The 56,011-nt window shown below is 59.1% G+C and carries 55 protein-coding genes, 1 pseudogene and 1 other annotated feature (2 of these 57 running past the window's edge); of the genes and pseudogenes, 30 read left to right on the forward strand and 26 right to left on the reverse strand.

Annotated features, from left to right (window positions below; translation table 11 throughout):
* The 3 genes in view from J9788_RS10025 to J9788_RS10035 are tightly spaced (at most 4 nt apart) and all read right to left on the reverse strand, a layout consistent with a single transcriptional unit that may run on beyond the window.
* Positions 1-1,149, reverse strand: partial view of a sugar ABC transporter ATP-binding protein gene (locus tag J9788_RS10025; protein WP_370576329.1) — the 5' portion only. 360 nt of this gene lie to the left of the window's left edge; only the first 1,149 of its 1,509 coding nucleotides appear in the window; its start codon is at positions 1,147-1,149; the stop codon falls past the left edge of the window.
* Entirely contained in the window at positions 1,143-2,660 is a 1,518-nt protein-coding gene (xylB, locus tag J9788_RS10030) for a xylulokinase (protein WP_182264336.1), read from the reverse strand. Before xylB ends, J9788_RS10025 begins: the two co-directional genes overlap by 7 nt.
* Positions 2,661-2,664: 4 nt before the next feature.
* Positions 2,665-3,699, reverse strand: a complete 1,035-nt coding sequence (locus J9788_RS10035) for an NAD(P)-dependent alcohol dehydrogenase (protein WP_182264337.1) — start codon at positions 3,697-3,699, stop codon at positions 2,665-2,667.
* A gap of 227 nt (positions 3,700-3,926) precedes the next feature.
* Here J9788_RS10035 and J9788_RS10040 point away from each other — a divergent pair, with 227 nt between their 5' ends.
* Both J9788_RS10040 and J9788_RS10045 read left to right on the forward strand, forming a co-directional pair.
* A complete protein-coding gene (locus J9788_RS10040; RefSeq protein ID WP_046898926.1) occupies positions 3,927-4,481 on the forward strand; it encodes a D-lyxose/D-mannose family sugar isomerase in 555 nt (184 codons plus the stop codon).
* Between the two features lie 71 nt (positions 4,482-4,552).
* Positions 4,553-5,554 carry a LacI family DNA-binding transcriptional regulator gene (locus J9788_RS10045; protein WP_182264338.1) on the forward strand — a complete coding sequence of 334 codons (1,002 nt, stop codon included), beginning with the start codon at positions 4,553-4,555 and terminating at the stop codon, positions 5,552-5,554.
* Positions 5,555-5,591: 37 nt separating this feature from the next.
* Here J9788_RS10045 and J9788_RS10050 read toward each other — a convergent pair whose 3' ends face one another.
* Positions 5,592-6,551, reverse strand: coding sequence for a DMT family transporter (locus J9788_RS10050; RefSeq protein ID WP_182264339.1), 960 nt, complete (start codon positions 6,549-6,551; stop codon positions 5,592-5,594).
* A gap of 91 nt (positions 6,552-6,642) precedes the next feature.
* On the opposite strand from J9788_RS10050, the gene J9788_RS10055 reads away from it, so the two are divergent.
* Entirely contained in the window at positions 6,643-7,497 is an 855-nt protein-coding gene (locus J9788_RS10055) for a LysR family transcriptional regulator (protein ID WP_182264340.1), read from the forward strand.
* 110 nt (positions 7,498-7,607) lie between these two features.
* Here the strand turns inward: J9788_RS10055 and J9788_RS10060 are convergent, their stop codons facing one another.
* Entirely contained in the window at positions 7,608-7,904 is a 297-nt protein-coding gene (locus J9788_RS10060) for a YciI family protein (RefSeq protein ID WP_046898930.1), read from the reverse strand.
* A gap of 176 nt (positions 7,905-8,080) precedes the next feature.
* On the opposite strand from J9788_RS10060, the gene J9788_RS10065 reads away from it, so the two are divergent.
* Together J9788_RS10065 and tonB are read left to right on the forward strand one after the other, a co-directional pair.
* Positions 8,081-8,734, forward strand: a complete 654-nt coding sequence (locus tag J9788_RS10065; RefSeq protein ID WP_033643282.1) for an epoxyqueuosine reductase QueH — start codon at positions 8,081-8,083, stop codon at positions 8,732-8,734.
* 235 nt (positions 8,735-8,969) lie between these two features.
* Complete coding sequence (gene tonB / locus J9788_RS10070) at positions 8,970-9,713, forward strand: TonB system transport protein TonB (RefSeq protein ID WP_094142695.1); 744 nt, start codon at positions 8,970-8,972, stop codon at positions 9,711-9,713.
* Between the two features lie 70 nt (positions 9,714-9,783).
* Here tonB and yciA read toward each other — a convergent pair whose 3' ends face one another.
* Together yciA and J9788_RS10080 are read right to left on the reverse strand one after the other, a co-directional pair.
* Complete coding sequence (gene yciA, locus J9788_RS10075) at positions 9,784-10,212, reverse strand: acyl-CoA thioester hydrolase YciA (protein ID WP_004932085.1); 429 nt, start codon at positions 10,210-10,212, stop codon at positions 9,784-9,786.
* 76 nt (positions 10,213-10,288) lie between these two features.
* Positions 10,289-10,828: a septation protein A gene (locus tag J9788_RS10080; RefSeq protein WP_046898932.1), complete on the reverse strand. Its 540-nt coding sequence runs from the start codon at positions 10,826-10,828 to the stop codon at positions 10,289-10,291.
* Between the two features lie 221 nt (positions 10,829-11,049).
* On the opposite strand from J9788_RS10080, the gene J9788_RS10085 reads away from it, so the two are divergent.
* A complete protein-coding gene (locus J9788_RS10085; protein ID WP_182264341.1) occupies positions 11,050-12,753 on the forward strand; it encodes a SulP family inorganic anion transporter in 1,704 nt (567 codons plus the stop codon).
* Positions 12,754-12,803: 50 nt separating this feature from the next.
* Here the strand turns inward: J9788_RS10085 and J9788_RS10090 are convergent, their stop codons facing one another.
* Both J9788_RS10090 and J9788_RS10095 read right to left on the reverse strand, forming a co-directional pair.
* Positions 12,804-13,556 (reverse strand): YciC family protein, encoded by a 753-nt coding sequence (locus J9788_RS10090; protein ID WP_033643278.1) that lies wholly within the window; start codon positions 13,554-13,556, stop codon positions 12,804-12,806.
* A 34-nt stretch (positions 13,557-13,590) separates the two neighbouring features.
* A complete protein-coding gene (locus J9788_RS10095) occupies positions 13,591-14,031 on the reverse strand; it encodes a YkgJ family cysteine cluster protein (RefSeq protein ID WP_033643277.1) in 441 nt (146 codons plus the stop codon).
* A 287-nt stretch (positions 14,032-14,318) separates the two neighbouring features.
* Here J9788_RS10095 and ompW point away from each other — a divergent pair, with 287 nt between their 5' ends.
* Positions 14,319-14,951 (forward strand): outer membrane protein OmpW, encoded by a 633-nt coding sequence (gene ompW, locus J9788_RS10100; RefSeq protein WP_019452715.1) that lies wholly within the window; start codon positions 14,319-14,321, stop codon positions 14,949-14,951.
* Between the two features lie 44 nt (positions 14,952-14,995).
* Here ompW and J9788_RS10105 read toward each other — a convergent pair whose 3' ends face one another.
* The 7 genes and pseudogenes from J9788_RS10105 to trpL all read right to left on the reverse strand — a co-directional run bounded on the left by J9788_RS10105 (position 14,996) and on the right by trpL (position 22,266).
* On the reverse strand, positions 14,996-15,310 hold the full coding sequence (locus J9788_RS10105) for a BON domain-containing protein (protein ID WP_046898934.1): 315 nt from the start codon (positions 15,308-15,310) through the stop codon (positions 14,996-14,998).
* A gap of 218 nt (positions 15,311-15,528) precedes the next feature.
* Complete coding sequence (trpA, locus tag J9788_RS10110) at positions 15,529-16,335, reverse strand: tryptophan synthase subunit alpha (protein WP_046898935.1); 807 nt, start codon at positions 16,333-16,335, stop codon at positions 15,529-15,531.
* Positions 16,335-17,540, reverse strand: coding sequence for a tryptophan synthase subunit beta (gene trpB, locus J9788_RS10115; protein WP_170852993.1), 1,206 nt, complete (start codon positions 17,538-17,540; stop codon positions 16,335-16,337). Before trpB ends, trpA begins: the two co-directional genes overlap by 1 nt.
* A gap of 26 nt (positions 17,541-17,566) precedes the next feature.
* Entirely contained in the window at positions 17,567-18,928 is a 1,362-nt protein-coding gene (trpCF, locus tag J9788_RS10120; RefSeq protein WP_080350236.1) for a bifunctional indole-3-glycerol-phosphate synthase TrpC/phosphoribosylanthranilate isomerase TrpF, read from the reverse strand.
* Between the two features lie 3 nt (positions 18,929-18,931).
* Positions 18,932-20,528 (reverse strand): annotated as a pseudogene (gene trpD / locus J9788_RS25085) (bifunctional anthranilate synthase glutamate amidotransferase component TrpG/anthranilate phosphoribosyltransferase TrpD).
* Entirely contained in the window at positions 20,528-22,090 is a 1,563-nt protein-coding gene (locus J9788_RS10135; protein ID WP_182264342.1) for an anthranilate synthase component 1, read from the reverse strand. The pseudogene trpD and the gene J9788_RS10135 overlap by 1 nt, the downstream one beginning before the upstream one ends.
* A gap of 24 nt (positions 22,091-22,114) precedes the next feature.
* Positions 22,115-22,218 (reverse strand) — a sequence feature (Trp leader region).
* Entirely contained in the window at positions 22,180-22,266 is an 87-nt protein-coding gene (trpL, locus tag J9788_RS25250; protein WP_182265092.1) for a trp operon leader peptide, read from the reverse strand. It overlaps the preceding feature by 39 nt.
* A 204-nt stretch (positions 22,267-22,470) precedes the next feature.
* On the opposite strand from trpL, the gene J9788_RS10145 reads away from it, so the two are divergent.
* The 5 genes from J9788_RS10145 (at position 22,471) to rluB (ending at position 26,506) form a co-directional block, all read left to right on the forward strand.
* Positions 22,471-23,352, forward strand: coding sequence for a PHP domain-containing protein (locus J9788_RS10145; RefSeq protein WP_042784676.1), 882 nt, complete (start codon positions 22,471-22,473; stop codon positions 23,350-23,352).
* Positions 23,353-23,399: 47 nt separating this feature from the next.
* On the forward strand, positions 23,400-24,020 hold the full coding sequence (locus J9788_RS10150) for an L-threonylcarbamoyladenylate synthase (protein WP_033643268.1): 621 nt from the start codon (positions 23,400-23,402) through the stop codon (positions 24,018-24,020).
* A gap of 115 nt (positions 24,021-24,135) precedes the next feature.
* Complete coding sequence (locus J9788_RS10155; protein ID WP_016927523.1) at positions 24,136-24,495, forward strand: Rap1a/Tai family immunity protein; 360 nt, start codon at positions 24,136-24,138, stop codon at positions 24,493-24,495.
* A 148-nt stretch (positions 24,496-24,643) separates the two neighbouring features.
* On the forward strand, positions 24,644-25,441 hold the full coding sequence (locus tag J9788_RS10160) for an alpha/beta fold hydrolase (protein WP_182264343.1): 798 nt from the start codon (positions 24,644-24,646) through the stop codon (positions 25,439-25,441).
* Between the two features lie 159 nt (positions 25,442-25,600).
* Positions 25,601-26,506: a 23S rRNA pseudouridine(2605) synthase RluB gene (gene rluB / locus J9788_RS10165; RefSeq protein ID WP_046898941.1), complete on the forward strand. Its 906-nt coding sequence runs from the start codon at positions 25,601-25,603 to the stop codon at positions 26,504-26,506.
* Positions 26,507-26,545: 39 nt separating this feature from the next.
* On the opposite strand, the gene cobO is transcribed toward rluB, so the two are convergent.
* Together cobO and J9788_RS10175 are read right to left on the reverse strand one after the other, a co-directional pair.
* A complete protein-coding gene (cobO, locus tag J9788_RS10170; RefSeq protein WP_182264344.1) occupies positions 26,546-27,136 on the reverse strand; it encodes a cob(I)yrinic acid a,c-diamide adenosyltransferase in 591 nt (196 codons plus the stop codon).
* A 13-nt stretch (positions 27,137-27,149) separates the two neighbouring features.
* The gene (locus tag J9788_RS10175) at positions 27,150-27,911 is read right to left on the reverse strand and encodes a YciK family oxidoreductase (protein WP_033643264.1); all 762 of its coding nucleotides are present in this window, start codon (positions 27,909-27,911) and stop codon (positions 27,150-27,152) included.
* 359 nt (positions 27,912-28,270) lie between these two features.
* On the opposite strand from J9788_RS10175, the gene sohB reads away from it, so the two are divergent.
* Positions 28,271-29,317, forward strand: coding sequence for a protease SohB (gene sohB / locus J9788_RS10180; RefSeq protein ID WP_182264345.1), 1,047 nt, complete (start codon positions 28,271-28,273; stop codon positions 29,315-29,317).
* Positions 29,318-29,367: 50 nt separating this feature from the next.
* On the opposite strand, the gene J9788_RS10185 is transcribed toward sohB, so the two are convergent.
* Positions 29,368-29,619, reverse strand: coding sequence for a YciN family protein (locus tag J9788_RS10185; protein WP_033650243.1), 252 nt, complete (start codon positions 29,617-29,619; stop codon positions 29,368-29,370).
* Between the two features lie 427 nt (positions 29,620-30,046).
* Here J9788_RS10185 and topA point away from each other — a divergent pair, with 427 nt between their 5' ends.
* The 3 genes from topA to acnA all read left to right on the forward strand — a co-directional run bounded on the left by topA (position 30,047) and on the right by acnA (position 37,153).
* Positions 30,047-32,644 (forward strand): type I DNA topoisomerase, encoded by a 2,598-nt coding sequence (gene topA / locus J9788_RS10190; protein ID WP_015378045.1) that lies wholly within the window; start codon positions 30,047-30,049, stop codon positions 32,642-32,644.
* 363 nt (positions 32,645-33,007) lie between these two features.
* Entirely contained in the window at positions 33,008-33,982 is a 975-nt protein-coding gene (cysB, locus tag J9788_RS10195; protein WP_004930690.1) for an HTH-type transcriptional regulator CysB, read from the forward strand.
* 498 nt (positions 33,983-34,480) lie between these two features.
* The gene (gene acnA, locus J9788_RS10200) at positions 34,481-37,153 is read left to right on the forward strand and encodes an aconitate hydratase AcnA (protein ID WP_182264346.1); all 2,673 of its coding nucleotides are present in this window, start codon (positions 34,481-34,483) and stop codon (positions 37,151-37,153) included.
* Between the two features lie 57 nt (positions 37,154-37,210).
* Here acnA and ribA read toward each other — a convergent pair whose 3' ends face one another.
* Positions 37,211-37,804: a GTP cyclohydrolase II gene (gene ribA, locus J9788_RS10205; RefSeq protein ID WP_019452695.1), complete on the reverse strand. Its 594-nt coding sequence runs from the start codon at positions 37,802-37,804 to the stop codon at positions 37,211-37,213.
* A 278-nt stretch (positions 37,805-38,082) separates the two neighbouring features.
* On the opposite strand from ribA, the gene pgpB reads away from it, so the two are divergent.
* Positions 38,083-38,844 carry a phosphatidylglycerophosphatase B gene (pgpB, locus tag J9788_RS10210; protein WP_046898946.1) on the forward strand — a complete coding sequence of 254 codons (762 nt, stop codon included), beginning with the start codon at positions 38,083-38,085 and terminating at the stop codon, positions 38,842-38,844.
* Positions 38,845-38,866: 22 nt separating this feature from the next.
* Here pgpB and J9788_RS10215 read toward each other — a convergent pair whose 3' ends face one another.
* The gene (locus J9788_RS10215; protein WP_033650247.1) at positions 38,867-39,661 is read right to left on the reverse strand and encodes a DeoR/GlpR family DNA-binding transcription regulator; all 795 of its coding nucleotides are present in this window, start codon (positions 39,659-39,661) and stop codon (positions 38,867-38,869) included.
* A gap of 388 nt (positions 39,662-40,049) precedes the next feature.
* Here J9788_RS10215 and J9788_RS10220 point away from each other — a divergent pair, with 388 nt between their 5' ends.
* The 11 genes from J9788_RS10220 to lapB all read left to right on the forward strand — a co-directional run bounded on the left by J9788_RS10220 (position 40,050) and on the right by lapB (position 50,917).
* Complete coding sequence (locus tag J9788_RS10220; RefSeq protein ID WP_046898947.1) at positions 40,050-40,853, forward strand: transketolase; 804 nt, start codon at positions 40,050-40,052, stop codon at positions 40,851-40,853.
* A gap of 2 nt (positions 40,854-40,855) precedes the next feature.
* On the forward strand, positions 40,856-41,761 hold the full coding sequence (locus J9788_RS10225; RefSeq protein WP_182264347.1) for a transketolase family protein: 906 nt from the start codon (positions 40,856-40,858) through the stop codon (positions 41,759-41,761).
* A gap of 9 nt (positions 41,762-41,770) precedes the next feature.
* Positions 41,771-42,571 (forward strand): GolD/DthD family dehydrogenase, encoded by an 801-nt coding sequence (locus J9788_RS10230; protein WP_046898949.1) that lies wholly within the window; start codon positions 41,771-41,773, stop codon positions 42,569-42,571.
* Between the two features lie 63 nt (positions 42,572-42,634).
* Positions 42,635-43,567, forward strand: coding sequence for a D-ribose ABC transporter substrate-binding protein (locus J9788_RS10235; protein WP_075684660.1), 933 nt, complete (start codon positions 42,635-42,637; stop codon positions 43,565-43,567).
* Between the two features lie 64 nt (positions 43,568-43,631).
* Positions 43,632-44,249, forward strand: coding sequence for a DUF2291 family protein (locus J9788_RS10240; RefSeq protein WP_182264348.1), 618 nt, complete (start codon positions 43,632-43,634; stop codon positions 44,247-44,249).
* Positions 44,250-44,258: 9 nt separating this feature from the next.
* Positions 44,259-45,758: a sugar ABC transporter ATP-binding protein gene (locus tag J9788_RS10245; RefSeq protein WP_046898951.1), complete on the forward strand. Its 1,500-nt coding sequence runs from the start codon at positions 44,259-44,261 to the stop codon at positions 45,756-45,758.
* A gap of 10 nt (positions 45,759-45,768) precedes the next feature.
* The gene (locus tag J9788_RS10250; protein WP_046898952.1) at positions 45,769-46,833 is read left to right on the forward strand and encodes an ABC transporter permease; all 1,065 of its coding nucleotides are present in this window, start codon (positions 45,769-45,771) and stop codon (positions 46,831-46,833) included.
* The gene (locus tag J9788_RS10255) at positions 46,826-48,349 is read left to right on the forward strand and encodes an FGGY family carbohydrate kinase (RefSeq protein ID WP_182264349.1); all 1,524 of its coding nucleotides are present in this window, start codon (positions 46,826-46,828) and stop codon (positions 48,347-48,349) included. The genes J9788_RS10250 and J9788_RS10255 overlap by 8 nt, the downstream gene beginning before the upstream one ends.
* Positions 48,346-49,143: an SDR family oxidoreductase gene (locus tag J9788_RS10260; protein WP_046898954.1), complete on the forward strand. Its 798-nt coding sequence runs from the start codon at positions 48,346-48,348 to the stop codon at positions 49,141-49,143. Before J9788_RS10255 ends, J9788_RS10260 begins: the two co-directional genes overlap by 4 nt.
* A 292-nt stretch (positions 49,144-49,435) precedes the next feature.
* Complete coding sequence (locus J9788_RS10265; protein WP_033643257.1) at positions 49,436-49,738, forward strand: LapA family protein; 303 nt, start codon at positions 49,436-49,438, stop codon at positions 49,736-49,738.
* A 6-nt stretch (positions 49,739-49,744) separates the two neighbouring features.
* Complete coding sequence (lapB, locus tag J9788_RS10270; RefSeq protein WP_015378034.1) at positions 49,745-50,917, forward strand: lipopolysaccharide assembly protein LapB; 1,173 nt, start codon at positions 49,745-49,747, stop codon at positions 50,915-50,917.
* 46 nt (positions 50,918-50,963) lie between these two features.
* On the opposite strand, the gene J9788_RS10275 is transcribed toward lapB, so the two are convergent.
* Positions 50,964-51,263, reverse strand: a complete 300-nt coding sequence (locus J9788_RS10275; RefSeq protein ID WP_182264350.1) for an Arc family DNA-binding protein — start codon at positions 51,261-51,263, stop codon at positions 50,964-50,966.
* Positions 51,264-51,435: 172 nt separating this feature from the next.
* Positions 51,436-51,696, reverse strand: a complete 261-nt coding sequence (locus tag J9788_RS10280) for a YdgH/BhsA/McbA-like domain containing protein (protein WP_046898956.1) — start codon at positions 51,694-51,696, stop codon at positions 51,436-51,438.
* 329 nt (positions 51,697-52,025) lie between these two features.
* Here J9788_RS10280 and pyrF point away from each other — a divergent pair, with 329 nt between their 5' ends.
* A complete protein-coding gene (pyrF, locus tag J9788_RS10285) occupies positions 52,026-52,754 on the forward strand; it encodes an orotidine-5'-phosphate decarboxylase (RefSeq protein ID WP_046898957.1) in 729 nt (242 codons plus the stop codon).
* 10 nt (positions 52,755-52,764) lie between these two features.
* On the forward strand, positions 52,765-53,091 hold the full coding sequence (yciH, locus tag J9788_RS10290) for a stress response translation initiation inhibitor YciH (RefSeq protein ID WP_004930637.1): 327 nt from the start codon (positions 52,765-52,767) through the stop codon (positions 53,089-53,091).
* A gap of 188 nt (positions 53,092-53,279) precedes the next feature.
* Here yciH and osmB read toward each other — a convergent pair whose 3' ends face one another.
* From osmB to J9788_RS10305, 3 genes are all read right to left on the reverse strand, one after another.
* Positions 53,280-53,498, reverse strand: a complete 219-nt coding sequence (gene osmB, locus J9788_RS10295; protein WP_004930634.1) for an osmotically-inducible lipoprotein OsmB — start codon at positions 53,496-53,498, stop codon at positions 53,280-53,282.
* A 257-nt stretch (positions 53,499-53,755) separates the two neighbouring features.
* Complete coding sequence (locus J9788_RS10300; protein ID WP_004930631.1) at positions 53,756-54,502, reverse strand: DNA-binding transcriptional regulator YciT; 747 nt, start codon at positions 54,500-54,502, stop codon at positions 53,756-53,758.
* Between the two features lie 50 nt (positions 54,503-54,552).
* A protein-coding gene (locus J9788_RS10305; RefSeq protein WP_182264351.1) for a formate C-acetyltransferase/glycerol dehydratase family glycyl radical enzyme crosses the window boundary here: on the reverse strand, positions 54,553-56,011 show its 3' portion. 974 nt of this gene lie beyond the right edge of the window; 1,459 of the gene's 2,433 nt are visible here — the last part of the coding sequence; its start codon lies beyond the right edge, outside the window — the gene reads right to left on this strand; it ends in the stop codon at positions 54,553-54,555.

A 56,011-nucleotide genomic window follows, 5' to 3' on the forward strand; every position in this document is an offset into this window, starting at 1 on the left:
CGCCTGCTCCCGTTTCTCGCTGACGAACCCCATGCGGCTGATGCCGGCAAAAGAGGCGATATTGATGTTTTCACTGACGGAACGGCACAGTACCAGGCCGGTTTCCTTGCGATCTTCCGTCACGTAGGCAATGCCACTATCGATGGCCTCTCGCGGAGAATGGCGGTTCAGCGTCTTGCCGCCCAAGCGAATCGTGCCGGCGTCGGCATGCTGAATGCCGAAGATAAGATCGAGAAACTCGCTGCGGCCCGATCCCACCAGGCCGTAGATGCCCAGGATCTCGCCGTGCTTAAGCTGCAGGCTGATATCCTTTATCTTGCTGCGCCAACACAGGCCGTTGACCTCCAGCAAGACCTCTTCGCCGGGTTGATTGAACTTGGCGAACTCGCTGTCGTACTCGCCGCCGATAATGTGTTCGATCAACTGCTCACGGGTAATGTCGGCGATATAGCCTTCATGGATATAGGCGCCGTCGCGGAAAATGGTGTAGCTGTCCGCGATTTGGAATATCTCGGACAAGCGGTGGGAGACGTAGATAATGCCTTTGCCTTTCGCCGCCAGTTGCTGAAGCGTCTGAAAGATTTTCTGCGCATCTTCTTCGCCAATCGCCGAGGTGGGTTCATCCATGATGATGATGTCGGCATTGGCGTGCGACAGCGCCTTGGCGATCTCGACCAGCTGCTGCTCGGCGACGCTCAGGTTGCGCATTTTTTCTCGGGTGTCGATCTTGAAATCAAGTTCCTCGAGCAGACGGGTGGTGCGTTGGTTGAGCGTCGCAAAGTCGACGAAACCCAGGCGTCTCGGCTCGCGGCCCAGCCAAATGTTTTCGGCTACCGTCAGGTCCGGGATCGCGCTCAGCTCCTGCTGCACGATGGCGATGCCGGCATTGAGGGCTTCCCGGGGATGATGAAATTCACAGCGTTGGCCATTGATAAAAATGTCGCCGCCATCGGGTTGAATAAAGCCCATCAGAATGCTGAGAAAGGTGGATTTCCCCGCGCCGTTGCCGCCGCACAGGGCATGGATGGATCCGCGCCGCAGGCAAAACTCGGCGTTCTTGAGCGCCACGACCGGGCCAAAGGCTTTCCTGACGCCGCTGACTTCCAGCAGGTAGGCAGGGGCTTGCGTATGGGGATCTCGCGTCACGATTGAACCTCCGGGTATGTCCGCTGCAAACGCTGCAGGTACCGTTGATAAAGCGTCTCGTATTGCGTTTGCCTGTCGGCGTTTGGCGTCGTGCGCGTGGCTTCATCCAGTGAAACGAAGCGTTGGCACAGTTCAGCCAAGAGCCCGGCGGCGTTCTGGCGCGGGCGATCGGCCAACGACGTCGCCCACATCGCTTGAATGGCGCCGCCCAGCGCGGCGGTCTCTTTGACGTTCAGGCAGACCACCGGGCACCCCATCACGTCCGCGACGATTTGTCGCCAGGCGGCGCTGCGGGCGCCGCCGCCGGTGAGGCGGATTTCGCGCGTTTCGATGCCCTGGCGGCGAAAGAGCTCAATGCCATAGCGCAGGCCGTAGGTGGCGCTTTCAACCACCGCCAGGCAGAGATTGGCGCGAGTAAAATTGTCGCTATCGAGGTTATGCAGACTGGCGCGCGCGTGGGGCAGCGGGGGAACGCGTTCGCCGTTGAAGAACGGCAGCATCTCGACGCCGCCGGCACCCGGCGCCGCCTGCGCCAATAAGCGGTTAAAGCCGTCAAGATCTTCGTCCAGCAGCGTCTGCATGGCCGTGGTGGCCGAGGTGACATTCATGGTGCATATCAAGGGCAGCCACCCGTTGGTGCTGGAGCAGAAACCGGCAATCATGTCGGATTCCGCCACGACGGGCGCGGCGGACCAGGCGAATAGCGTGCCGGAGGTGCCCAGGCTTAGGGTAACGGTGCCGGCCTCGATGTTGCCGGAACCGATGGCCGCCATCATGTTGTCGCCGCCGCCGGTCGAGACCCGAACTGCCGGGCCGAGGCCGAGCTTTTCCGCCGCGAAGGGGCGCACCGTGCCGATGCAGCATTCCGCGCTTTTGAGCGGCGGCAGGGCATGCCATAAACGGCCGCTGTCATCGATAAGATTGACGGCGGCTTGGCTCCAGCGGCGGGCGCGCACATCGAACAGCCCGGTGCCGGAAGCGTCGCCATATTCCGCTACACGCTCCCCGGTCAGCCAGAAGTTCAAATAATCATGCGGTAGCAGCACGGTGTGCAGTTTTGCCCAGAGCGCCGGATGGTGCGTCTTGAACCAAAGGATTTTTGACGCGGTATAACCGGTGGCGATCCGCAGGCCGAGCTTGTCCAGCGCCCCCTTGGCGCCGCCGAGCCGCTGCAGCAACAGTTCGTTTTCCTCCGCGGTTTCGGTATCGCACCACAGCTTGACGCTGTGCAGCACGTTGCCGTCTGCGTCCAGCGGCACAAATCCATGCTGTTGGCCCGAGACCCCCAGAGCGTTAATTTCCCCGGCATCAATACCTGCGTTAGTCACGGCTTGGCGAAACGCGGTGACCAACGCCTCAATCCACCAGTCGGCCTCTTGTTCTCGTCGGCCATTGGCTTGGCTGATGAGGCGGTGAGGGGCGCTGCCCTCACCGAGGATCACGCCCTGCGAGCTGTCGACAATCACGACTTTCGTGCCTTGCGTACCGCAGTCTATGCCAGCATAGAGCGCCATAAAATCACTCCATTTCCAGCATGATTTTGATGTCCGAGGCATGTCCCGCCGCCGCGCGCTCGAAGGCGGCCACGCTGTCGGAGAACTTGTAGGTTTGGCTTATCAACGGCTGGACGCGCAATTTGCCGCTGCTCAACAGCCGCAGCGTGCGCGGGTACATGTTGGCGTAGCGGAAAATGGTCTTGAAGGTGATTTCCTTGGCCTGCGCGGCGACGATATCCATCGGCGCAGCGTCGATCGGCATGCCGACCAGCACGGCGGTCGCCCCTGGCGCCGCATGTTCGGCCAACGTAGCGATAGCCGGTTTTGCACCGCTGCATTCAAACACGATATCGACGCCATTGCCGCTGGTGAGCGCGGCCACTTTCCCCGCCAGGTCGCCGGTTTTGATATTGACGGCGTGCAGCCCTTCATAGCTGGCCGCCACGGCGAGTTTCTCGTCAAACAGGTCGCAGATAATGACGTCCGAGCAGCCGCCCGCCAGCGCCGCGAGGGCGGTGACCACGCCGATCGGCCCAGCGCCGATCACCAGCGCGATATCGCCGGGTTTGATCCCGGCTTTGGTGGCCGCTTGCATGCCGATGGCCAGGGGTTCAACCATGGCGCCTTCAGCGAAACTGACGTTGTCCGGCAGTTTGAACGTGAATGCCGCGGGGTGGATGACGGTTTCGCGCAAACAGCCGTGCACCGGCGGCGTCGCCCAGAAGCGAACGGCGGGGTCCAGGTTGTAAATCCCGGCGCGCGTCTGCGCCGAGTTGAGATCGGGAATGCCGGGCTCCATGCAAACGCGATCGCCGACGCTGAGGTGAGTGACGTTTTTACCTGTCGCGAGCACCACGCCGGCGGCCTCATGGCCGAGCACCATCGGGGCTTTGACCACAAACGGGCCAATGCGGCCATGCTGGTAATAGTGCACATCGCTGCCGCAGATGCCCACGGAATGAATTTTTATCTGTACATCGTCGGGCCCCAGCGTTTCGGCCAGTTGGACGTCCTCGATAGCGATTTCCCCCGCTTTGGCCAGCACTAATGCTCTCATATTGCCTCCTGGTGAATCATTTTTATGGTAACGGTATCATTTCAATGCGCGATAGTGAGCCAATGCGGGTGGTTAAACTGTGATCAATGTTGGAATTACTCGACGAGAGTTAATTTTGCTGGTTGGTTGTTATTCAATATAGCGACGGTGGTCACAAAATCAGCGTGGCAATGACGGTTTTAATATCGGCCTGTTGATATCGATACCGTTACTTTGCCGGGGGAATGATGAACAAACAACAAAGCGCCAGAGCCGCTACGCTGGAGTATTTGCGCCAGGCGGACATTATCTTGACCGAAGAAGAACAGCAACGCATTGAAATTGCGACGTTTGGTCTGGCCGACTATCCCGCGTCCGGGTTGCAGCTGCTGACCTACGTCAACTCACCTCGGTATTGCGCGAAAGAGCTGGTGCTGTTTCCTGGGCAGACTTGCCCGGAACATTTACACCCTCCCTTTGCCGGCACGCCCGGCAAGCAAGAGACGTTCCGTTGCCGTTGGGGAGAGGTGTTTTTGTTTGTCGATGATGAAAACCTGACGCCCAACGATCGCGGCGGCGAACCGGTATGCCGGGTGCCGGAGGGCGCGGAGCAGTGGTATACCTGTCATCGCTATATCCTCTTGCGGCCGGGGGAACAATACACCATTGCGCCCAATACCCGTCACTGGTTTCAGGCGGGGAAGCAGGGCGCGGTGGTGTCCGAGTTCTCTTCCGAGAGCCGTGATGAGCTGGATATTTTTACCGATCCGCGAATTAACCGTCTTGCCGGCGTAAACCATTAGCGCCACGAACAAAGTTCTGTCATGATGCCGGGAATGATACAAAATGATATCTTCAAGCTAAGGAGCTGCATTTGGCCGTGGGTCGAGGACGGAAAGCGACGTTGGCTAGCGTCGCCGCACAGGCGAACGTCAGCAAAATAACCGCTTCGCGGGCATTTTCACAGCCGGACAAGGTCCATCCGGAAACGTTGAGGAGAATTCGGGAGACCGCCGCCGAACTCGGTTACGTGGTCAATGCCGCGGCGCGCAATCTGCGGGCGAAAAGCAGCAGAACCATTGGCATCGTCAACCCTGACATGGCCAACCCATTCTTTGGCGGCCTGACGCGCCTGATGACGCTTGAAGCGCAAAAGATGGGGTACGACACGCTGGTGTTCGACTCCTATGAGTCTCAGGAAAGCGAAGACAGGATCATCGACAAACTCATTGGCTACAACGTCGATGCGATCATTCTCTCGGTCATTTCCAACGATCATCTGTACAGGCCTTCCTACCTCAAGCGTCTGGAAACGCTCAATATACCGGTGGTGTTGATCGATCGGGAATTGGAGAGTCACCACTGCAGCGGGGTGTATATTGATAATCTGGATTGCGGCCTCCAGGCGGGGCGTTGGCTTCTGGAACAGCAGGCGCAGCGGGTGGTGGTGATCTCCGGGCCGGAGAATTCCAACGTTGCGCGTGACAGGGTCACTGGCTTGCAGGCGGCATTGCAAGGGAAGGTGGCTTCGCTCGACGTGCGGTATGCCGATTTCTTTATGGATGTCGCCTGGCAAGAGACGAGCCGCTGGCTGGCCAATAACCCCGTCCCCGATTTTTTCGTCGGCTGCAATAACCAGATCTCGCTGGGCATCATCAAGGCCTGTATCGAACATCGGCTGCCGTTGATGCAGGACGTGTCGCTGTTCAGCATTGATGAGGTTTCACATGCCGAGATCTACGGTTTCCATTTCCCCTGCGTGTCACACGACTTGCAAGAGATCGCCTGGCAAGCGTTGAATCTGGCGATCCGCCGTATTGCCGATCCCGAGATAAAACCGGGCAAGGTGGTGGTGCGGGGAAAACTCGTCGCGTAACGGCGCCGGCAACGTGTAGCCGACATCTCCGTTAACCTTATCTGCCATTATTCATTTCAGCGCGTTCAATCCGGCCCCTCATCGGGGGGCGGATAAGCAGCCACAAGCCGCTCCCTGCCGTTACTGCGCCCAGCAGCATGGGCCAGGAAAGGGGCTCATCGAACATTAACCATGCCCAGCAGAAGGTGACGAAGGGGCTGAGGAACAGCAGGCTCGTCACACGCAATGCAGAGGTATGCCTTAGGCAGAACCAATACAAACCGTAATCGGCCAGGGTGGCCAAAAGCGCGGTCCAAAGCACGCCGATAACCAACCCTGTCGTCATGGTTGGCAGCAGCGGGCTTTCTGCGCCTGCCAGTGGGGCAAAAGCCAGCGCTGCAATCGCGCTTTGTATCCCCAACCTGGCAGGCAGGCTCACCGCTTGCGCCTGCGGCAGCCGTTGCTGCCACAGTGTGGCCAGTGCCAGTGACAGCATCCCCGCCAGCGGCAACAGGTAGCTCCACAATGGCGCACTTCCCCAGGAAATAGCGCCGCCCGTCGCCAATATCACCCCGAGAGAGCCTAATGCCAGGCCGAGCCAGACGCGGCCATCGGGCAGCCGGCGTTGAAACAGCATGTTCAAGAGTGCGGTGCCGAGAGGGAGCAAATCGGCGATGAGCGCGGCCAAGCCGGTCGGCACGCCGTACTCGATGCCTTTACTGACGCCGGTCAGGTATCCGGTCATGGCGAGCAGGCCGATCCCGGCGTGAGCGGCTACCGACTGCGGCGAGGCGCGCCTGATGGCGCGAAGGCTAAACGGCATCAGCAGTAAAGCGACCACGACACAGCGCCAGAACGCTACCAGCAACACCGGCGCGTAATCGGCGGCGAAACGGATGCCGACAAAGCCCGAGCTCCAGGCGACGATCAGCAGGACTTCCGCGGCCGGCAACCAGATGGCGGCTTTGTCGCCCACCTTATCGCAGCAGGAAGGTGGACGAAATTCTGACAGGGGCATGGTGATCTTCTCCTTTTTCACCAAGGGTAGTGAGCCGCTATAATTTAATAAATCGAATAATTTTCGTTCAGTTGTTTAATAGAGTTAAACCATGCGGCCAACCCTGGACATTAATCTTTTGCGCACTTTTCACGCCATCGCCCGTTTGGGGAAATTTCGTGCGGCGGCGGCCTTTGTTCATCGCAGCCCAGCCGCGGTGAGCGTTCATATTCAGCGTCTGGAACAGGTCGTGGGCGGCCGCTTGCTGGAGCGCGACAATCAGTCCGTCGTGTTGACCCCCTTAGGCGACAAACTGCTGGCCTCGACGCTCGGGCTGTTGAATGCCCACGACGATATTCTGCGTGAGTTGCAGAGCGCACCGCTGAGTGGGCATATCAAGCTGGGAGTGCCTGATGAATACGCATCACATGTCATGCGCGATGTGCTGCCGGCGTTTGCCACCCGTTTTCCTGCGGTGATGCTGGAGGTTTCTACGGCCGCCAGCCAGGCGTTGGTTGAACAGATTGGACGCAATCGGCTACAGCTGGCGTTGGCGGTGTTGCCGATGGGGGGACTGCGCCAGATGCCGCTTGCGGTGACTGCGCCGGTTTGGGTTGGCGGCCGCCGGTTGGCGCTGGATATGGCTCAACCGATACCATTAGCGTTGCATGCCGCCGATTGCCCTTACCGAGAGGCTATGATCGATGCATTGAGCGGGGCGGGAAGGCATTGGCGAGTGGTTGTGAGCAGCCCTTCGGCCAGCGTGGTGGCCGCCGCCGTCGAGGCAGGATTGGCCGTCACGCTGCTCGACCGCGCACGCGTGACTGCGGCGATGCGGATCCTCGAGGAATTGCCGTCGGTCGCTCCGCACGAAGTGCAACTGCTGCGCTCTGCCACTGCCGCCGGTCAATTGGCGGTGGCGATGCTGGAAAGCGTTATCGGTGAGTATTTCCGGGGCGGAACATGAATATCGACCGCGCGGGGAAGACGACCCGAGCGCGACGGTCAAGCAGAGGTGTGGCTAGCGCCGGAAACGCTGTATAGCGGGGCGTTCCCGGGATTGAAACCTGTCGCGGATCAGAACACCTGCTTGAACGGCTTCACCGTCACGTTGGCGTAGACGCCGGCGGCGACGTACGGATCTTGCTGCGCCCAGGCCTGCGCTTCCGCCAGTGAGGCGAACTCGGCGATCACCGTAGAACCGGTGAAGCCGGCGGCGCCGGGATCGTTGCTGTCGATGGCCGGGTTGGGGCCGGCGACCACCAGACGGCCGGCGTCACGCAGTGCCTGCAGGCGCGCCAGATGTGCCGGGCGCACCGCCAGACGGTTTTCCAGTGAGTTGGGGACGTCTTGCGCGTAGATCAGATAAAGCATATTTCACCTGTAAAATCATGGTTATAAAACGGTGCTCCCAAGGTAGCGCAAAAGGCGCGGCAGGGGAACGGCGCGCGGTGAATTTATGGGGGGGATTGGCGCTTATGCCTTGAAGCCGCTACTTTTTATTCGTATAGTGCGGCGCGCTTAAACAGATATGCCATTGAGGTGAGGACATGACGGAACTGGTAAGGGAAAAACTCGATTTGCCTGCGGGCAAAAGCAAACTGCTGCTGCATTCTTGCTGTGCGCCCTGTTCCGGCGAGGTGATGGAAGCGATCCAGGCGTCCGGCATCGAGTACGCTATTTTCTTCTATAACCCCAACATTCACCCGCAAAAAGAGTATTTGCTGCGTAAGGAAGAGAACATCCGTTTCGCCGAAAAGCACGGGGTGCCGATCATCGATGCCGATTATGACACCGACAACTGGTTCGAACGCGCCAAGGGCATGGAGCATGAGCCGGAGCGCGGCATTCGTTGCACCATGTGCTTCGACATGCGTTTTGAGCGCACGGCGCTGTATGCGCATGAGCACGGTTACGACACCATCTCCAGCTCGCTCGGCATCTCGCGCTGGAAGAACATGCAGCAGATTACCGACTGCGGCATTCGGGCGGCGGAAAAGTATCCCGATCTGGTGTATTGGGATTACAACTGGCGCAAGAAGGGCGGCGCGGCCCGCATGATAGAGATCAGCAAGCGCGAACGCTTCTATCAGCAGGAATACTGCGGCTGCGTCTATTCGCTGCGCGACACCAACCTGCACCGCAAAGCGCAAGGGCGGCCGCTGATCAAACTGGGCGTGCTCTACTATGGTGATGAAGAATAACGCTTAATCACCGCAATCCACCCGCTACGGCGGGTTTTTTATTTTTTAGCGCCGTCTGAACGTTAACGAAGCGTGTTGATTCGGCGGTAAAAAAGCAACGTTCAGGTTAATATCCTTATGAGTTTGCTGGTTTTCGCCGCGGAGACTGACGATTAAAGCGATAGTTTGCCTTTCGTTATTGAATATGATTGCTATTTGCATTTAAACTTGGCGAACCAGAGGAAACAGAATCATTATGCCGCTAAAAAAGATGTTCCTTAATCGCCGTATATCCGTGCCTTTCGTCTTGTCCGTAGGCCTGCACAGCGCCCTGGTGGCGGGACTGCTTTACGCTTCGGTAAAAGAAGTGGTTGAGCTGCCAAAGCCTGAAGAGGCGCCGATCAGCGTCATGATGGTCAACACCGCCGCGATGGCTGAACCGCCGCCGCCTGCTCCGGCAGAACCGGAGCCGCCGCAGGTGGAACCTGAGCCGGAACCTGAACCAGAACCTATTGTGGAGCCGCCGCCGAAGGCGATTGTGAAACCGGAGCCGGTTAAGCCGAAACCGAAGCCCAAGCCAAAGCCGAAGGTAGAAAAACCGGTGAAACCGGAGCCGAAGAAGGTCGAGCCGCGCGAGCCTTCGCCGTTCAATAACGACTCGCCGGCCAAACCGATCGAAAAAGCGCCGGTGAAACAAGCGCCCGCCGCGCCGGTACAGGGCAACTCGCGCGAGGTCGGGCCAAAACCGATCAGCCGTGCGGAACCGATTTATCCGCCGCGCGCCAGAGCCTTGCAGATCGAAGGCAACGTGCGGGTGCAGTTCGATGTCGACAGCGATGGCCGCGTGACCAACGTGCGCATCTTGTCGGCTGAGCCGCGCAACATGTTCGAGCGTGAAGTGAAACAGGCGCTGCGCAAATGGCGGTATCAAGCCAAAGAAGCGAAGGATCTTATCGTCAATATTCGTTTCAAGCTGAACGGCACCACCGAAATGAACTGATTTCGGTTTGCGCCAAGAAAAAAAGGGTCGCTTCGGCGACCCTTTTTGCATTTGCGGCGCAGCCGCGGGCTTACTCTTCGAAGCCGACGCGGAAATTCATTTTACCCTCAGGCAGCGCGCGCGAGTTGCCTTCCGCATCGACCGCCACGTAGGTGAACACCGCTTCGGTCGCCCGGTAGCGCTGGCCGATTGGGGCGGAGGAGACTTTCTTTACCCACACTTCGATATTGATGGTGATCGAGCTGCGCCCGGTGCGGATGCAGTGCGCATAGCAGCAAACCACGTCGCCTACCGCCACCGGTTTCAGGAAGGTCATGCCGTCTACGCGTACCGTTACTACGCGCCCCTCGGCGATCTCTTTTGCCTGGATGGCGCCGCCGATGTCCATTTGCGACATCAGCCAGCCGCCGAAAATATCGCCGTTGGCATTGGTATCGGCCGGCATCGCCAGCGTGCGCAGCACCAGCTCGCCGCTGGGTAAAGGTCGTTGTTGTGTCATAGCAGTCTGCTTTTAAAAGGAGGGAATCACATCATACTGCCCGCGGCAAGCGCCGCAGGCATTAACAAATTTGTAACTATTTTTTCTGTTCTGCCGGCATGTGCCGGTAAATATAGATGCCGCTGAGCAGGGTGAATACCAGCGTCAGCACCGTCAGGCCAAAGACTTTGAAATTGACCCAGACGCTTTGCGGCAGCCAGAAGGCGACATAGATGTTCGCCAGGCCGCAGGCCAGGAAGAAGAACGCCCAGGCCAGGTTGAGGTTGCTCCACACTTTGTCCGGCAACGTCAGCTCTTTGCCCAGCATGCGCTGAACCAGCGGCTTTTTGAGCACCCACTGGCTGATCAGCAGCGCCAGCGCGAACAGCGCGTAAATCACCGTCACTTTCCACTTGATGAATAAATCGTTGTGGAACACCAGCGTCAGGGTGCCGAACACCAGCACCATCAGGAAGGTGATCAGCGTCATCTTCTCGACCTTGCGGTATTTCACCCAGGTGAACACCAGCGCCAGCGCGGTGGCGACGATCAATGCGCCGGAAGCGACGTAAATGTCGTACAGCTTGTAAAAAGCGAAAAAGACAATTAACGGGAGGAAATCAAGAAACTGCTTCATAAATCAATCCATCATCTGTTCATCGGCCGACTATACCGGATTCGGCGAGTTCTGTGTACCGCCGGGCGCTGCCGATTATCGGCGTTTGGCCGGCGGATTTCTGCCGCGAAAGCAGGAATTTGCATAAACTTACGCAAGAAAGCACGGGCGCATTGCCAGCGCTGGCCGCAGATCGCATAGTAAGTGCCATAATAACCAGATAATTTACCGCGGAAAACAGCATGCAGTGGAAATCTCTCCAGGCCCTGACGCCTGGTTTGACGCATTTATTGGGCTATCAACGCAGTTGGCTCAAACCGGATTTGCGCGCCGGTCTTTCCGTCGCCGCCGTCGCCTTGCCGGTGGCCATCGCCTACGCCGAACTGGCCGGGGTTAGCCCGGTGGTGGGGCTTTATTCCTGTATCTTGCCGATGGTGGCCTATGCGCTGTTCGGTTCGTCACGCCAGCTGATCGTCGGGCCCGATGCCGCCACCTGTGCGGTGATCGCCGCGGTGGTGACGCCGCTGGCGGCGGGCAATATGGAACGCCATTGGCAGTTGACCATCATGATGACCGCGATGATGGGCGGCTGGTGCCTGTTGGCCAGCCGGTTCAAGCTGGGGGCGCTGGCGGATCTGCTGTCGCGGCCGATCCTCAGCGGGCTGCTGAACGGCGTGGCGCTGACCATCATCGTCGATCAGATCGGCAAGGTGTTGGGGTTCACGGTGCGCCCGGCACAGCTGATCGAGCGCATCTACGCGCTGCCGGCCAACCTGTTGCACAGCGACTGGCTGACGATGGCGGTGTCCCTGTTGACGCTGGTGACGCTGCTCGGATTTAAAAAATGGCGGCCTAACTGGCCGGCGCCGCTGTTCGCCATCGTGCTGGCGGCGTTCGTCACCTGGGCAGGCGGATTGCAGCAGTATGGCGTGGTGACGGTGGGCGGTTTCAGCGGCGTGCTGCCGATCGTCCAGTGGCCGGACTTTCAGCCCGGGCTGCTGCGCGACATGGTGATCCCGGCGCTCAACCTGGCGGTTGTGAGCTTTGTCAGCATGATGCTGACCGCCCGCAGTTTCGCGGCCAAAAACGGCTATGAGGTCAACGCTGACGCTGAGTTTCGCGCGCTGGGGATGGTGAATATCGTCTCCGCATTGTCGCAAGGCTTCGCCATCAGCGGGGCGGATTCGCGCACCGCGGTGAATGACGCCAACGGCGGCAAGAGCCAGCTCGTGTCGATCATCGCCGCCGCGGTGATCGCTTTCGTCTTGCTGTTCCTGATGGCGCCGCTGCAGTTTATTCCGGTGGCGGGATTGGGCGTGGTGCTGATGTATGCGGCCTGGTCGCTGCTGGATTTTCGCGGCATCTGGATCTTGCGCCGCCGCAACGCGCAGGCTTTCCGCCTGGCGCTGTTTACCTTCCTCAGCGTCTTGTTGGTCGGGGTGATCAGCGGTATCGGGCTGGCGGTGTTGCTGGGGCTGATGCAGTTTCTGCACACCGTCTTTCGGCCGACGGAACAGCTGCTGGGCGTTAACGACGAAGGCATGATCCATTCCATGGGCAACAACAATGGGGTGAAGGCGGTGCCCGGCGTCATGATGTATCGCTTCAATTCGCCGCTGACCTACTTCAACGTGGCCTACTTCAAACGCCGCATTCTCAATTTGGTCGACAGTACGCCATTCCAGCCGCGCTGGGTGGTGGTGGACGCGGTGGCCAGCTTTACCCATGCCGATATCAGCGTGCTGGCGGCCATCGACGAACTGAAACGCGATCTGTTGCAGCGTAACGTCAAACTGGTGCTGGCCGGGCGCCGCACTGAACTGACGCGCTGGTTCCGCATCAATCGGTTGGGGCGGGACAAGGAGCTGATTTTGGTGCCGGATCTCTATTTGGCGCTGAAGCTGATTCAGAGTAAGGAACAGGCGGAAGCCGCCGCGGTGGGGTAAACAAAAAGGGGCGCGCCGAAGCGTGCCCCTGGGCATTTGTTGCGCCGGCGTCAGCCGCGCAGCAGCATATACAAACGGAACAGATAGATCAGCAGCAGGGCGGAGACCAGGTTGCTTAACGCGGTCAGCACGACGCTGGCCACGTTCGGCGTCAGCACCGACAGATGGCTCACTAAAAACAGCACCAGCAGCTTGGCCGCCAACCACAGCATCATCGCCGGCACAATCACGCGCGCATTGGCGAAGGCCAATTTGCTGCTCAGCTTGAGCGAAGCGAAGACGCCTTTCTTGTCGACGGAGGCGATCACCGGCGCCAACGCGAAGGCGATAGCCATGATCACGCCCGGCACCACGAACAGCGTCAGGCCGAGCTGGATCAGCAAGGTGCAGATAAACAGCAGCAGCAGCAGGCGCGGCAGATCGGGCGCCGAGGCGCCGAGTGCGCGCAGGGCGCTGGTGCGTTGCCCCTGAGACACCAGACGGATCAACGTCAGCATCCCACCGACCAGCAGCACGTTGCCGACCAGCGCGGAGAATGTGGCGGCGGCCGATACTTTCAGCAACACCATCTGCTGTTCCGGCGTCATCTGCTGGATCACGTCCTGAATGCCCATGCCGGTCGACGACGCGAAATCGCTGGTGGAGGCGGCCAGCGTCGCCAACTGTTCGGCATCGGGGCTGAAAGCTTGGTTCAGCAGCACCGAGATAAACGCCGTCAACAGCGCCAGCATCAGGATGCTGGCCAGTTGATTGCGTAAAAAGTTAAAACTGTCACGGTACAAAGCGTTGGCCGTGATAGGCATGCAGACTCCTTGGCGTCGAGAAAACAGAGATAAATCAGTGGGTGATTGTACCCTGTTCCACGCCGCTGTGGCACCCCGCGAATTGCACTACGTCTATTTCTTCAACGATCGTCGTCTCAGGCAACGACAGCGGCAAGGGCACCGGCAAGGGGGGCAGGCCGTAGCGTTCGCGAGCGCGATCGCAGGCTTCGTTGCGCAGGCCGTTTTCACCGGACTGATCGAACTCTCTGCACGGGCTGGGCCGATTGAGATAAATCGAGCACGACACGGCTTTGCCAATCTCGCCGTCCAGCGCGGTGCAGCGCGGAGACTTGCTGTTGGTCCCCTGCATGCAGCGCAGGAACGGGGTCAGAGGCTCCGTCAGGGAAAGGGGAACGGTGCCGCCGCCGTCTTCGGCTTCGGCCCAATAGAATGACACTCGAAAATAACCGCAGCATGCGCCGCAGCTGACACAGGGATTAAGGATTTCGCTCATCTTGATTGCCCGCCGACTCCTCACGGCACCAACCAAAACCAACACGGAAGATGAAATTACCTCAGCCGCATTTTTTTCCGCAACTGAAATTTGAACATGTAGATAATTTGCAACAAAATCGTTTTTTTGATGCAGATCAATCCTTGATTTATTAAGCGGTTAGGTAACCTTGTTTTTGGTGGGATTTTAAAATTTTACACATAAGATGTGATCTCGATGGGATCACAAATACCCGAAAGTAGGTATATTCCCCCCTCGAGAGATTAACCACACAAATGGAATGGATAATGAAAAAGACAACTCTGGTGGTATTGGCGACGATGATGGCGCCTATGTTGGCAAGTGCGCATCAGGCCGGTGATTTCCTGTTCCGTGCGGGCACCGCGACGGTGCGTCCAAATGCGGGCTCGGACAACGTATTGGGTTTGGGATCGCTGGATGCGAAAAACAATACCCAGCTCGGTTTGACCTTCGGTTATATGGTGACGGACAACATCGGCGTTGAGTTGTTGGCCGCGACACCGTTCCGCCACAAGGTTACCCTGGGCGGCACCGATCTGGCGACCGTTCATCAACTGCCGCCTACGCTGATGGCGCAATACTACTTCGGCGACAAGCAGGACAAACTGCGTCCTTATCTGGGCGTCGGCGTTAACTACACCACTTTCTTCGACGAGAAGTTCAACGACTACGGCAAAAGCGCCGGGTTGAGCAATCTCGATCTGAAAGACTCCTGGGGCGTGGCGGCGCAGGCCGGTCTGGATTACAACCTGGATGAGCACTGGATGCTGAACATGTCGGTGTGGTGGATGAACATCGAAACCAAAACGCGTTTCAACGACGCGAACGGTGGGCACCACAGCTTCGATACGCGATTGGATCCGTGGGTGTTTATGTTTGGGGCGGGTTACCGCTTCTGATGAAGGCCGCAAACAGGGAGGCATTGCGCCTCCCTGTGTCGGTATTATTTAACCTGCATGACGTTCTCAACAGATTTCACGCCGGCCACGCCGCGTGTGACCTGCACCGCACGATTGGCGTCATCACTTGACGTCACGAAGCCGCTCAACTGCACGCGTCCTTTAAAGGTTTCCACGCTGATTTCGCGCGACTTGATGTTTTTATCCGCCAGCAGCGCCGATTTCACTTTGGTGGTGATTACGGTGTCATCGATATAACCGCCTGTTCCCTCTGATTTCGCCGTCGGTGCGCAAGCGCTCACCGCGACCGCCACAACGGCTGCCATGCACAAGGCCGAAAGGGTTTTAAACAGCTTCATAAATTACTCTCCATGCAATGTTATGGTTGAAATTCGATACGGTTTTTTCGCCGCAGCGAGCGCATTCCCCAAATCAAACGAAGAAATGCATAGCGAACAATGTTTATTGTGAGACAAGACTTGGGTTTGTTCAAATTTTTGCTGTAAATAAATAGAACAAACTTTGAGGGGAAACAAGCTGTTAAAGCGAGCGCCGGAAGGGCGCTCGCCGAAGGGGATCACGCGCGGGTCGCGTGCTTCATCGCACTGACGAAGGTCGCCAGCTTGGTCAGCATTTCCGCCGGGTTGGCATGGTGCCGTTCGATGATTTTGACGATTGCCGAGCCGGAGATGGCGCCGGCGGCGCCGGCCTGCAGCGCAGCCTTCACCTGCTCGGGCTCGGAGATGCCGAAGCCCTGCAGCGGCGGCGCGGCGTGATACTCGCGCAGCTTGTTCACCAGGTGATGCAGCGGCAACTGCGCCCGGCTTTCGGTGCCGGTGACGCCGGAACGCGACAGCAGGTAGGTGTAGCCGCGACCGTGTGAAGCGATCTCACGCAGCAGATCGTCGTCGGCGTTCGGCGGGCAAATGAAGATGGGCGCGATACCGTGGCGCACGGCCGCGGCGCGGAACGGCGCCGATTCTTCAAACGGCACGTCGGCGACCAGCACCGAATCCACGCCCACTTCCGCACAGCGTTGGTAAAAGGCATCGATGCCCTTATGGAACACCAAATTGGCGTACATCAGCAGGCCGATGGGAATGGTCGGGTGCTTCTGACGAATGGCCGCCAGCAGCTCGAAACACTGCGTCGGCGTGACGCCGGCGGCGAAGGCGCGCAGCGTCGCGCTCTGGATGGTTGGGCCATCCGCCAATGGGTCGGAGAAGGGGATACCCAGCTCCAGCGCGTCCGCGCCGGCTTCGATCAGGGTGTCGATAATCTGCAGCGACAGCGCCGGATTAGGATCGCCCAGCGTCACGAACGGGACGAAGGCGCCTTCCTTGCTGCTTTCCAGACGCGTGAACAGTTGCTGATAACGTTCCATCAGATTTCTCCCCGTGCTTTCAAAATGTCGTGAACGGTAAATATGTCTTTGTCGCCGCGGCCGGACAGGTTGACCACCAGGATTTGCTCTTTCTGCGGCGTTTCACGGATCATTTTCAGCGCGTGCGCCAGGGCGTGTGAAGATTCCAGCGCCGGGATGATGCCTTCATGGCGCGACAGCGCCTTGAACGCCTCCAGCGCTTCGTCGTCGGTGATCGACACGTATTCGGCGCGGCCGGTGCTGTTCAGGTAGGCGTGCTGCGGCCCGACGGACGGGAAGTCCAGCCCGGCGGAGATCGAATAGGATTCTTCAATCTGGCCTTCGGCGGTCTGCATCATCGGCGCCTTCATGCCGAAATAGATGCCGACGTGGCCATGCTTGAGCGGCGCGCCGTGCTGACCGGTTTCGATGCCCAGACCGGCGGGTTCCACGCCGATCAGCCCAACGTCGGCGTCATCGATAAAATCGGCGAACATGCCGATGGCGTTGGAGCCGCCGCCGACGCAGGCGATGACCGCATCCGGCAGGCGGCCTTCGCGCTCCAGCACCTGCGCTTTGGTCTCTTCGCCGATCATGCGCTGGAATTCACGCACGATGGTGGGGTACGGGTGCGGGCCGGCCGCGGTGCCGAGCATATAGTGCGCGGTTTCATAACTGCCGGACCAGTCGCGCAACGCTTCGTTGCAGGCGTCTTTCAGGGTGGCGGAGCCGCTGTGCACCGGGATCACTTCCGCGCCCATCAGCCGCATGCGGAACACATTCGGCGACTGGCGCTCAACGTCTTTGGCGCCCATATAGATACGGCATTTCAGGCCGAGCAGCGCGCAGGCCAGCGCCGAAGCGACGCCGTGTTGGCCGGCGCCGGTTTCCGCGATGATCTCGGTTTTGCCCATGCGCTTGGCCAGCAGGGCCTGGCCCAGCACCTGGTTGGTCTTGTGCGCGCCGCCGTGCAGCAGATCTTCCCGCTTCAGATAGAGCTTGGTGTTGCTGCCGGCGGTGAGATTTTTGCACAGCGTCAGCGCCGTCGGGCGGCCCGCGTAGTTCTTCAACAGATCGATGAATTCCGCCTGAAACGCCGGATCGCGCTGAGCGCTGACAAAGGCTTCTTCGAGTTGTTTCAGGGCCGGCATCAGAATTTGCGGCACGTATTGACCACCAAATTCGCCGAAGTAGGGGTTAAGCAGCGTCATGAGAGTTCCCGTCATTATCCGTTATTAATGTAGAGCCGTATTCAGTAAGCGCGCAGGGTTTGGAAGACCGAGGCCAGGCGCGCGGGATCCTTGATGCCCGGTTCGCTTTCCACGCCGGAATTGAAGTCCAGACCGGCGCAGCCGAGCTTGGCCGCTTCGACGCAGTTGTCGGCGCGCAGACCGCCCGCCAGCATGACGTTGGTCAGATCTTCGCCTTGCAATACCGACCAGTCGAAGCGTTGGCCTGTGCCGCCTGCGCCGTTGTCCAGCAGATAGCGATCGACATGCTGCAGATCGCGCGCCGGCACCCGTTCTTTCACGCTCAGCGCTTTCCAGATGTGGCAATCGGCCGGCAAGCGGGCGCGCAGGGCGCTGATATAGGCCTGGTCCTCCGCGCCGTGCAGTTGCACCGCCTGCAGACCGAGGCGCTCCACGGTCAATGCCACAGTATCGAGCTGGGCGTCGCAGAAGACGCCGACGTACTTCAGCGGCGCGCCGGAAATGACTTCGCGGGCGCGGACGATATCCACATAGCGCGGCGAGCGGCCGACGAAAATCAATCCGCCGTAGATGGCGCCGGCCTGATACGCGGCGGCGGCGTCCTGCGGGCGAGTCAGGCCGCACACTTTATTGTCGCCCAGGATCACGCGGCGCACGGCGGCGCGCAGATCGGGTTCCGACATCAGCGCGCTGCCGATAAGGAAACCGTTGGCGTAGTGGCTGAGCTCGCGGATCTGCCCGTAGTTGTTGATGCCCGACTCGCTGATCACCGTCACCCCATGCGGCACGCGCGGCGCCAGCTCACGGGTGCGGTTCAGGTCGATGCTCAGATCGCGCAGATCGCGGTTATTGATGCCGACCACGCGGGCTTCCAGCGCGATCGCCCGCTGCAGCTCTTCTTCACTGATCACTTCGGTCAGCACGCCCATGTTCAGGCTGTGAGCCACCGCCGCCAGCTGGCGGTACTGCTCGTCGGTCAACACCGACAGCATCAGCAGGATAGCGTCGGCCTGATAGTAGCGCGCCAGGTAAATCTGATACGGGTCGATGATAAAGTCTTTGCACAACACCGGTTGGCTGACGGTTTTACTGACCAGAGGCAGAAAATCGAAGCTGCCCTGAAAGTATTTCTCGTCGGTCAGCACCGAGATCGCCGAGGCGAAATCTTTATAGACCGTGGCGATTTCCACCGGATCAAAGTTCTCGCGAATCAGCCCCTTGGAAGGCGAGGCCTTCTTGCATTCGAGAATGAAAGCCGTACGGGTGCCCTGCAGCGCGTGGTAGAAGCTGCGTTCGCTCGGTACGATGTCATTCTGAAAGCCGGCCAGGGGCTGTTGCTGTTGTCGCGCCGCGATCCATTGCGCTTTGTCGCGGACAATCTTGTGTAGCACGGTTTCCTGCATCATTTATCCTCTTGCCGCCAGTGCGATGACACGCTCATAGGCCTGCCCGCTGTTGATCATATCCAGTGCCTGCCGCGCATTTTGGCGCAGGTCTTCATGTCCGAATAACTTCAGAAGCAACGCGACGTTGGCCGCGACCGCCGCAGCGTGCGCCAGCTCGCCTTTACCTTGTAACAGCCGCGCCAAAATGTCACGGTTTTCTTCCGGCGTACCGCCCAGCAAGGCCTCCAGCGGATAGGTTTCCAATCCGAAGGACTGCGGCGTGAGCTGATAACTGCAGATTTCGCCGTTGGTCAATTCCGCCACGTGCGTCGGGGCGTGGATCGCCACCTCGTCCATGCCGCCGCCGTGAACCACCGCCGCGCGCTGATAGCCCAGCACGCGCAGGGTTTCGGCGATCGGCAGCACCAGTTCCGGGCTGTAAACGCCGATCAGCGCCAGCGGCGGACGCGCCGGGTTGATCAGCGGGCCCAGCACGTTGAACAGCGTGCGGGTCTTCAACTGCTGGCGCACCGGCATGGCGTGACGGAAGCCGGTGTGGTACTGCGGCGCGAACAGGAAGCACACGCCAAGATCGTCCAGCGCCTTGCGCGCTTCTTCCGCCGGCAGATCCAGGCGGATGCCGAACGCCGCCAGCAGATCCGAAGAGCCGGAGCGGCTGGAGACGCTGCGGTTGCCGTGTTTGGCGATTTTCGCGCCGCACGCCGCCGCTACAAAGGCGCTGGCGGTCGAAATATTGATGCTGTTGGTGCCGTCGCCGCCGGTGCCGACGATATCGGCGAACGGGTAGTCAGGGCGCGGGAACGGTTGAGCATCTTCCAGCAGCGCTTTGGCGGCGCCGGCGATCTCTTCCGGGCGCTCGCCGCGGACTTTCATGCTGATCAGCGCCGCAGCCAGCTGGCTCGGCTCCAGTTCGCCGCGCACGATGGCGCTGAACAGCTGTTGGCTTTCCTGCTGGCTCATCGATTCAGCGCGGTACAGTTTCTCAAGGATAGGTTGCATCGTCGTGTTCCTTTTATGACTTCGCCAGCGCCCAGGCCAGGGTCTGCTCAAGCAGGCGCGCGCCATGGGTGGTCAGAATCGATTCCGGGTGGAACTGGAAGCCGCATACGCGGCGGCGATCGTCGCGTACCGCCATCACCATCTCGCCGAACCGGGCGTTGACGGTCAGATCGGCCGGGATGTTGCTGCCGACCAGCGAGTGGTAACGCGCCACCGGCAGCGGGTTGGCCATGCCGGCGAACATGCCTTCACCGTCGTGAACGATCGCCGAGGCTTTGCCGTGCAGGATTTCCCCCGCCTGGCCGACCTGGCCGCCATAGGCTTCGACGATCGCCTGGTGGCCGAGGCAGATGCCGATGATCGGCAGCCGGCCGCGCAGGCGTTGCAGTAGTTCCGGCATGCAGCCCGCTTCGGAAGGGGCGCCGGGGCCGGGCGACAGCATCAGCACCGGCTGTTCCATCTGCGCCAGACGCTCGATGATCACCTCTGCGGCGATCTGGTTACGGTAAATCACCACCTGGTGGCCGCTGGCGCGCAGCTGATCGACCAGGTTGTAGGTAAAGGAGTCGACGTTGTCGAGCAGCAGGATATCGGCCATCAGAACACCTCCTTGGCATGGTGCGCAGTGGCGATGGCGCGCAGCACGGCACGGGCTTTATTACGGGTTTCGTCGGCTTCCGCCTGCGGGATGGAGTCCAGCACCACGCCGGCGCCGGCCTGCACGGTGGCGATGCCGTCTTCGACGTAGGCGGAGCGAATGACGATGCAGGTATCCAGATCGCCGGTGGCGGTAAAGTAGCCTACCGCGCCGCCGTAGCTGCCGCGGCGCGTGCCTTCGGAGGCGGCGATCAGCTGCATCGCCCGCACTTTTGGCGCGCCGCTCAGGGTGCCCATATTCATGCAGGCCTGGTAGGCGTGCAGCACGTCGAGATCGGCGCGCAGGGTGCCCACCACGCGGGAAACCAGGTGCATGACGAACGAATAGCGATCCACCTTGGTCAGGTCGGCCACGTAGCGGCTGCCGGCCTGGCAGATGCGCGCCAGATCGTTGCGCGCCAGATCGACCAGCATCAGGTGCTCGGCCAGCTCTTTGTGGTCGGTGCGCATTTCCAGCTCGATGCGGCTGTCGAGATCCAGATCCAGTGAACCATCGGCTCGGCGGCCGCGCGGGCGGGTGCCGGCGATCGGGTAGATTTCAATTTGGCGATTGCCCGCGTCGTATTTTAACGCGCTCTCCGGCGAAGCGCCGAACAGGGTGAACTCGTCATCTTGCATGAAGAACATGTACGGGCTGGGGTTGTTATCTTTCAACGTCTGGTAGGCCGCCAGCGGCGCTGGGCACGGCAAGGAGAAGCGGCGCGACGGCACCACCTGGAAAATCTCGCCGTGACGGATCGCTTCCTGCAGCCCGCTGACCACCGCGCCGTACTCTTCGTCGCTCTGGTTGCAGCTCAACTGCATGTTCTCCAGCTTTTGGTGCGGGATCGGCTGCGGGGTTTGTTTCAATTCGGTCTGCAATTGTGCCAGACGCTGCTGCAGGCGTTGTATTTCACTCGCTTGCTCGCTGAAGACGCTGGCCTGCAATCGGGCGGAACCGCGTTGGTGATCCAGCACCAGCAGGGTTTCTGCCAGATAGAAGCAGAAGTCCGGGCAACGTTGATCCTGGCGCAGCGCCGGCAGGTTTTCGAAACCGGCGACCAGATCGTAGGCGAACAGGCCGCCCAGCATCACGGCTTCACGCTCGTCCGCCGGGGAGTCGACCAGAGTCAGCAGCGTGCGTAGTGCGTCGAACACCGACAGGGAGCGCAGGCGCGCGTCTTCGTCCTGCACCTCGTCGATCGCCGGGAAGGTCAGCTCGCGGCCGTTTGGGCGCGCCTGAATGCTGACCTCGGGCGGCAGCGCTTCGTCCAGCAGCGGCAGCAGCGCCGCGCCATTGGCGGTGAGCGCCTGCACGCTGACGGTGTGACCCAGCGCGGTGATGCGCAGCGCGCTGTCGATCACCAGCAGGCTCTGCAGATTCTGTTTGCTGTTGATTTCCGCCGATTCCAGCAGCAGGGTGGCCGGCCGGGCGCCGCACAGCTGGTGGAAAAGGGTGGTGGGATCGCCCCGGTAACTGGCCTGCGTCTTCAGTAATGTCAATTGTGGTTTGATGTTCATCATCGGTGGTTCCAGTGAATTCTGTCCATAAAAAAGCCCGCATCAGGTGCGGGCTCAGGAAATCTGCATTGTCAGATGACAGCTATGCGCGATTACACCGCCCGCAAGAGGGAGGTATGCCACCAACCGTGAAGAGAAATGTATGTGTTCATTTGCAGACTCGCTTTGTTAACTCTCATCCGACACGGCCGTTGCCGTGAACTTGTGTACTAGTTAACTGGTTCGAGAGGGCAAAGTCAACCCCCTTTTTGTACAATGTTTTAGCGGTCAGCGTGAATTCTGTTCATCATCCCGCCCGCGCTCCCAGCCGGGGCAGAATAGATTTCCGTCCGGCCGCCGATCGCAGGTATGATAGAAAACCAAGCCATTGCCGGATAGCCGTTTTGACAGACAGTAACCCTCAATCCACCGCTTTTACCCTGTACGATCTCCACAGCCATACGACCGCCTCCGACGGCTACCTGACGCCGACGCAGCTGGTGCAGCGGGCGGTAGAGATGCGCGTGGGGGTGTTGGCGATCACCGATCACGACACGACCGCCGGGCTGGCCGAGGCCGCCGCCGCCATCGCGGAGCAGGCGTTGCCGTTGCGGTTGGTCAATGGAGTGGAAATCTCGACGCTGTGGGAAAATCATGAAATCCATATTGTTGGGTTGGGCATGGACGTCGCGCATCCGGCGCTGGTGGCGCTGTTGGCGGAACAAACCGAACGCCGCAACCGGCGGGCGCAGGAGATCGGCGTGCGGCTGGGCAAGGCGCGTATTCCCGACGCCTATGCCGGCGCCCAGCGACTGGCCGGAGCCGGCGCGGTGACCCGCGGCCATTTCGCCCGTTACCTGGTGGAGATCGGCGTGGCGGACAATATGGCTCAGGTGTTCAAGAAATACCTGGCCAAGGGGAAAACCGGCTATGTACCGCCGCAGTGGTGTACAATAGAACAAGCCATTGATGCGATTCATCAATCGGGCGGCCAGGCGGTGATGGCGCACCCGGGCCGTTACGATTTGACCGCGAAATGGCTGAAACGCTTGCTGGCGCATTTCGCCGAACACGGCGGCGACGCCATGGAAGTGGCGCAGTGTCAGCAGGCGCCGCATGAGCGCACTCAGCTGGCGAAATACGCGCAAGACTACCGCTTGTTGGCCTCGCAAGGCTCTGATTTCCATCAACCTTGCTCGTGGATCGAACTGGGGCGCAAGCTGTGGCTGCCGGGCGGCGTCGAGCCGGTGTGGCGCGATTGGCCGCAGCCGGGCCAGGCGGTCTGATTTTACACGCGTGGCAACGCGCGCGGGCATTATTTTAGGAGCAAGTCATGAGTCAGCTTTTTTATATTCACCCGGACAACCCGCAGCCGCGCCTGATCAACCAGGCGGTAGAGGTGCTGCGCAAAGGGGGGGTGATCGTCTATCCCACCGATTCCGGCTATGCGCTGGGCTGCATGCTGGAAGAGAAGGCGGCGATGGAGCGCATTTGCCGCATCCGTCAGCTGGACGGCAACCACAACTTTACCCTGATGTGCCGCGATCTGTCCGAGTTGTCGACCTATGCTCACGTCGATAATACGGCGTTCCGTCTGATCAAAAACAATACGCCGGGCAACTACACGTTCATTCTGAAAGCGACCAAAGAAGTGCCGCGCCGCCTGATGAATGAAAAGCGCAAAACCATCGGCCTGCGCGTGCCGTCGAACCCGATCGCGCTGGCGCTGTTGGAGGCGTTGAACGAACCGATGATGTCCACCACGCTGATGCTGCCGGGCAATGATTTCGCCGAGTCCGATCCGGAAGAGATCAGCGATCATTTGGGCAAGGTGGTCGATCTGGTGATCCACGGCGGCTTCCTCGGCCAACAGCCGACCACGGTTATCGATCTGACCGAATCCTCGCCGGAAGTGGTGCGCGAAGGCGCCGGCGACGCGGCGCCTTTCCGCTGATGTAAAATATTGCCACCTTGCCCATTGTCTGAAAAACGGCTGAAGCGACGCTATTTCGCGTGAAAGCCGCTATTCTTGAAGACTTCAGAATTGATAATGGGCAGGATGCGCAGCAATGATTAAACAGGTTTCTTTTTTAGCGGCCTTATTATTTTCCTCAATGGCAAATGCGGGTTTTTATTCGGGCAGCGGTTTGCTGGCGGAATCCGGCGGTTACGTAAAAAATAAAAGCGGTGAAGCTACCGTGGCCGAAGCGCTGAATGGCGGCATGTTTATGGGATACGTCGCCGGCGTATTCGATACCTATTCCATGCAGGGCAATCGCAATATCTGCCCAGAGGCCGGAATGAGCATCGGCGTAGCCGCCGACGCGGTGATGCAGTACTTGAACGAGCACCCTGAGCAACTGCATTATTCCGCACCGTCGGTGATCATGCTGGCGTTAAGCGCCGCCTATCCCTGCGTGCGCCATTAAGTTCCCATTCCAATTAGTGCGCATTTTTTCATAAGGTGCGCTCGGGTCTTTTCCGCACGAACTTCAATAGATCAATGCTTGCTGCGCTGTCACCTTATCCCCGTCGGTATTTCCCGAACGGGTCGGGGAGAGACGCGCAGGAGGTAATATGACCGCATTTCACAGTGCCAACATGACGCTCGATTATCAGGATATCGGCTCAGGGCCGCTCACGTTGGTGTTGCTGCCCGGCTGGTGCGAACCGAAAACCGTGTTTGAGCCGTTCATCGCGCTGGCGGCCGACCGTTATCGGACGATCAGCATCGATTGGCGTGGTCACGGCCTGTCGTCGAAAGCGGCGGAGATGTCGCTGACGGCGGACGATTTGCTGGAGGATGTGCGCCAACTGCTGACGGCGCTGCGTTTGGACAACGTGATCACCCTGTCGGTGGCGCACGCCAGCTGGTTGGCGGTGGCGTTGGCCGAGGCGTTGCCGCAGCAGGTGCGGGGCATGGTGTTTCTCGATTGGATCATGACGCAGCCGGAGCCGGCGTTCTTTACGGCGGTGAGCCGCATGCAGCAGCCGCAGCAGTGGCTGGCGGCACGCGACGCCTTGTTCGACTTTTGGCAGGGCGGCATCCGCCACGATCGGGTCAAACGTCATCTGGAGGTCGAGATGGCGCAGGAGGATGACCGGCTCTGGCGCGCCGCCGGCGTGGCCATCGAACAGGCCTACCGGCAATTCGGTTCGCCGCTGCAACGCCTGGCGGGGATGAGCGCGCCGCCGCCGTGCCGGCATATTTACTCGCTGGATCGCCGCGATGACTATCTGCGGCAACAGCAGGCATTTGCCGCCGAGCGGCCGTTTTTCTCCGTGGCGCGTTTAGAAGAGGCCCGCACTCACCTCGGCATTCTGGAACGGCCCGACGCGGTGCTGAGGGCGGTGGAGGACTTCTTGGCGCCGTGAACGTCGCTTGGGGTCACCGCCGATAAAGTGGGTTTCAACACCTTAGAAAGCCTGTATAATGCGCGGTTCGATCCTGATAAACGTATTATTACCGTTGCGGCGATTGGCCGCGGCGGTTATCCCCCCGACGCCTGTGAAGGCGACATTAGAGGTTGCTCAATGAGCGAAAAGTTACAGAAAGTTTTAGCGCGCGCCGGGCACGGCTCGCGTCGTGAAATCGAAACCATGATTGAAGCCGGGCGCGTCAGCGTCGACGGCAAGGTCGCCAAGCTGGGCGATCGCGTTGAAGTGACCCCGGCGATGAAAATTCGTCTGGATGGTCATGTCTTGTCGATCAAAGAGTCCGAAGACGTGGTCTGCCGCGTGCTGGCTTACTACAAACCGGAAGGTGAGCTGTGTACCCGCAGCGATCCTGAAGGCCGCCCGACGGTGTTCGATCGCTTACCGAAGCTGCGCGGTTCGCGCTGGGTGGCGGTAGGGCGACTGGACGTCAACACTTCTGGTCTGCTGCTGTTCACCACCGATGGCGAGCTGGCCAACCGTCTGATGCACCCAAGCCGTGAAGTGGAACGCGAGTACGCGGTGCGTGTGTTCGGCCAGGTTGACGATGCGAAAGTGAAGCAGCTGAGCAAAGGCGTGCAATTGGAAGACGGCCCGGCCGCGTTCCGCACCATCAGCTTCCAGGGCGGTGAAGGCCTCAACCAGTGGTACAACGTGACCCTGACCGAAGGCCGCAACCGTGAAGTGCGTCGCCTGTGGGAAGCGGTGGGCGTGCAGGTGAGCCGCCTGATCCGCGTGCGTTACGGCGATATCGATCTGCCGAAAGGCCTGCCGCGCGGCGGTTGGGCCGAACTGGATCTGCCGGCGATCAACTACCTGCGCGAGTTGGTTGAATTGAAACCGGAAACGGTCAGCAAGATGCCGGTGGAGCGTGAGCGCCGCCGCGTGAAGGCTAACCAGATCCGTCGCGCGGTTAAGCGTCACTCGCAGGTGGCCGGCAGCGGCCGTCGCAGTGCGCCGGGCAGCAAACCGAGTAAATCGGGCAAACCGAGCAAACGCAGCTGATCCCGCCATTCTGGCCCCGTTCGGGGCCAGAACGTTTTGTTACCAATCGATCCCCTGTTGCGCCTTGATGCCCGCGTCGAACGCGTGTTTCACCGGCCGCATCTCCGTAACCGTATCCGCCATTTCCAGCAGATCGCGATGGCAACCGCGCCCGGTCAGTATCACCGTTTGGTGCGCAGGGCGCTGCCGCAGCGCTTCTTTGAGCTCTTCCAGCTCCAGATAGCCGTAGGTCAACATGTAGGTCACTTCGTCCAGCAGTACCAGATCCAGACTGCTGTCGGCCAGCATGCGTTTGCCGTGCTGCCACACTGCCTGGCAGGCGGCGGTGTCGCTGGCCTTGTTCTGCGTCTCCCAGGTAAAGCCGGTGGCCATCACCTGAAATTCAACGCCATGTTGCTGCAGCAGATTCTTTTCGCCATTGGGCCACTCGCCCTTGATGAACTGGATCACCCCGGCGCGCATGCCGTGACCGACCGCGCGGGTGACGGTGCCGAAGGCGGCGGTGGTTTTGCCTTTGCCGTTGCCGGTAAACACCAGCAGCAGGCCGCGGGTGTCCTGCGCCGCGGCGATGCGTGCATCGACCTGTTCTTTCAGGCGCTGCTGGCGCTGTTGATGACGATCTTCCGCCATGAAACGCTCCTTATTATTCGGCCGCGCCGGGTTTGCGGTTCGGCTGGGCGTCGAAGCTCATGCCGGTTTTGCGCCGGCTGTCCTCGCCCATCAGATACAGGTACAGCGGCATGATGTCAGCCGGGGTTTTCAGCTTGTTTTTGTCTTCGTGCGGGAAGGCGGATGCGCGCATTTTGGTGCGAGTTCCGCCCGGATTGATGCAGTTTACCCGCAAATTACGATTTTTGTATTCATCGGCCAATACCTGCATCATGCCTTCGGTGGCGAACTTCGACACCGCATAAGCGCCCCAGTCGGCGCGGCCGGTGCGCCCGACGCTGGAACTGGTGAACACCAGTGACCCGGCGTGGGATTTCAGCAGCAGCGGCAGCAGCGCCTGAGTCAGCATAAAGGTGGCGTTGACGTTAACCTGCATCACCTCTTGCCACATGGTTATCGACAGGTCGGCCATCGGCGCAATGTCGCCCAGCAGGCCGGCGTTGTGCAGCACGCCGTCCAGGCGCGGGATTTGGCGCGCCAGATCGTCGGCTATCTGCCGGCATTGCTCCGGCGTGGCGTGCAGCAAGTCGAGCGTGACCACCAGGGCCGGGGCGCCGCCCTGGGCCGCGATCTCTTGCTGTACCGCCAGCAGTTTGCTCTCGGTGCGTCCCAGCAGCACTAACTGGGCGCCGAAGCGAGCGTAGGTCAGCGCCGCTTCGCGGCCGATGCCGTCTCCGGCGCCGGTGACCAAAATAATGCGTTGTTCGAGCAGATCTTGTTTGGGTTGGTAATGCACGATAAATCCTCGCCTGGGTGGCTGTTCTCCCGCGTATCGTGGGGAGCAAGGGTGAAACGCGCGGCCAGGGCGGGAGCGAGAGCTCGACCTTCTGCGGGCCGCGCAGCGAATCTGTCTCATCATATTGATGAATAATGGGTGTTATATGCCTTAATCCGTACGCATTTTCAATGCGTAGCAGGCTGAAATGGCATTCTTTTGTCACGAAAGCGGCGCGGCGGCGGCTTGGTTCGGCCTTGAATCGTCCCCATAGTGACGTGCAGAACGCAATGAATTTTCATTTAGCCGCGACAGCAGGCGCTGCGGTTGGCTAAAATGGAAAGAGTCATACTAACAACCTGTAAATAAAGGCGGAATCTGTGGAGTTTATATCTGTTTATGGCCTGTTTCTGGCCAAGGTCGCCACGGTGGTGCTCGCCATCGCCGCGTTGGCCATACTGGCGGTCAGTCTGGGGCAACGCAAGAGCCGCCAGAAAGGGGAGCTGCAGCTGACCGATCTCGGTGAACAGTATCGCGAGATGCAGCGCGATATGCGCCTGGCGCGTATGGATACTGCCGAGCAAAAGGTTTGGCTGAAACAGTTCAAGAAGCAGACCAAATCTGATGACAAATTGAAGAAGCAGCGCGCCAAATCCGGCGCGGTGGAAGTGACCAAGCCGTGCCTGTACGTGTTGGACTTCAAGGGCAGCATGGATGCGCACGAGGTGACGTCGCTGCGCGAAGAGATCTCCGCGGTGCTGGCGGTGGCCTCGGCGCAGGATGAAGTCCTGCTGCGTCTGGAAAGCCCGGGCGGGGTGGTGCACGGCTACGGCCTGGCGGCTTCGCAGCTGGAGCGTTTGCGCAAAGGCGGCATCCGCCTGACGGTGGCGGTGGATAAAGTGGCGGCCAGCGGCGGCTACATGATGGCCTGCGTCGCGGATCGCATCGTGGCGGCGCCGTTCGCCATCATCGGTTCCATCGGCGTGGTGGCGCAGATCCCGAATTTCCACCGCCTGCTGAAGAAGAACGACATCGACGTGGAGCTGCATACCGCCGGGCAGTTTAAACGTACGCTGACGCTGTTCGGTGAAAACACCGAGCAGGGGCGCGAGAAGTTCCGCGAAGATCTGAACGAAACGCACGAGCTGTTCAAACGCTTCGTGCACGAGCAGCGCCCGTCGCTGGACATCGATAGCGTCGCCACCGGTGAGCACTGGTTCGGGACCCAGGCTAAAGAGAAAGGCCTTATCGACGCCATCGGCACCAGCGACGATTTGTTGATCGCCGAGTTGGATAACCATGAAGTGATCGCCGTGCGCTATGCACGTCGTAAACGTTTGATGGATCGTTTCACCGGCAGCGCGGCGGAAAGCGTCGATCGTTTGCTGTTGCGCTGGTGGCAGCGCGGGGAAAAGCCGTTGTTGTAAGACGAGAAGAGCAGGAATCAACGGGGGCCTGGCGCCCCCGTTTTGTTTTCTCAATCGACCAAATGGTATTTTTCCGAAAGCAGGTGAGCCAAATGTTTAAACATATTAAATACGGCGGTGGTTTTGGCGGTGGGCAATCCATCGGCATCTAAAAAGTATTCGCCGCGAAAAACTAAAACGCCGCTTTTTTGTTCAACGTCGGTGGCGATCATGCCGTGCAGATAATCTTCGTGTTGGCGGATGATGTTATTTGCTTCCGCCAGCAGGGCCTCGCGGCCGATAGGTGCAGTATTCTTGTGCATTTATTAGACTCCAAACAAAAAACGCTGCGCATATTCTAACGCCGGTTCGCTTTTATCCGCAAACCGACTAAGGTTTATTTGCCGTCTGGATGGCCATGGGCGGCGGCCGGTTGGCGAAATCTGCCTTTCCGTGCTAATTAGGTTGCGTGACGCTTTTTATCAGGTACAGTGTGGGATTTTGCGGCGTCGGGTGGAAGGTTTTGTTTACGCCATGAATAAAAATCACGCAGCCATACTTCTGGGGCATGGGTGAATAGCAGGCAGGATCAACAACTTGCGTTCAGGTTGAGCAGTTGGGCAACCAAAAGAAAAAAATCTGTTGATCTCTTGCCAGACTGCCGCAATATAAAAAAAGAGACACGAATTGCCGCGGCACGGCGAGATAAAAGACTTCTTTTTAGAAGAAATAAATTAGGTAAAGGTAAATATGGGTAAAGCTCTCGTAATAGTTGAGTCCCCGGCAAAAGCCAAAACTATTAATAAATATTTAGGAAGTGACTACGTGGTGAAGTCCAGCGTCGGTCATATCCGTGATTTGCCGACCAGTGGCTCAGCCAGCAAAAAGAGCGCTGACTCAACCGAAGACAAAGCCAAGAAAAAAGTTAAAAAAGATGAGAAGGCGGCGCTGGTAAATCGCATGGGCGTCGACCCTTACCACGGCTGGAAAGCGCATTATGAAATCCTGCCGGGTAAAGAAAAAGTGGTCGCCGAGTTAAAATCGTTGGCGGAAAATGCCGACCACATTTATCTCGCAACCGACCTTGACCGCGAAGGGGAAGCCATCGCCTGGCACCTGCGGGAAGTGATCGGTGGGGATGACAAACGCTTTAGCCGCGTGGTGTTTAACGAAATCACCAAAAACGCGATCCAACAGGCGTTCAAACAGCCGGGCGAGCTGAACATTGACCGCGTCAACGCGCAGCAGGCGCGCCGGTTTATGGACCGTGTGGTGGGCTATATGGTCTCGCCGCTGCTGTGGAAGAAAATCGCCCGCGGCCTGTCCGCCGGCCGCGTGCAGTCGGTGGCGGTGCGTCTGGTGGTAGAACGCGAACGCGACATCAAGGCGTTCGTGCCGGAAGAGTACTGGGAGCTGCATGCCGATCTGCTGGCGAAGGGTGAAACCGCGCTGCAGATGGAAGTGACCCACGCACACGACAAACCGTTCAAGCCGGTCAACCGCGAGCAGACGCACGCCGCGGTCAAGCTGCTGGAAAAAGCCCGCTACACGGTGCTGGATCGCGAAGACAAACCGACCAGCAGCAAGCCGGGCGCGCCTTTCATTACCTCCACGCTGCAACAGGCCGCCAGCACCCGCCTGAGCTTCGGCGTGAAGAAAACCATGATGATGGCGCAACGGCTGTATGAAGCCGGTCACATCACCTATATGCGTACCGACTCCACCAACCTGAGCCAGGATGCGCTCAACATGGTGCGTGGCTACATCGGCGACAACTTCGGCGATAAATACCTGCCTAAGGCGCCGAATCAGTACAGCAGCAAAGAGAATTCGCAGGAAGCGCACGAAGCGATCCGTCCTTCGGACGTGAACGTGCTCGCCGAGCAGCTCAAAGACATGGAAGCGGACGCGCAGAAGCTGTACCAGCTGATCTGGCGTCAGTTCGTCGCCTGTCAGATGACGCCGGCGCAATACGATTCCACCACGCTGACGGTGAAAGCCGGCGATTATCAGCTGCGCGCCAAGGGCCGTACGCTGCGCTTTGACGGCTGGACCAAGGTAATGCCGGCCCTGCGCAAAGGCGATGAAGATCGCACGTTGCCGTTCGTCGAAATAGGCAGCGAGCTGGATCTGCAGAAACTGATCCCAAGCCAGCACTTCACCAAGCCGCCGGCGCGCTACAGCGAAGCCTCGCTGGTGAAAGAGCTGGAAAAACGCGGCATCGGCCGCCCGTCCACCTACGCCTCCATCATCTCGACCATTCAGGATCGCGGTTACGTGCGGGTGGAAAGCCGCCGCTTCTATGCCGAGAAAATGGGTGAGATCGTCACCGATCGTCTGGAAGAGAACTTCCGCGAGCTGATGAACTATGACTTCACTGCTCGCATGGAAGACGGCCTCGATGAGGTCGCCAACAACCAGGCCGAGTGGAAAGCGGTGCTGGACGAATTCTTCGTCGATTTCAGCGAGCAGCTGGAAACGGCGGAGAAGGACCCGGAAGAAGGCGGCATGCGGCCTAACCAGATGGTGATGACCAGCATCGACTGCCCGACCTGCGGCCGCAAGATGGGTATCCGTACCGCCAGCACCGGGGTCTTCCTCGGCTGTTCCGGCTACGCGTTGCCGCCGAAGGAACGTTGCAAAACCACCATCAACCTGGTGCCGGAAGCGGAAGTGCTCAACATCCTCGAAGGCGACGACGCGGAAACCAACGCGCTGCGCGCCCGCCGCCGCTGCCAGAAATGCGGTACGGCGATGGACAGCTATCTGATCGACAACCAGCGCAAGCTGCACGTGTGCGGTAACAACCCGGCGTGTGACGGCTATGAGATCGAAGAGGGCGAGTTCCGTCTGAAAGGCTATGATGGCCCGGTGGTGGAGTGCGACAAGTGCGGCTCGGAAATGCACCTGAAAATGGGGCGTTTCGGCAAGTACATGGGCTGCACCAACGAGAACTGCAAAAACACCCGCAAGATCCTGCGTAACGGCGATGTCGCGCCGCCGAAGGAAGATCCGGTGCCGTTGCCGGAGCTGCCGTGCGAGAAGTCCGACGCCTATTTCGTGCTGCGTGACGGCGCTGCCGGCGTGTTCCTGGCGGCCAACACCTTCCCTAAATCGCGCGAGACCCGCGCGCCGCTGGTGGAAGAACTGGCTCGCTTCAAGGATCGTCTGCCGGAGAAACTGCGCTACCTGGCCGATGCGCCGGTAGCGGATGCCGAAGGCAACAAAACGCTGGTGCGTTTCAGCCGTAAAACCAAGCAACAGTACGTCTCCTCTGAAAAAGACGGCAAGGCGACCGGTTGGTCCGCGTTCTACGTGGACGGCAAGTGGGTCGAAGGCAAGAAGTAAGGCCGATGTCCTGCCCGCAAGATGAAAAACCAGCCCTGGCGGCTGGTTTTTTTTTATTGGTGAAAAGGGGCAAACGGATCTATCCTTTGCTGTTTTTATCCCTCTGACACCGCCGTTTCACGTTGATACCCATGCAAAATAATCGTTATCATAGTGTGACGCGGATCTATACTTGAAGCTGCATCGTGGTATAGTGGTTATATAAAAAGTTTTTTTATTATTAAAGCTTATTAACAACGGCGCTTTCTTCACCATCAGGGTAGAACACGGGGTTTATGGCTTGTGAGTTTCAGCATACCGGGGCGACACCGATATACCTGGCTGCGGGTAAGCCGCAGTGTTTAACCTAGGATGGTATAAGATATGAAATTGCAGCAGCTTCGTTACATTGTGGAAGTGGTTAACCACAACCTGAATGTCTCCTCGACGGCAGAAGGGCTCTATACCTCTCAACCCGGCATCAGCAAACAGGTGCGCATGCTCGAAGATGAGCTGGGCATCCAGATTTTCGCCCGCAGCGGCAAGCACCTGACCCAGGTCACCCCGGCCGGCCAGGAAATCATTCGCATCGCGCGTGAAGTGCTGTCCAAAGTGGACGCCATCAAAGCCGTTGCCGGTGAACACACCTACCCGGACAAAGGCTCGCTGTACGTCGCCACCACGCATACCCAGGCTCGCTACGCCTTGCCCAACGTGATCAAGGGCTTTATCGAGCGTTACCCGCGTGTCTCGCTGCACATGCATCAGGGCTCGCCGACGCAGATCGCCGAAGCGGTCTCCAAAGGCACCGCCGATTTCGCCATCGCCACCGAAGCGCTGCACCTGTATGACGATCTTATCATGCTGCCGTGCTACCACTGGAACCGTGCGGTGGTGGTGAAGCCCGATCATCCTTTGGCGGGCAAAAGCAGCATCAGCATTGAAGAACTGGCGGCTTACCCGATCGTCACTTACACCTTCGGCTTCACCGGCCGCTCGGAGCTGGACACCGCCTTCAACCGCGCCGGCCTGACGCCGCGCATCGTCTTTACCGCCACTGACGCCGACGTGATTAAAACCTATGTGCGTTTGGGATTGGGGGTAGGGGTGATCGCCAGCATGGCGGTGGATCCGGTGCAGGATCCGGATCTGGTGACGGTGGATGCGCGCGATATCTTCACCTACAGCACCACCAAGATCGGCTTCCGCCGCAGCACTTTCCTGCGCAGTTACATGTACGACTTCATTCAGCGCTTCGCGCCGCACCTGACGCGCGACGTGGTCGACAGCGCTGTGGCGCTGCGCTCCAACGAAGAGATTGAAGCGATGTTCAAGGACATCAAGCTGCCGATCAAGTAATCGTTGACGATATCAAATCAAACCCGGTTAGGCGCCTGTCAAACCGGGTTTTTTTAGCCCGGAAACCCGTACCTTCCTTGTTTCTCAGGATCATCCTGAAAAGCCGTCGTCCTTTCGACAGCTTCTTTTCCAACAACATAGAAATTAGCGGTGATGGTGAAATAGGGATGAATAATTTCGACTCGGCTGTCATTGCCATTAAATTGGGTGTCTCTGCCATCATTGCGGCAGTTGTGCTCACAGTATGTCGTCGCCTGGTGCGCAAACCCCGCTAAAACCGCGAGATTTTCCCTGCCAAAACGCCGCCTCGTTGCGGCGTTTTCGTTGACGCGTGGCCTAACCCCTTGGCTGCGCTCGCACTTCCTTCTTCTTGATTGTTCTCACCTATCGCTGTGATCAAATCGTGTTGTTATCAAAACGTTAACTTATCTTTGTGGTATCTTTAAACAAGACCTCACTGATTACCCTGTTTTAATCACAATAAGAAATGGAGGAGCTATGTCGTCCGATCTTCGTGAAACAAGTCTGGATAAGCTGGTTGCGCTAAATAGCGAATATTACTACTACAGTCTGCCGCTGGCGGCGAAGCAGCTGGGTGATATCGACCGGTTGCCGAAATCAATGAAAGTGCTGTTGGAGAACCTGCTGCGCCATGTGGATGGCGATACCGTGCAGGTTGACGACCTCAAGTCCATCGTCGCCTGGTTGCAAACCGGCCATGCTGACCGTGAGATCGCCTACCGTCCGGCGCGCGTGCTGATGCAGGATTTTACCGGCGTTCCGGCGGTGGTGGATCTGGCGGCGATGCGTGAAGCGGTGCGGCGGCTGGGCGGCAATGTCGACCAGGTGAACCCGCTGTCACCGGTGGATCTGGTGATTGACCACTCGGTTACCGTCGATGAATTCGGCGATGACAACGCCTTCGAAGACAACGTGCGTATCGAAATGCAGCGCAACCACGAGCGCTACACCTTCCTGCGCTGGGGGCAGAAAGCCTTCAACCGTTTCCGCGTGGTGCCGCCGGGCACCGGCATCTGCCACCAGGTCAACCTCGAATACCTCGGCCAAACGGTGTGGCACAGCGACGAAAGCGGTCGCCGCGTGGCCTATCCGGATACGCTGGTGGGCACCGATTCTCACACCACCATGATCAACGGCCTGGGCATTCTCGGCTGGGGCGTCGGCGGTATCGAAGCGGAAGCGGCGATGCTGGGCCAGCCGGTATCGATGCTGATCCCGGACGTCGTCGGCTTTAAGCTGACCGGCAAGCTCCGCGAGGGCATTACCGCCACCGACCTGGTGCTGACCGTCACCCAAATGCTGCGTAAGCACGGCGTTGTTGGCAAGTTCGTCGAGTTTTACGGCGACGGCCTGGCCGATCTGCCGTTGGCGGACCGGGCGACCATCGCCAACATGTCGCCGGAGTTCGGCGCCACCTGCGGTTTCTTCCCGGTAGATGACGTCACGCTCGGCTACATGAAACTCAGCGGCCGCAGCGCCGAACAAATCGCGCTGGTGGAAGCTTACGCCAAGGCGCAGGGCATGTGGCGCAACCCGGGGGATGAGCCGGTATTCACCAGCACGCTGGCGCTGGATATGTCGACGGTCGAGGCCAGCCTCGCCGGGCCGAAACGCCCGCAGGATCGCGTCGCGCTGCCGAATGTGCCGCAGGCGTTCAGGGCCGCTACCGAGTTGGATATCGGCGGCCACAAGACCAAGGCAGACAGCAAATCCTTTACGCTGGATGGGCAGCAGCACGAGCTGCACGACGGCGCGGTGGTGATCGCGGCGATCACCTCCTGCACCAACACCTCCAACCCGAGCGTGATGATGGCGGCCGGCCTGCTGGCGAAAAACGCCGTCAAGAAAGGGCTGCGTAGCAAACCCTGGGTAAAAACCTCGCTGGCGCCGGGTTCCAAAGTGGTGACCGACTACTTCGACAGCGCCAAACTTACCGCTTATCTGGAAGAACTGGGGTTCAACCTGGTGGGATATGGCTGTACCACCTGTATCGGCAACTCCGGGCCGCTGCCGGATCCTATCGAGCAGGCGATCAAAGAGGGCGATCTGACCGTGGGCGCGGTGCTGTCGGGCAACCGTAACTTCGAAGGGCGCATCCACCCGCTGGTGAAAACCAACTGGCTGGCCTCACCGCCGCTGGTTGTGGCGTATGCGCTGGCGGGCAGCATGAAGATCGATCTGACCAAAGAGCCGCTGGGCGAGGGCAATGACGGTCAACCGGTCTACCTGAAGGACATCTGGCCGAGCAGCCAGGACATCGCTCAGGCGGTGGAAGAGGTGCGCACCGAGATGTTCCACAAGGAATACGGCGAAGTGTTCGACGGCGACGCCAACTGGCAGGCGATCCAGGTGACCGGTTCGGCGACCTATCAGTGGCAGGAAGACTCGACCTATATCCGCCATCCGCCGTTCTTCAGCACCATGAAGGTGAAGCCGGATCCGGTGCAAGACATCAAGGATGCGCGCATTCTGGCGATTCTGGCCGATTCGGTGACCACCGACCACATCTCGCCGGCGGGGAATATCAAGCGCGACAGCCCGGCGGGGCGTTACCTGAGCGAGCACGGCGTGGCGCCGCAGGATTTTAACTCCTACGGTTCGCGCCGCGGAAACCATGAAGTGATGATGCGCGGCACCTTTGCCAACATCCGCATCCGCAACGAAATGGTGCCGGGCGTGGAGGGGGGCTATACCCGCCATATTCCGTCGCAGCAGCAACTGTCTATCTACGACGCCGCCATGCAGTACCAGCAGGAGAAAGTGCCGCTGGCGGTGATCGCCGGTAAAGAGTACGGTTCCGGCTCCAGCCGCGACTGGGCGGCGAAAGGGCCGCGCCTGCTGGGCGTGCGGGTGGTGATCGCCGAATCCTTCGAGCGCATTCACCGCTCCAACCTGATCGGTATGGGCATTTTGCCGCTGGAGTTCCCGCAGGGCGTGACGCGCAAAACGCTGGGGCTGACCGGGGACGAGCAGATCAGCGTCGGCGGCCTGCAACAGCTGCAGCCGGGCCAGACGGTGCCGGTACATATCACCTATGCCGACGGGCGCAAGGAGGTGATTGACACCCGTTGCCGCATCGATACCGGCAATGAGCTGACCTACTACGAAAACGACGGCATCCTGCACTACGTAATCAGGAAAATGCTGTAAATCGGGTAGTAAAAAGGGCGCCGCAAGGCGCCCTGATTGTTTTCACCGTGGCGGCGATCACTTCTGGTCGAGCAAATGGCCCATTTTGGCGGCCTTGGTCGCCAGATAGTGTTCGTTCTTCGGATTGCGGCCGACGATCAGCGGCACGCGCTCGCTGATATTGATACCGGCTTCGGTCAGGATCTCGACCTTTTTCGGGTTGTTGGTCAGCAAGCGCACCGCGTCGACGCCCAGCAGTTTGAACATGTCGGCGCACAGGGTGAAGTCGCGTTCGTCGGCGGCGAAGCCGAGCTGATGGTTGGCTTCCACGGTGTCTGCGCCCTTATCCTGCAGGGCATAGGCGCGGATCTTGTTCAACAGGCCGATATTGCGGCCCTCCTGGCGATGATAAAGCAGGATGCCGCGGCCTTCTTCGGCGATCTGCTCCAGTGCGGCTTCCAGCTGAAAACCGCAGTCGCAGCGCAGGCTGAACAACGCGTCGCCGGTCAGACATTCGGAATGCACGCGTGCGAGCACCGGCGCTTCACCGGAAATATCACCGAATACCAGCGCCAGATGATCGTGCCCGGTCGCCAGTTCTTCGAATCCCACCATCAGGAAATCGCCCCAAGGTGTCGGCAGTTTAGCCTCTGCCACCCGTTTAAGCTGCATGTCACTCTCCACAAAAACCTACGATTCAATCATTGTCGCGCATCCTAAGTCCGGTCAGTGCATTGACCAAGACTAAAACGTGCTACGCCGATCTCTATTTCGTTAATTATCGGCTATTTTGCCACAACTTCTTGCCGGGCGGTGCTCAGCAAACCAGCAGATGGCGTTTTCTGGCCACCTATTATTGCGATAGGTTGTCTATCTGTTTAATTTTTCGCGTGTTATCAAGATTGCACTCTTGTTACACTGCAGCCTGATTCACGCAGAGGAAAACGGGAATGTATGAGATAGCAAAACGCACGGCGGGCGGCGCGTTGCTGCTGCTGTTGATGCCGCTGGCGGTCTGGGTATCCGGCTGGCACTGGCAACCCGGCGGCAATGACCGGCTGCTGAAAGCGCTGTACTGGGTGACCGAAACCGTGACCTCGCCGTGGGGCATTCTGACCAGCGCGATCCTCTGCGGTTGGTTTTTGTGGTGCCTGCGCTTTCGGCTGAAGCCGGCCATCGGTCTGGCGATGCTGCTTTTCGCCGCACTGTTGATTGGGCAGGGCGTGAAGTCGTTGATCAAGGATCGGGTGCAAGAGCCGCGTCCTTTCGTGGTGTGGTTGGAGCAAACCCACGGCGTGGACGGCAAGTATTTCTACTCGCTGCAGCGCAAAGAGCGCAGCGCGCTGGTGCGCGAGCAACTGCAAGACCAGACGCTGGTGCCGAGCTGGCTGCGCAAGCACTGGCAGTTTGAAACCGGCTTTGCTTTTCCGTCGGGGCACACCATGTTCGCCGCCACCTGGGCGCTATTGGGCGTAGGGCTGCTGTGGCCGCGCCGCCATTACAAAACCGTTGCGATCCTGATGGTGTGGGCGGCTGGGGTAATGGGCAGCCGCTTGCTGCTGGGCATGCACTGGCCGCGCGATCTGGCGATGGCCACGTTGATCAGCTGGCTGCTGGTGGTGGTCACCTGCTGGCTGGCGCAGCGCTGGTTCGGTCCTCTGACGCCGCCGCCGCAAGAGCAACAGGAAATCGCGGCGCGCAAGCCGGAATAATCACTTCTTTCACAGGCGCCGTTCAGGCGCCTGCCACCAAGACCTTAACGCCAACCTTTTCAAATGCCTGCATGGCGGCATCGCCAATTCCGTTGTCGGTAATCAAATAGTCGATATGCTGCCAGTCACAAGGCAGCGCAAACATTGAAACTTTATCGATCTTGCTGGAGTCGGCCACCACATACACCGTGTTGGCTGCATTGATCATTGCCATTTTCAGTTTGATGTCGGTTTCGCTTGGGAAACTGAGCCCGTGGCGGGGCGAGATGCAGGCCGTCGCGAGGAACAGTTTTTGCGCCAGCACGTTTTCGAAGAAATTGGCGGCTTTGTCCCCGGAGGTGGAGAGCGTCGGAAATTTGAATGAGCCCCCGGTCAGCAAAATATTCACGCCCGGTTCGCCGCCCAGCTGCAGCGCAATATTGACGCCGGTGGTGATAACGGACAGTTTCTTTATGTGATTCAGGTGATTGGCGATAGCCGTGGTGGTGGTGCCCGAATCAAGAATGATGGTGTCGCCGGGTTCGATAAAACCGGCGGCGAGTTTGCCGATGCGATCTTTGGCGGTCAGGTTAACCTGGCGTTCCAGCAGCATGGCATGCGTATTTTGCTTGCCATCAACCAGGGTTGCACCGCCGTGGAAGCGCTGCACATAGCCTTGCTGCTGCAGGACGCGCAGATCGGTGCGAATGGTCGCCTCGGTCAGCTTGAAGGTATCGGTAAGCATTTTGACCGTCGCCGAGCCGTCTTCGCGGATCATGTCGAGGATCTTTTCGCGCCGTTGCTGCATTTCCGCCAACTGTTCGCTTTTGCTTTTCAATCGAAAGACTCCTGCACCTGTCAGTTCCCGCCGCGCGGTTTGCCACGGCCACTCCATATTGATGCGCTGAATTTTAGCTCGCGATTATTGATAAAGCCACGGATAAACCCGGTTAAGTAGCATTGATTTTTATTCGAAAATCATTGGCATCCGATGAAATCAACGATAAAAAACTCAATTAAAGCAGCCGGGTGATTTTCATCATGTTGTTATTTATTGGTTTTTTTCGGTGTGGGTGTTGTCGGGTAAGCGCTTTTGTTTGAAATTTGATCTTGCCCACATTAATTATCGTTTTTGCTGCATATGATTTCCATTCGAAAATCAATGGTGAGTTAACGGATCGTTTTGATGCGATAACGATAATCAAGGCGCTTAAGCAGAGGTGACGATGGACTTTCAGGCGATTAAAAACACGGCACGCCAGGCGCGCCGACATGTGGTGACCATGAACCATAAGGCAGGCAAGGGTCATACCGGCGCCGATCTGTCGGAAATCGACATCATCTGCACTTTGTATATGGCAGTGATGGATCGCAGCAATGCCCGGCCCGATCAGGATCGGTTCATTTTGTCTAAAGGGCACGGCGCCGGCGGTTTTTACTGCAGCTGTGCGGCGATGGGCTTGCTCGATCCGGCGGTGCTCGATCAGTTCATGGGCGACGACACCTTGTTGGCCGGGCATCCGGTGCGGCAGAAGTTGCCGGAGCTGGTGGAGATTAATTCCGGCGGTTTGGGGCATGGGCTGCCGATCGCCGTGGGGTTGGCGCTGGGCAATAAGCTGGCAGGGCGTGGGCATCGCCGCGCTTTCGTCCTGCTGGGCGACGGTGAGCTGGCGGAGGGATCCAACTGGGAGGCGGCAATGGCGGCCAGCAAATTCAAGCTGGATAACCTGATCGCCATCGTCGATCGTAACCGGCTGCAGCTGGCGGGCAAGACGGAGGAGATCATGCCGCTGGAACCGCTGGCGGAAAAATGGCGCGCGTTCGGTTTCGAAACCGTCGAGTGTGACGGGCACGATCCGGCGGCGTTGGTGGCGGCGATCCAACTTCCGAGCCAGGACAAGCCGCGAGTGATTTTGGCCAATACCGAAAAGGGGCACGGCGTGTCGTTTATGGCTAACGTTGCCGCCTGGCATCACGCGGTACCGGACGAACAACAGCTGGCGCAGGCGCTGGTGGAACTGGAGGGGTAAACATGCAGGATTTACGCGATGCGGTGGTGACGGCGTTGATCGAACAGCAACGGGCGGGTGCAGATCTGAGCGTGATGGTGGCGGATTCCACGTCCACGTCAAAAATCGCGCCCTTTGAGCAGGCTTATCCGGAGCGGGTAGTGAACGTCGGTATCGCCGAACAGAACATGGTCGGCATGGCTGCCGGCATGGCGCTCAGCGGCCGTACGGTCTTTACCGCCAACGCGGCACCTTTCCTGTTCGCTCGTTCAAACGAACAGATGAAAAACGATGTTTGCTACACGGAGACCAACGTGAAAATGCTCGGCCTGAATGCCGGATTTGGTTACGGGCCACTGGGGGCGACGCACCACTGCATGAACGATATCGCCATCGCCCGTACGCTGGGCAATCTCAGCGTCTATGCGCCGGCGGATGCGCGGCAAGCGGCAGAGATTGTCCGTCATGTCATCGCGCAACCCGGCCCGGCCTATATTCGCATGGACAGCGACAAGCTGCCGGTATTGAACGCGGATTACCAATTCCGTCCCGGAGAGCCGGAGGTGTTGCACCAAGGGGAAGATAGCCTGGTGTTCTGTTTGGGCACGGTGGCTCATGAGGCGATGAAGGTACTGGCATTGGGCGGTAACCCGACCATTGTCTCTCTCCCTTCGCTCTGGCCGCTCAATGAGGAGGCGGTGGTGGCGTTGATGCGCTCGCACCGTCGGGTGCTGACTATGGAGGAGCATGCGCTCAGCGGCGGTTTAGGCACCATCATCGGTGAACTGTTGCTGCGGCATCAGCTGCCGCGGCCGTTTACCGCGCTGGGCGTGCCGGCTTACGAATTTACCCACAGCAGCAGCCGGGCGGCGCTGCGGCGGCAATATGCCATCGACGCGGCAGGATTGCATGCTCAGTTAACTCAATAGGGGGAAGCGATGGAGCGGAACGAGTATGACGTTAATTTACGCTACGGAGTAGATAGCGGACTGTCGCTGACGGGGAAGGTTGCGGTGATTACCGGCGGTTTGGGCGGCATCGCGATGGCCGCCAATCGCTTGCTGTTGGAAAAAGGCGCGCGTTTGGTGTTGATGTACCCGGCTTTTGAACAAGACAAGGCTGCGGCGGCGCTGCGGGAATTAGGTGAAGAGCAGGTACTTTGCCAGGTTTGCGACGTGACGGATCCTGACTCGGTGGCCACCGCTTTCACTGCGGCTCAACGGCGCTTTGGCCGCCTCGATATTTTGGTCAACTGCGCTGGCTACGTCAATCTGCAGCCGGCGACGGAGGTCACGCTCGAGGAGTGGCAGCGTCATTTGGCGGTCAACCTCACCGGACCTTTTCTATGCTCGCAGGCGTTGGCGCGTCGCGCGATAGCCGCCGGTCACGGCGGGAAAATCATCAACATCGCGTCGCAGGCGGCCTCTATCGCCATTGACGAACACTGTGCCTATACCTCCGCCAAGGCGGGGCTGCTGGGCATGACCAAGGTGATGGCCAAAGAATGGGCGCCGCATGGCATTACGGTCAACACGTTATCGCCCACCGTGGTGCTGACGCCTATGGGAGAGAAAGCCTGGCGAGGCGAAAAGGGCGAGGCGATGAAAAAGCTGATCCCACTGGGGCGTTTTGCTTATACCGATGAAATCGCGGCGGCGATCCTGTTTTTTGCCAGCAATGGCAGCGACATGATTACCGGCGCGGACCTGATGATCGACGGCGGTTTTACCATTTGGTAAGCGGCAACCGCGGCGATCGCCAACACCAGACGATGTTCAACACAACGATAAGAGAACACCATCATGAAAAAAATAGCCACTTACCTCACTCTGCTTACCGGTTTTGCCTGCGCCACTGCCATGGCGGCGGAAAAGGGCACAATCGCCATTCTCGTCAACTCGCTGGACAACCCTTATTACTCCGCGGAAGCCAAGGGAGCCGAGGCCAAAGCCAAGTCTCTCGGCTACCAGACGCTGGTGCTGTCGCACGGCGAAGACGTCAAACGCCAGGGGGAGCTCATCAGCCTGGTTATCGGCCGCAAGGTTCAGGGCATCATTTTGGATAACGCCGATTCCCAGGCCAGCGTCGCCGCCGTGCAGCAGGCGAAAAACGCCGGCATTCCGGTGGTGCTGATCAACCGTGAAATCCCGGTCGATGGCGTAGCGCTGGCGCAGATCACCCATAACAACTTCCAGGCCGGATCGGACGTCGCCAATCAGTTTGTGGAAAAAATGGGGGAGACCGGTAAATACGCCGAACTGACCTGCAACCTGGCGGACAATAACTGCGTCACACGTTCGCAATCGTTCCATAACGTGATTGACCAATACCCGGAGATGGTCAGCGTGGCGCGCCAAGACGCCAAGGGCAATCTGCTGGAAGGGAAGCGCATTATGGACAGCATCCTGCAGGCGCATCCGGACATCAAAGGCGTGATCTGCGGCAATGGTCCGGTCGCGCTGGGCGCAGTGGCGGCGCTGAAGGCCGCCGGCAGAAAGGATGTCACCGTGGTGGGCATCGACGGCAGCAATGATGAGCGCGATGCCATTCTCAACGGCAGCCTCTACGCCAGCGTGATGCTGCAGGCGCAGGCGATTGCCGCGCAGGGCGTCGAGATCCTGGATGGCTACTTCCAATCCGGCAGCTATACCGGCAAGGAGCGCGTGATGTTCCGCGGCATCCTGATCGGCAAAGACAATGCGCAGCGAGTCAATGACTTCAACTTTAAACCGTAATCCGCGCTGAGCGGCGTCTTTCACCACCCCGTCCTGGCGGCGGGGGGCGATCGGAGGTGTTGTTATGTCGATGCGTATTGCGTTGACCGTCATCGTCGTCCTGGCGTTGAGCGGTTGCCGTATCGTCTCGGAGAAAAAGCTGGCGGAGCTTCGCTCCCCGGTGAATGCGCATGTGGCGCAGGCGGCGGAGATTTACCGCAGTCAAATCGCCCCGCAAGCGGTCAAAACGGCGCAGCCGCTGGGCGAGCTGATCGCTCGGATCGACCAGGCCAAGGATTTCAACAGCGCTTGCGGCCTGCTTGGGTACCGTGCTCAACCGGAGTTTCCTTGTTACTTCAACGTTAAGGTCAGCGGTGAAGTCGCGGCGGTCAACACCCGTTCACGCAGCAGAAAATTAACGCTCAAACTGACCGATGCGCCGCTCAGCAGCGTGGAGGTGCAGATCGGGCCGGTCTACCGCGGGACAGCGTTACGCGACAGCTATCGCGGCCTGAGCTACAGCGATTTCAATGACCAAGCGCTGTTCGGCGATTTTGCCAGGGCGATTAACCAGGCTTCGATCGACGAACTGGCCGGATCCCAGCCCAAGGTGGGTGACCACATTACCGTGTATGGCGTATTCAGCAGCTGGCAGGCGCCCGCCGAGCCGCTGTTGATCACGCCGGTGCGCATTCAACCTTAAGGGGGCGTGATGAGCGATCCGATCATTATTCAAACGCGCAACGTTTCGCGTCTCTATCCGGGCGTCACCGCGTTGGATAGCGTGAGCTATCAAGTGTTTCGCAACCAGGTCAACGTACTGATTGGTGAAAACGGCGCCGGCAAGTCGACCATGATGAAGCTGTTGGCGGGGGTGGAAACCCCGTCCTCCGGCACCATCGAGCTGGAGGGGAAAGCGGTGACGTTAACCTCTACGCAGCAGGCGGAGCGGCTCGGGATCAGCATTATTTTTCAGGAGCTGAACCTGTTCCCCAACATGTCGGTCATGGACAACATTTTTATGGCCAACGAGTTCTTCCAGCGCGGCCGTATCAATGTGGACTATCAGTATCAGTTGGCCAAATCCTTGCTGCAGCGGCTGGAGTTGGATATCGATCCGCATACGCCGTTGGGCAGCCTCGGTATCGGTCATCAGCAACTGGTTGAAATTGCCCGTGCCCTGGCGAAGGACACCCGGGTGCTGATCATGGATGAGCCGACGTCGGCGCTGAGTCAGGCCGAAGTGCGCACGCTGTTTCGGGTGATCGCCGATCTGAAAAAACGCGGTGTCACCATCATCTACATTTCTCACCGACTGGAGGAGCTGATGGAGATTGGCGATCGCATCACGGTGTTTCGCGACGGGCGTTTTGTTGCCGCCGAACCGGTCAGTAACGTCAGCATTCCGTGGATCATCGAAAAGATGGTGGGTGAAAAGAGCAAGCACTTTGATTATTGCGCGGCAGAACAAGGGGATGAAGTGCTGAAGGTCGAACAGCTGACGCTGCCGCGTGAAAACGGCGGCTATTGCCTTAACGACGTCAGTTTTTCACTGCGCAAAGGGGAAGTGATCGGCATTTATGGCCTGTTGGGGGCCGGCCGTACCGAACTGTTCAAAGTGCTCAACGGCGTGATGCGCCAGACGGCAGGTCGCATTTTGCTCAACGGGAAAAGCGTGGAGCGGCTGGGATTCCGTCAACGCATGGCGTTGGGCATGGCGTTGGTGCCGGAAGACAGGCAGGCGGAGGGGTTGGTGCAGATGATGTCGATCAAGGCCAACATGACCCTGGCCAGCCTGGGACGTAATGCGCTACGGCCGTTGGCGTCGGCCGGGGAGTGTACGTTGGTCGATGGCATGATCGAAAAACTGGCGATCAAGGTCAGTGACCGGGAGCTGCCAATCACCAGCCTGAGCGGCGGCAATCAGCAGAAAGTGGTGTTGGGCAAGGCGCTGCTGACCGGGCCGCAGGTGGTGTTTCTTGATGAGCCGACGCGCGGAATTGACGTCGGTGCCAAAACGGACGTTTACCACCTGATTGGCGCGATGGCGCGCCAGGGGCTGGCGGTGATGTTTTCTTCGTCGGAGCTGGATGAGGTGGTCTCGCTGGCCGACCGGGTGATGGTGATGGCGGACGGGCAGCTGACAGCCGATCTGCCGCGCGAACGGGCCGATCGCGAAACGCTGATCCGCGCCTCAACCCCTCATGCATAAGGATAAGGCAATGCAAACCAAGTATCGGTTGTATATGTATTTGCTGCAGGCGCGCACCTTCATCGCCCTGTTGCTGGTGGTGCTGTTCTTCAGCAGCATGGTGCCGAATTTTCTGACCGTCTCTAATCTGCTGATCATGACGCAGCACGTGGCGATTACCGGGCTGCTGGCGGTTGGCATGACGCTGGTGATCCTCACCGGCGGCATCGACTTGTCGGTCGGCGCGGTGGCGGGCTTGTGCGGGATGATTGCCGGTGCGCTATTGACCGTCGGTATCCCGCTGTGGGATGGCAATCGGCTGTTTCTCAACGTTTTTGAAGTGATCGGCGCGGTGGCGCTGGTGGGCGTGTTGTTGGGTTTGATCAACGGCACGCTGATCACGCGGCTCGGCGTTGCGCCATTCATCTGCACCCTGGGAGCGATGTACGTGGCGCGTGGGGCGGCGTTGCTGACGGCGGACGGCAAAACCTACCCTAATCTGGTGGGCATGGAAGCGCTGGGCAACACCGGTTTCACGGCCCTGGGGTCCGGCACCTTCCTGGGAATTTACAACCCGATTTGGCTGATGCTGGCTATCGTGTTGTTGGGGATCTATCTCACCAAGAAAACGCCGCTGGGCCGTTATATCTATGCCATTGGCGGCAATGAGCCGGCGGCGCGGCTGTCGGGGGTGCCGATTGTCAAAGTGAAAATGTTCGTCTATGCGTTTTCCGGGCTGTGTGCGGCGCTGGTGGGGCTGGTCATCGCTTCTCAATTGCAAACCGCGCACCCGATGACCGGCAATATGTTCGAAATGGACGCCATCGGCGCGACGGTGCTGGGCGGTACGGCGCTGAGCGGTGGTCGCGGCAGGGTATTCGGTTCGATCATCGGCGCCTTTGTGATCGTTTTTCTGGCGGACGGCTTGGTGATGATGGGCGTCAGCGAGTTCTGGCAAATGGTGATTAAAGGGCTGGTGATCGTCACCGCCGTGGTGATTGACCAGTTCCAGCAGCGTTTGCAGAGCAAGGTTATTCTGATGCAGCGCCAGGAAAAAAAAGCGGTGCAGCCGCTGGCTGAGGTGAGCCATGGTTAAAGCGGATTGCATTGTCGCGTTGGACGAGGGCACCAGCAACGCCAAGGCCGTGGTGGTGGATGCGCAGGGTACGATCGTCGCCAGGGCCAGCAGGCCACTGACATTGCAGACGCCGCAGCCCGGTTGGGTGGAGCAACGGGGCGAGACCTTGCTGGCGGCCTCTCTGGCGGTATTGCGGGAGGCTATTGCGTTGGCTGGCGCATCCCGCATTGCCGGTATCGCCATCAGCAACCAGCGTGAAACCGCCATCGGCTGGCGTCGCGCTGACGGCCAACCGATCGGCCCGGCTCTGACCTGGCAATGCGCGCGTTCCACCGATTTCTGCGAACGGCTGCGGCGCGATCGGCAGGAGGAAGCGGTGCGCCGCGCCACCGGTTTGCCGCTTTCACCGTTGTTCTCGGCGTCGAAAATGCGCTGGTTGCTCGATCACTGCGAAGAGGGACAGCGGTTGGCGGAGAACGGCGAACTGTGCCTGGGCACCATCGATGCCTGGCTGTTGTGGCAGTTGAGCGGGGGGCGAGCATTCGGTTGTGATGTCTCCAATGCCGCCCGAACTCAACTGCTGAATCTCGCTTCCGGGGAGTGGGACGAACAGATGCTGGCGCTGTTCAATATTCCCCGTCAGGCGCTGCCGACGATCCATTCCTCCAGCCATCTGTTCGGCACGACGTTGGGATTGGAGGGCATTGCCGACGGCATTCCAATTGCTGCGATGGTAGGGGATTCCCATGCGGCGCTTTATGGCCATGCGCTGGGTCAGGCTGGGCAGGTCAAAGCCACCTATGGCACCGGATCATCGGTGATGGCGCCAATCGCCGACGCGCAATGCGACACGAGCGCTCTGGCAACGACCATCGCCTGGCATGACGGTGGGCGCATGCAGTACGCACTGGAGGGCAATATTCCCCACACCGGCGACGCTATCGCCTGGATGCTGGATATCGCCGCCATACCGTCGGAGGGCGAAGCGCCGTTGAGTGAACTGCCTGTTCGCGTGCCCGACAGCGGTGGCGTCTATTTTGTACCGGCGCTGACCGGTGCCGGCGCACCCTGGTGGGATGAGCAAGCGCGCGGCGTGATTTGCGGGCTCAGCCGCGGCACGCGGCGAGAACATTTGGTGCGGGCCGCTTTTGAATCGGTGGCTTATCAAATCGCCGATGTGATCGGCGTACTGCGGCAACAACCGGGTTTTGCGCTGCAGGGGCTGATGGCAGACGGCGGCCCCAGCCGCAATGACTGGCTGATGCAGTTTCAGGCCGATCTGCTGGGTTGCCCGGTGTGGCGCAGTGACACGGCGGAACTGTCGGCCCTGGGGGCGGCGTTGATGGCGATGCGCAGCCTGTGGGGAGCTACCGATCGGCAACTGGCGGCACTGTTGCCTCAACATGATGAGTTTAAACCCGATATGCAGCGCCACCGGCAGCTGCAGGAAAACTACAGCGCGTGGCGGCAGGCGGTACAGCGCACCTTATGGCGGCCGCAGACGGCCTCATTGATGACAGGAGAACAATCATGAATCGTGATTTCACGGGGAAAACCGTGGTGATTACCGGCGCATGCCGCGGCATTGGGGCCGGTATCGCCGAGCGTTTCGCCAGTTTGGGCGCCAATTTGGTGATTGCGTCGAATGCAGAGCGCATTCTGACCACGGCGGAAACGCTGCGCCAGCGTTATCGGGGTGAGGTGCTGCCGGTCATCCTCGACGTCACCGATGAAGCACAAGTGGTTGATTTTTATCGTCAGGTCTGGGAGCGATTTGGCGCGATCGACGTTTCCATTCAGAACGCCGGGGTGATCACTATCGATCGTTTTGACCAGATGCCCAAAAGCGATTTTGAGAAAGTGCTGGCGGTAAATACCACGGCGGTCTGGCTCTGCTGCCGGGAGGCAGCTAAATATATGGTCGGCCAGCGCAAGGGGCGCCTGATCAACACCTCTTCCGGTCAGGGACGTAACGGGTTTATTTATACGCCGCATTACGCCGCCAGCAAAATGGGGGTGATCGGCATTACGCAGAGTTTAGCGCTTGAGCTGGCGCCACATGGCATCACGGTCAATGCATTCTGCCCCGGCATCATTGAAAGCGAGATGTGGGAATATAACGACCGCGTTTGGGGAGAAATTCTCAGCGGTCCGGAAAAAACTTACGGCAAAGGGGAGTTGATGGCCGAGTGGGTGGCGGGCATTCCGCTCAAGCGTGCCGGTCAACCCGAGGATGTGGCGGGTCTTGTGGCCTTCCTTGCTTCGGACGATGCCGATTATATCACCGGCCAAACCATCAATGTGGATGGCGGGTTAATCATGTCATAACGTGATAATGTCACAAACAAAGCGGCGCCAGATCGGCGCCGCATTAACCGCTTACATTTTCCCGCCATTGCAATCCGCGCCGTCGCCCCCATATCCTTATAAATTCGACGTTTTGAGAAGCTTTCTCATCAATTTGTTCGTTAAAGCCGTTTACTGCCGAATATGCCAGCAGATATGTGGTTTTATCGTGCCGCAGGGTTTCCCTGCCGCAACGGGAAATGCTAACTTAAGGGTTAGGGACGCCACGTTTTGGCATCGTTCATCCGATTCACTCGGCATCGCGGGAAAGAATGTGAAATATTTGCTGATTTTTTTGTTGGTTCTGGTGATCTTCGTGATTTCCGTCACCTTGGGTGCGCATAACGATCAGGTGGTCAATTTTAACTATCTGGTTGCGCAGGGCGATTATCGCGTATCGACCCTGTTAGCCACGCTGTTTGGCGCCGGTTTCATTCTCGGCTGGATCATTTGCGGTCTGTTCTATCTGCGTACGCGCATTGCGCTGGGCCGCGCCGAGCGCAAGATCAAAAGGCTGGAGCTGCAGCTTGAGCAGCCCGCTGAACCGGCGGCTCAGGCCGTTGTCAGCAAGGAATAACCCTCTATGTTAGAACTGCTGTTTCTGTTGCTGCCCGTGGCTGCCGCGTACGGTTGGTACATGGGGCGCAGAAGCGCTCAGCAGGATAAACAGCAAGAAGCCAACCGCCTGTCGCGTGAATACGTGGCAGGGGTGAACTTTCTGCTTTCAAACCAGCAGGATAAGGCGGTCGATCTGTTCCTCGACATGTTGAAAGAGGACAGCAACACCGTTGAAGCCCACCTGACGTTGGGCAACCTGTTCCGCTCGCGCGGCGAAGTCGACCGCGCTATCCGTATCCATCAGGCCTTGATGGAAAGCGCTTCCCTGACCTTTGAGCAGCGCCTATTGGCGGTGCAGCAGCTGGGCCGTGACTATATGGCCGCCGGGCTTTACGACCGCGCGGAAGACATGTTCAGCCAGTTGACTGACGAAGCGGATTTTCGCGTCTCGGCGCTGCAGCAACTGCTGGTGATCCATCAGGCGACCAGCGACTGGCAGAAAGCGATCGACGTGGCGGAAAAGTTGGTCAAGCTGGGCAAAGAGAAACAACGCGTCGAGATCGCGCACTTTTATTGTGAACTGGCGCTGCAGGCGATGGGCAGCGACGATCTCGATCGGGCGATGAGCCTGCTCAAGCGTGCGGACGCGGCCGATAAACAGTGCGCGCGCGTGTCCATCATGTTCGGGCGCATTTACATGGCGCAAAACGACTACGCCAAAGCGGCGGAATCGCTGCAGCGCGTATTGAGCCAGGATAAAGAGCTGGTCAGCGAGACGCTGCCGATGCTGCAGGAATGCTACACGCATCTGCCGGAACAGCAGCACAACTGGGCGGATTTCCTTAAGCGCTGCGTAGAAGAGAACACCGGCGCCACCGCCGATCTGATGCTGGCCGAAATCATCGAGCAGCACGAAGGGCGCGACGTGGTGCAGGTCTATATCAACCGTCAGCTGCAGCGCCATCCCACCATGCGGGTGTTCTATCGGCTGATGGATTACCACCTGGCGGACGCCGAAGACGGCCGTGCGAAAGAGAGTCTGCTGCTGTTGCGCGACATGGTCGGCGAGCAAATTCGCACCAAGCCACGTTACCGCTGCCACAAATGTGGCTTCACCGCGCACTCGCTCTATTGGCATTGTCCGTCGTGTCGCGCCTGGTCATCGGTTAAGCCGATCCGCGGTCTGGACGGACAATAAAAATAAAACGGGGCGATTGATCGCCCCGTTTTTCTATGTTCATCGCTTATTTTTTCTTGCCGCCTTTGGCGCCGGTTTTCAACAGCTGACGCAGTTTCTTCAGCTCTTTCTGGCTCAGCGGCTGTTCAATCTCTTCTTCGGTGCTTTGATTGTCGATCTCGCCGTGGTGCAGCTCATCCGCTTTCTTGGTGGTTTTTTCAGCCTTGGCGGCGGGCGCGCTGAAGCTGCTTTCCAGGCGTTGGCACACTTCTACGCTCAACGAAAATTCGTTTTCAGCGGCGGCGGCGCGGATTTTTTCCTTCAGTTCCAGAGGAATTTTAATGGTAAGTGTCGATATCTCGCTCATTTTGAAAGCCTTTCTGCAGGAAGATGCCTTCAAGCTAAGCCACTGACGATCGGGTGTCCAGTGTGTAATAAAAATTTAATATTTCTGTAACAAAGCGGGGCGAGGAAAATGCGGTTTTTTCAGGCGGCAAACAGAGGCAGGGCCCGAACGTTCGGGCCCTGTACCGGAAACATTATTTGTAGATGATCGCGGTGCCGCTCAACATGTTGTTACCGCCGGCGGAGATGATGCGGTAGCTGCTGGCGCCCTGGGCATCGGCTTTAGCGGCCAGTTTTTTCTCCAGGCTGCTGAGGGTCGTTGCGTGACCTGCGGAAACGACGCCGGCCGCGGTCAGGCTATCGGCCTGCTGGCTGTTAATCGGCTCAGCGGCCAAAGTGGCGAAAGAGGTCAGTGCGATAGCGGCAGCGGCTGCAAAATATTTGATGGTTTTCATGGGTGACTCCAGTCTGTTTATTTAGGAAGGAAGCCATTCGCTTCCGATGTGGTGAATAATAAAGTATCTGGGCCGATTGAAAATCTGATAATGCTGAGCAAGTAGTTCAAAATATTTGATTGATAATTTACGCATCTTTACGGCGTTTTACGCTGCGTGGTTTATTGCTGACGCGCTTACGTTGACGCGCCATGACAAAGACGCAAGGTAACATGACAGAGCGCCGGTGCGCGCTGCGGCTGGGATTTCTGGCCCCTGGCATGTAGAATGCGGCGGTCAGTTTCGCGGGTGAGTCCCTGATTATCTCCATTTTACAGAAGGTAGAAGAAATGAAGTCTGAAAATAACACTAATAACAATGACTTAAAATCATCTCCAATCGTTGTGGCGTTGGATTACGCCGATAAGAACGCTGCGCTGGCGTTCGCCGACCGTATCGATCCGCAAGACTGCCGGCTGAAAGTGGGCAAGGAAATGTTCACGCTGTTTGGGCCGCAGCTGGTGCGCGATCTGCACGGGCGCGGCTTCGACGTATTTCTTGACCTGAAATTCCACGATATTCCCAATACCACGGCGCATGCGGTAGCCGCAGCGGCCGAGCTGGGCGTTTGGATGGTCAATGTGCATGCCAGCGGCGGCGCGCGCATGATGACCGCCGCTAAAGAAGCGCTGGTGTCATACGGGGCGGATGCGCCGCTGCTGATCGCCGTCACGGTGCTGACCAGCATGGAAGCGGAAGACCTTCGCGGCATCGGCATCGAGGCCAGTCCGGCTGAACACGCCGAGCGCCTGGCGCGTCTGACCCGCGACTGCGGGCTGGACGGTGTGGTGTGTTCGGCACACGAAGCGCAGCGCCTGAAGGCCGCCTGCGGGCAGGCTTTCCAGCTGGTGACGCCGGGGATCCGCCCTGAAGGCAGCGCGGCGGGCGATCAGCGTCGTATTATGACGCCGGTGCAGGCGCAGGCCGCCGGCGTGGACTATATGGTGATTGGGCGTCCGATCACCCAATCTGCGGATCCGGCCGCGACGCTGCGCGCGATCCGCGCCTCTTTGGCCTGAGGAAGCGATGATGAATGACGATAACAGCCGTCTGGTGTATTCCACGGACACCGGTCGCATCAAGCAGGAAGAGGTTAAACCGCAACGCGCCAAGGGCGATGGCGTCGTGCGCATCCAGCGCCAGACCAGCGGCCGCAAGGGGAAGGGCGTGTGCCTGATTACCGGCGTCGATCTGGATGATGCCGCGCTCGACAAATTGGCGGCAGAACTGAAAAAGAAATGCGGCTGCGGCGGCTCGGTGAAAGAGGGAGTCATCGAGATCCAGGGCGATAAACGCGATCTGCTCAAACAGCTGCTGGAAGCCAAAGGCATGAAGGTCAAACTGGCGGGAGGTTGAGGCGAATCGCCATGCCGCAGTGCAATGCTGCGGCATGGCTAGAGGTTGTTGCTGCCGGGGGTTAACCCGTTAACGGCGAAAGAACCATAGACTTAAAGTAAAACAGACCTGAAATCATCGTTATTGGTTAATACGTCAAAGCGCCAAGGCGCTTTTGCCCGCCTGTCGGCGGAGGAACATCGGGCAGGTTATTTGCCAACCTGGTGACCGATGATGCCGCCCACCGCTGCCCCACCCAGCGTGCCCAAAGCGCTGCCGTTGGTCAGCACTGCGCCGCCGACTGCACCGGCGCCGGCGCCGATGGCGGTGTTGCGATCGCGTTTGGACATGTTGGAGCAGGCGCTCAGTGAAAACGCCAGAGTCAGAGCCAGAGCGGCGGTGGCGAAACGTTTATTGATAATCATCATAATGACTTCTCCTTAGCATTGGCTATATGGAAGTGCCCTATAAGTATAGGCGTTAACCATAAATCAGGCCTGCTGTTGATTCCCATACGGTATCGATATAAAAAATGGCATTTTTGTTAACGGCCGAATAATTAGCGGGTTACGGCCCAAAAGTTACCGAAGCTGAGTATAGGTTTCTCGGGAAGGATAAACAGGTAAATAGTCTTAAAATCCCGCTGCGCAAGGGAAACGGCGGGCGGCGTGGCCCGCGCGGCGCGTTATTCGTTGACCAGCTCCACCTGTACGCCCTGACGTTTCAGCTGATGCTGATACTCCAGCGCCAAACGTGAATCGGTGATCACCCGGCTGATTTGCCCCGGCTGCGCCAGCGGGTTAGGCTGGATCTGGCCGAATTTGCTGGAATCCGTCAGCACGATATTCTCTACGCCCTTGGCCAGCACCGCGCTGACCACATCGGCGCGCATCATGTCGCGGCCGGTAAAGCCGGTTTCGGCCTGAAAGCCGTCAATGCCGATAAACGCTTTGTTGAAATGCACCTGCTGAATGCACAGCCGCGTGAGCGGGCCGACCACGGTCTCGCTTTTCTTCTGATACATGCCGCCCAGCACGATGACGTCGCAGTCGGTTTCTTTGAGCAGGTTGGCGATGTAATGGCTGACGGTGATAAGCGTAATGCGCTTGCGTTCGGCGATGTAGCGCGCCAGCAGGGCATTGGCGCTGCCGCTCTCGATAAAGATCGTCTCGCCGTCATTGACCTGCGCGGCGGCGTACTGCGCCAACCGCTGCTTGAGGGTGAAATTGGACATCATGCGGGCGTCGACGTCGTCGCTTTCCAACGCCACGGCGGAGCCGTGCACCCGCTTCAGATAACTGCGCTTTTCCAGCAGGTTGAGATCCTGCCGGATGGTGACTTCCGAGACGCCCGAGGCGCGCGCCAGCTCATTGACGCTGATCCGGCGGCGATCGTTAACCAACTGCAATATGGTCTGTTGTCGTAAATTCATATCGGCCTGATGATGCGGCCGCCAAGGCGCGGCCGCTAAGAGTCAAAGGTTTAAAGAGTATGTTCTGTGCGCGCAATAATATCATCCTGCGCCTCAGGGGATAATGCGGTAAAGAAGGCGGAATAGCCAGCTACGCGAACCACTAAATCACGATATTGGTCAGGGTGTTGCTTCGCCGCCAGCAGCGTTTCGCGCGACACGATGTTGTACTGCACATGCCAGCCGCGGTAGCTCTCGAAGAAGGTGCGCAACATCAGCATCAGCTTTTCCCGATCGCGCGGGTTGTCCAGCGTCGCCGGGTTCAGCTTTTGGTTGAGCAGCACGCCGCCGAGGATCGCCTCGGTCGGCAACTTGGCGAGCGAATTGAACACCGCCGTCGGCCCCAGGTGGTCGGTGCCGGACGCCGGGCTGGCGCCTTCCGCAAGGGGGGCGTGCGCCTTGCGGCCATCCGGCGTGGCCAGGGTGGCCGCGCCGAAGGGCACGTTGGCCGAGATCGACGAGGTGCCGGCGTAATAGCCGCCGCCGATCGGCCCACGGCCGAAGCGGGTGTTGCGATACTGCTTCAGTTCTTCGATGTAGGTTTGGTAGGCGCGCACCAGCAGCCGATCGACCTCGTCCACATCGTTGCCGTATTTGGGCGCAGCGTTAAGCAGCCGCTGACGCAGCTGCTCGCCATCCAGCCCGGCGAAGTCGTCGGCCAGCGCCGTCGCCAACTGCTGCTGGCCGATCGCCCCTTGGTCGAACACCAGTTTGCGCACCGCCGCGAGGCTGTTGCCCAGGTTGGCGATGCCGACCTGCAGGCCGGAAACCCAATCGTATTTGGCGCCGCCTTGTTTGATGCTTTTGCCGCGTTCAATGCAGTCATCCACCAGCGCGGAGCAGAGGATATCGTGGGCGTTCTCCTCCAGCACGCTGTCCACCACGCACTCGATCTCGATCGACTTGCGGGTGTAGTAGCGGATTTGCCGATCCCAGGCGGTTAAGACCTGCTCGAAATCGGCGAAGTTTCCTTTGGACAGCGCCTGTTCCTGTGGCAGGAAGATCTGCCCGGACGTGGCGTCGCGGCCCTGTTCCAGCGCCGCCAGCAGCACGCGGGCGAAGTTGATGAAGCTCATGCCGGTGCAGCGATAGCCCCATTTTCCGCCGACGGCGGTCTCGATACAGCCGATGGCGGCGTAGTCGTAAGCGTCTTGCGGTTCGACCCCCAACTTGATGAACTCGGGAATGACGATTTCGTCGTTATTGAATGCCGGCATGCCGAAGCCGCAACGGATCACCTGCACGCAGGCGTCGAGGAAGTCGACGCTCATCCCGGCGTGGTAACGCACGCTGAGGTTAGGCTGGGTGGAACGCAGGCGGCCGCAGGATTCGAGAATGGCATAGGACAGCGGGTTGACCGCATCGCACGGCCGGCCGTCGACCAGCTTCTGTCCGCCGATGGTGACGTTCTGGTACAGCGGGCTGCCGGCGGAAGCCTTGGAATGCGAGCCGGAGCGGATCTTGTTGACC

The sequence above is a fragment of the Serratia sp. X10 genome, from assembly GCF_017811775.1.
Lineage (GTDB): Bacteria > Pseudomonadota > Gammaproteobacteria > Enterobacterales > Enterobacteriaceae > Serratia > Serratia ureilytica.

What these genes read in the sequence shown, in the direction of transcription:
- xylB (WP_182264336.1), bottom strand. Translation starts at nt 2,660, where the DNA reads ATGGCGCTCTATGCTGGCATAGACTGCGGTACGCAAGGCACGAAAGTC.
- J9788_RS10035 (WP_182264337.1), bottom strand. Translation starts at nt 3,699, where the DNA reads ATGAGAGCATTAGTGCTGGCCAAAGCGGGGGAAATCGCTATCGAGGAC.
- J9788_RS10040 (WP_046898926.1), top strand. Translation starts at nt 3,927, where the DNA reads ATGAACAAACAACAAAGCGCCAGAGCCGCTACGCTGGAGTATTTGCGC.
- J9788_RS10050 (WP_182264339.1), bottom strand. Translation starts at nt 6,551, where the DNA reads ATGCCCCTGTCAGAATTTCGTCCACCTTCCTGCTGCGATAAGGTGGGC.
- J9788_RS10055 (WP_182264340.1), top strand. Translation starts at nt 6,643, where the DNA reads ATGCGGCCAACCCTGGACATTAATCTTTTGCGCACTTTTCACGCCATC.
- J9788_RS10060 (WP_046898930.1), bottom strand. Translation starts at nt 7,904, where the DNA reads ATGCTTTATCTGATCTACGCGCAAGACGTCCCCAACTCACTGGAAAAC.
- J9788_RS10065 (WP_033643282.1), top strand. Translation starts at nt 8,081, where the DNA reads ATGACGGAACTGGTAAGGGAAAAACTCGATTTGCCTGCGGGCAAAAGC.
- tonB (WP_094142695.1), top strand. Translation starts at nt 8,970, where the DNA reads ATGCCGCTAAAAAAGATGTTCCTTAATCGCCGTATATCCGTGCCTTTC.
- yciA (WP_004932085.1), bottom strand. Translation starts at nt 10,212, where the DNA reads ATGACACAACAACGACCTTTACCCAGCGGCGAGCTGGTGCTGCGCACG.
- J9788_RS10080 (WP_046898932.1), bottom strand. Translation starts at nt 10,828, where the DNA reads ATGAAGCAGTTTCTTGATTTCCTCCCGTTAATTGTCTTTTTCGCTTTT.
- J9788_RS10085 (WP_182264341.1), top strand. Translation starts at nt 11,050, where the DNA reads ATGCAGTGGAAATCTCTCCAGGCCCTGACGCCTGGTTTGACGCATTTA.
- J9788_RS10090 (WP_033643278.1), bottom strand. Translation starts at nt 13,556, where the DNA reads ATGCCTATCACGGCCAACGCTTTGTACCGTGACAGTTTTAACTTTTTA.
- J9788_RS10095 (WP_033643277.1), bottom strand. Translation starts at nt 14,031, where the DNA reads ATGAGCGAAATCCTTAATCCCTGTGTCAGCTGCGGCGCATGCTGCGGT.
- ompW (WP_019452715.1), top strand. Translation starts at nt 14,319, where the DNA reads ATGAAAAAGACAACTCTGGTGGTATTGGCGACGATGATGGCGCCTATG.
- J9788_RS10105 (WP_046898934.1), bottom strand. Translation starts at nt 15,310, where the DNA reads ATGAAGCTGTTTAAAACCCTTTCGGCCTTGTGCATGGCAGCCGTTGTG.
- trpA (WP_046898935.1), bottom strand. Translation starts at nt 16,335, where the DNA reads ATGGAACGTTATCAGCAACTGTTCACGCGTCTGGAAAGCAGCAAGGAA.
- trpB (WP_170852993.1), bottom strand. Translation starts at nt 17,540, where the DNA reads ATGACGGGAACTCTCATGACGCTGCTTAACCCCTACTTCGGCGAATTT.
- trpCF (WP_080350236.1), bottom strand. Translation starts at nt 18,928, where the DNA reads ATGCAGGAAACCGTGCTACACAAGATTGTCCGCGACAAAGCGCAATGG.
- J9788_RS10135 (WP_182264342.1), bottom strand. Translation starts at nt 22,090, where the DNA reads ATGATGAACATCAAACCACAATTGACATTACTGAAGACGCAGGCCAGT.
- trpL (WP_182265092.1), bottom strand. Translation starts at nt 22,266, where the DNA reads ATGAGAGTTAACAAAGCGAGTCTGCAAATGAACACATACATTTCTCTT.
- J9788_RS10150 (WP_033643268.1), top strand. Translation starts at nt 23,400, where the DNA reads ATGAGTCAGCTTTTTTATATTCACCCGGACAACCCGCAGCCGCGCCTG.
- J9788_RS10155 (WP_016927523.1), top strand. Translation starts at nt 24,136, where the DNA reads ATGATTAAACAGGTTTCTTTTTTAGCGGCCTTATTATTTTCCTCAATG.
- J9788_RS10160 (WP_182264343.1), top strand. Translation starts at nt 24,644, where the DNA reads ATGACCGCATTTCACAGTGCCAACATGACGCTCGATTATCAGGATATC.
- rluB (WP_046898941.1), top strand. Translation starts at nt 25,601, where the DNA reads ATGAGCGAAAAGTTACAGAAAGTTTTAGCGCGCGCCGGGCACGGCTCG.
- cobO (WP_182264344.1), bottom strand. Translation starts at nt 27,136, where the DNA reads ATGGCGGAAGATCGTCATCAACAGCGCCAGCAGCGCCTGAAAGAACAG.
- J9788_RS10185 (WP_033650243.1), bottom strand. Translation starts at nt 29,619, where the DNA reads ATGCACAAGAATACTGCACCTATCGGCCGCGAGGCCCTGCTGGCGGAA.
- topA (WP_015378045.1), top strand. Translation starts at nt 30,047, where the DNA reads ATGGGTAAAGCTCTCGTAATAGTTGAGTCCCCGGCAAAAGCCAAAACT.
- cysB (WP_004930690.1), top strand. Translation starts at nt 33,008, where the DNA reads ATGAAATTGCAGCAGCTTCGTTACATTGTGGAAGTGGTTAACCACAAC.
- acnA (WP_182264346.1), top strand. Translation starts at nt 34,481, where the DNA reads ATGTCGTCCGATCTTCGTGAAACAAGTCTGGATAAGCTGGTTGCGCTA.
- ribA (WP_019452695.1), bottom strand. Translation starts at nt 37,804, where the DNA reads ATGCAGCTTAAACGGGTGGCAGAGGCTAAACTGCCGACACCTTGGGGC.
- pgpB (WP_046898946.1), top strand. Translation starts at nt 38,083, where the DNA reads ATGTATGAGATAGCAAAACGCACGGCGGGCGGCGCGTTGCTGCTGCTG.
- J9788_RS10220 (WP_046898947.1), top strand. Translation starts at nt 40,050, where the DNA reads ATGGACTTTCAGGCGATTAAAAACACGGCACGCCAGGCGCGCCGACAT.
- J9788_RS10225 (WP_182264347.1), top strand. Translation starts at nt 40,856, where the DNA reads ATGCAGGATTTACGCGATGCGGTGGTGACGGCGTTGATCGAACAGCAA.
- J9788_RS10230 (WP_046898949.1), top strand. Translation starts at nt 41,771, where the DNA reads ATGGAGCGGAACGAGTATGACGTTAATTTACGCTACGGAGTAGATAGC.
- J9788_RS10235 (WP_075684660.1), top strand. Translation starts at nt 42,635, where the DNA reads ATGAAAAAAATAGCCACTTACCTCACTCTGCTTACCGGTTTTGCCTGC.
- J9788_RS10240 (WP_182264348.1), top strand. Translation starts at nt 43,632, where the DNA reads ATGTCGATGCGTATTGCGTTGACCGTCATCGTCGTCCTGGCGTTGAGC.
- J9788_RS10245 (WP_046898951.1), top strand. Translation starts at nt 44,259, where the DNA reads ATGAGCGATCCGATCATTATTCAAACGCGCAACGTTTCGCGTCTCTAT.
- J9788_RS10250 (WP_046898952.1), top strand. Translation starts at nt 45,769, where the DNA reads ATGCAAACCAAGTATCGGTTGTATATGTATTTGCTGCAGGCGCGCACC.
- J9788_RS10255 (WP_182264349.1), top strand. Translation starts at nt 46,826, where the DNA reads ATGGTTAAAGCGGATTGCATTGTCGCGTTGGACGAGGGCACCAGCAAC.
- J9788_RS10260 (WP_046898954.1), top strand. Translation starts at nt 48,346, where the DNA reads ATGAATCGTGATTTCACGGGGAAAACCGTGGTGATTACCGGCGCATGC.
- lapB (WP_015378034.1), top strand. Translation starts at nt 49,745, where the DNA reads ATGTTAGAACTGCTGTTTCTGTTGCTGCCCGTGGCTGCCGCGTACGGT.
- J9788_RS10275 (WP_182264350.1), bottom strand. Translation starts at nt 51,263, where the DNA reads ATGAGCGAGATATCGACACTTACCATTAAAATTCCTCTGGAACTGAAG.
- J9788_RS10280 (WP_046898956.1), bottom strand. Translation starts at nt 51,696, where the DNA reads ATGAAAACCATCAAATATTTTGCAGCCGCTGCCGCTATCGCACTGACC.
- pyrF (WP_046898957.1), top strand. Translation starts at nt 52,026, where the DNA reads ATGAAGTCTGAAAATAACACTAATAACAATGACTTAAAATCATCTCCA.
- yciH (WP_004930637.1), top strand. Translation starts at nt 52,765, where the DNA reads ATGAATGACGATAACAGCCGTCTGGTGTATTCCACGGACACCGGTCGC.
- osmB (WP_004930634.1), bottom strand. Translation starts at nt 53,498, where the DNA reads ATGATGATTATCAATAAACGTTTCGCCACCGCCGCTCTGGCTCTGACT.
- J9788_RS10300 (WP_004930631.1), bottom strand. Translation starts at nt 54,502, where the DNA reads ATGAATTTACGACAACAGACCATATTGCAGTTGGTTAACGATCGCCGC.